Below are 55,998 nucleotides of genomic sequence, written 5' to 3'. Positions count from 1 at the left end.
CAGCGCCATCGACGCCACCGCCTCCTGGATGGGCTCGGGCACCGTGGGCGTGCTGATCACCACCCAGCAGTACGAACAGGGCTTCTACAACTGCCGCGAGGCCTCGGCAATCGCCACCAACTTCTCCATCGTGTCGATTGCCTTCGCCCTGCTGGTGACCAGTTTCATCGGCATCAACCACCTCTTCGTGCCCTTCTACCTGACGGTGGTGGTCGCCGGCCTGGTGGCCGCGGTGATCGTGCCGCGCCTGCCGCCGCTGTCGCGCAAGCCGAACAGCTATTACGAGCCGGTGGGCTGCCGAATCGCCGAGGAGAACACCGGCGACCAGAACCTGCTGCGCTACAGCCTGGGCATGGCCGTGGCCCGCGCCGAGACCGCTCCGGGGCCGCTCAAGCTGGCACGCTTCGCGCTGTTCAACGTCGCCGACATCTTCCTCGGCCTGCTGCCGCTGGTGATCGCCATCGGCACGGTGGCGCTGATGCTCGCCGAATTCACGCCGCTGTTCACCTGGCTCGCCACGCCCATGGTGCCGATCCTGGAATGGATGCGGATCCCCGAGGCCGAGGCCGCCGCTCCCGCGACCCTGGTGGGCTTCGCCGACATGTTCCTGCCGGCGGTACTGGCCAGCGACATCGAAAGCGAGCTGACCCGCTTCGTGATCGCCTGCCTGTCGCTGACCCAGTTGATCTACATGTCCGAGATCGGCGCCCTGCTGCTGAAATCGAAGATCCCGCTCAAGTTGTGGGAACTGGTGACCATCTTCCTGCTGCGCACCGCCATCACCCTGCCGATCATCGTGGTCATGGGCCACTGGCTGGTTGCTTGAGTCGATGTCCATGAATCGCGAGAGAGACGAGAGAGAAACGCCCATGACCTGTGCCGAGCTGCTGATTCACTTGCTGGTCGAGCGCCACGGTGTGGACACCGTCTTCGGCATTCCCGGGGTGCACACCGTCGAGCTCTATCGCGGGCTCGACGGCCAGCCACTGCGCCACGTCACCCCACGCCACGAGCAGGGCGCGGGCTTCATGGCGGACGGCTACGCCCGCGCCAGCGGCAAGCCCGGGGTATGCCTGATCATCACCGGCCCGGGCATGACCAACATCGCCACCGCCATGGGCCAGGCGCTCGCCGACTCGGTGCCGATGCTGGTGATCTCCAGCGTCAACCGCCGCGACACCCTGGGTCGCGGTCAGGGACGGCTGCACGAACTGCCCAGCCAGCAGCAGACACTCGCCGGGGTGGCGCGCTTCAGCCATACCCTGCTCGACCCTGCCGCCCTGCCCGAGGTACTGGACCGGGCGTTCGCGACATTCGCCTCGGCGCGCCCGGGACCGGTGCACATCGAGATCCCCATCGACCTGTTCGCCATGCCGGCCGCCACGCCGCGCGACTGGACGGGCCCGCGCCTGTATCCGCCTGCGGTCGACCCGCAGGGGCTGGCGCTGGCCGCCAGTTGGCTGCGCGAGGCCGAGCGCCCGCTGGTGCTGCTCGGTGGTGGCTGCGTCGACGCCCCCGAGGCCGCGCGGACGCTGGTCGAGCGTCTCGACGCGCCGACCGTCACCACCATCAACGCCAAGGGTCTGCTGGGCCGCGACCATCCGTTGGATCTCGGCGCCAATGCCGCCCTGCCGGCGGTGCGCGAACTCGCCCGCGAGGCGGACGTGATCCTCGCCGTGGGCACCGAGCTCGGCGAGACCGACTACGACGTGGTGTTCGATGACGGCTTCACGCTCGACGGCCGGCTGATCCGCATCGACATCGACGCCCAGCAACTGGTGCGCAACCAGGCCACGAGCCTGGGTCTGGTGGGCGATGCGGCCGGCGCGTTGCGCCAGTTGCTGGCGTTCGTGCCAGAGCCCATGAGCCGCGACGGCGTCGCCCGTACCACGCGCACGCTCGAGGCCCTGGCGCTGGCCGACGATCCGGCCCTGGCGCCCTTCGTGCCACTGTTCGACACCTTGCGCCAGGCACTGCCGGAGGCGGTGCTGGTCGGCGACTCCACCGCCCCGGTCTACGCCGCCAACCACCTGGTCAGCCAACCCGAGCCGCGGCGCTACTTCAACGCCTCGACCGGCTTCGGCACCCTCGGCTACGGCCTGCCCGCGGCACTCGGCGCCAGCCTGGCCCGGCCCGACCTGCCGGTGGTCGCGCTGGTCGGCGACGGCGGGGCGATGTTCACCCTGAGCGAGCTGGCCACCGCCGTCGAGGAACGCCTGCCGGTGGTCGTGCTGCTCTGGCACAACGCCGGCTACGAGGAAATCCGCCGCTACATGGATGCCCACGAGGTACCACGCTGCGGCGTCGATCTCCGGGCGCCGGACTTCCAGACCCTGGCTGCCGGCTTCGGCTGCCAGGCGAGCCGGGTCGACTCGCCGAGGGCGCTGGCCGCGGCAATCGCCACGCGTGCCGACGACGGACCTTGCCTGATCGAAATCGACGCTCACCGCTGGCCTAACGGCTGACCCCGACACGAGACCTTCGTCATGCAACGACTCGACCACCAGTTCATCGACAACCGCTGGGCGCCCTCGCCGGGCACGCGGCGGCTGCCGGTGATGGACCCTTATCGCCAGGAGCGGCTCGCCGATATCACCGCCGGCGATGCTGCCGACGTCGACGCGGCGGTGGCCGCGGCACGCCGCGCGCTGCCCGCCTGGCAGGCCCTCGGCGGTGAACGTCGCGCCGGCTATCTGGAGGCCTTCGCCGACGCCCTCGAGCGCCGCCGCGAGACGCTGATGCGCCTGTCCGCCACCAACAACGGCAAGGCGCTGGCCGAGACCGCCATCGACATGGACGACGCCATCGCCTGCTATCGCTACTACGCCGGCCAGGCGCGGGCCCTGGACGCCCGCCAGGGCCGGCTCGTCGAGCACGCCCTGGACGGCGTCGAGGCGCGGGTCTACGAGGACCCGGCCGGGGTCGTGGGGCTGATCACGCCCTGGAACTTCCCGCTGGTGACCAGCGCCTGGAAGATCGCCCCGGCACTGGCCGCCGGCTGCACACTGGTGTTCAAGCCCTCCGAAGTGGTGCCGCTGCCGGAGCTGGCACTGGCCGAGATCGCCGTCGAAATCGGCCTGCCCGCCGGGGTGTTCAATCTGCTGCTCGGCGACGGCGCGGGCATCGGCGCGCCGCTGAGCGCGCACCCCGGCATCGACAAGCTCTCCTTCACCGGCAGCAACGCGGTAGGAGAAGCGGTGATGCGCGCCGCCGCCACCGGCAGCCGCAGCGTGTCGCTGGAACTCGGCGGCAAGTCGCCGATCCTGGTGCTCGACGACGCCGACGTCGCCCAAGCCGCCGACTGGGTGATGGCGGGCCTCTTCTTCAACAGCGGCCAGGTCTGCTCGGCGACCTCGCGACTGCTGGTCCACGCCTCGCTGGCCGAGCCGCTCTACGCCGCCCTGGGCGAGCGCATCGACGCCATCCGCCTGGGCGACCCGCTGGCCGACGATACCGACATGGGGCCGATGACCAGCGCCCGCCAGCGCGACGCCGTCGAGGGCTATCTGGCCATTGCCCGGGAGGAGGGGCTCGTCGCGGTGCGTGACGCCCGCCATCGCCAGCTGCCGGCCCGCGGCGAGTTCGTCGCCCCGACCCTGTATCGCGATGTGCCGCTGACCAGCCGTCTGTGGCGCGAGGAGATCTTCGGCCCGGTGCTCTGCGCACGCAGCGTGGCCGACGACGCCGAGGCGATTGCCCTGGCCAACGCCAGCGAGTTCGGTCTCGCCGCCACGGTGATCAGTGGTGACCCCGAGCGCGCCCGGCGGGTCGGCCGTGCCCTGCGCGCCGGCAGCGTGTGGTTCAACAGCGAACAGCTGGTACTGCCCGAGGCCGGCTGGGGCGGTTTCGGGCGCAGCGGCATCGGCCGCGAACTCGGCCCCTGGGGGCTGGCCGGTTACCTGGAGGTCAAGCACCTGATCGGGCCGGCGTCGGGAACGCGGAGCTAGCCGTCCCATACGCCATCGGGCAGGCATGAAAAAACCCCGCTCGCGAGATCGCGAGCGGGGTTTTTAGAGTCGTGCGGGCAGGGCTTCAGACGTGAGGCTTGAGGGTCTGCACCAGCGTCTTGTAGAGCCGCGGACTGGCGGCCATCAGGCTGGCCTCCGGCGCCACGCTGGGTGCGCCGTCGGGGCCGCCCATCAGGGCACCGGCTTCCTTGAGCATCAGGGTACCGACCAGGCTGTCCTGCTCCTCGAGGCCCAACACGAAGACCGCATCGACGCGGCCGGCGGCCATCTCGGCAATGTCGAGCAGACCGCAACCGCTGGCGGTGAGCGTGTCGACGCGCGGCCCCAGCTGCTGGACCAGCGTCAGATAGGTCGGCAGGTGACGCGAGCGCAGCCAGGTTTCCGGCAGGCTCATGGCCAGGCGGATGCCGTCGATGCCGTTGGCCTTGCTGACGCGGATACGCTTGCCGTTGTGCTGGGCGCCGCGCCCGCGGCTGGCGAGGTACTCGTCGTCGCTGAACGGGCAGATCACCACGGCGTGTTCGGGGCGCCCCTTGACCAGGCAGACCAGCGACAGCGCAAAGCCGGCACTCGCGGTACCGAGATTGGAGTAGCCGTGGAAGGGTTCGATCCGCCAGACGATGTCGCGGCCTTCGCCCTCGCCGTCGCGATGCGGGGTGTAACGGCCGGATACGCCGTGCTGGGGATAACCGCGCGAGAGCTGACGGACGATCAGGGTCTCGGCGTTGCGGGCGGTGTCCTCCAGCAGGCGATCGAGGTTGCGGTCTTCGTGGGCAACTTCGATGCGTTCGCGGACACGGACGAATTGCTCGGCGGCGCTGCGCGCGGCGCGCAGCGCGAATTGGACCATCGGATGCATGATCGGGCCTTGACGGGTCGGTAACTGTTAAAGAACGCCGCGCATGCTAGCAGACCCGGCGCCGCGAGGGAATCGCGACGCCCTCAGGCATGCTAGAATGCCCGCCCCGAAATCCGCCACCCGTGATGCCCATGTCCGACCCGTCCTTCTCCCTCGATCAGCTGCGCATCGTGCTGATCGGTACCAGTCACCCCGGCAACATCGGCGCCACCTGTCGGGCGATGAAGAACATGGGCCTGTCGGACCTGGCCCTGGTCGCCCCGCGCTGCGAGGTCCAGACCAGCGACTCGATCTCGCGGGCCTCGGGCGCCGATGCGTTGCTTGTCGGGGCCGTGCAGCACACGACGCTGGAAGCGGCGGTCGCCGACGCCACCCTGGTGGTGGGTGCCAGCGCCCGCTCGCGGACCCTGCCCTGGCCGATGATCACCCCGCGCCAGCTCGGCGAATCGCTGCCCGCCGAGCTGGCCGGGCGGCAGGCACGGGTCGCGCTGGTCTTCGGTCGCGAGGATACCGGCCTGACCAACGCCGAGCTGCAGCATTGCCACCGCCACGTGCACATTCCCACCGACGCCGAGTTCAGCTCGCTGAACCTCGCCGCCGCGGTGCAGGTCGTGGCCTACGAATGCCGCCTGGCCTGGCTGGCCGGCGCCGAGCATTCCCGCAGCGACGCCGCGCCGTTCGGCATCGACTGGGACAACCCGCCGGCCGAGCACGCCGACCTGGAACGCTACTTCGCGCACCTCGAACGGGTGCTGATCGCCATCGGCTTCCACGATCCCGAAAAACCCCGTCAGTTGATGGCCCGCCTGCGCCGCCTCTACCTGCGCGCCCGGCCGGATACCCTGGAGGTCAACATCCTGCGCGGCATTCTCAGCGCCATCGAGAAGCGTACCGGCGGGCGCTGAGCGGTGCCTTGCAGGGCGCGCGCGGCGCCCCAATAATGGATGATCATCCCGTCAGCGGCCGTGGCCTGCGCCCGCCGATCCGTCAACAAGGAACGCTTCATGTTTCGCCGTCTGCGTGAAGACATCAACAGCGTGTTCGACCGCGACCCGGCGGCACGCAACTTCCTCGAGGTGCTGACCAACTATCCGGGTCTGCATGCCCTGCTCGCCCACCATGTGAGTCACTGGCTGTGGCATCGCGATTGCAAGTGGCTGGCCAAGAGCGTCTCGAGCCTGGCGCGCTGGCTGACCGGCATCGAGATCCACCCCGGGGCGCGCATCGGCCGGCGCTTCTTCATCGACCACGGCATGGGCGTGGTGATCGGTGAGACCGCCGAAGTGGGCGACGACGTCACGCTCTATCAGGGCGTCACCCTGGGCGGCACCAGCTGGAACAAGGGCAAGCGCCACCCGACGCTGGAAGACGGCGTGATCGTCGGCGCCGGCGCCAAGATCCTCGGCCCCTTCACCGTCGGCGCCGGCGCCAAGATCGGCTCCAACGCGGTGATCACCAAGGCCGTGCCGGCGGGCGCCACGGTGGTCGGCATTCCCGGCAAGATCGTCAAGCGCGCCGATCCCGACGCCGAGGAGGTGCCCAACTTCGACCCCGAGCGTCGCGAGGCGATCCGCCAGAAATTCGGTTTCGACGCCTATGGCGTCAGCCAGGACATGCCCGACCCGGTGGCTCGCTCGATGCAGGCGATGCTCGATCACATGCACGCCGTCGACCAGCGCATCGAACGCATGTGCTCGACGCTGCGCAAGCTCGACGCCGGCTACCGGGAAGGCCGGTTGCCGGAATTGCGCGACGAGGACTTCGCCGAGATTCTCGCCGACGTCGACAGCTGCTGCGGCAGCGAGACCACTGCCAATGACGAGGCCGTCGAGGCCAGCGCCGAAAGCGACGAGACCGAACGCCGGCGTTCCGGCGAGCGCCGCTAGGCCCGTTCACCGCCAGGCAAGTAGTTGACCGTCATACTGGGTTTTCTCATAATGAGCGCACTATTCCGTCGGTCCCGGCGGCTCGCCACGAGCCACGGCAGGACCCGCGGCCATTCGCTCGCCGTCTCGAACCCGACCGCCCTATGCGCCTGACCACCAAAGGACGTTACGCCGTTACCGCGATGCTCGACCTGGCCCTGCATGGCGACCAGGGGCCGATCAGCCTCGCCGACATCTCGCAGCGCCAGGGTATTTCGCTGTCCTATCTGGAGCAGCTCTTCGCCCGGCTGCGGCGCGCCAAGCTGGTCAAGAGCGTGCGCGGTCCGGGCGGCGGCTACCTGCTGGCCGTGGCCCCGCACGCCGTCTCGGTGGCACGGGTGATCGACGCCGTCGACGAATCGGTCGACGCCACCCGCTGTCAGGGCCTGTCGGACTGCCAGCAGGGCCGCACCTGCCTGACGCATCATCTGTGGTGCGAGCTGTCGCAGGAGATTCACGGGTTTCTCGAGGGCATCACGCTGGGCACGCTGGTCGAACGCGAGGAAGTGCGCTACATCGCCGAGCGTCAGCGCCTCCACGTCGCCGACAGCACCATCGCCGTCTCGTCACCCTGAGCGCCGCCCCGGCCGCGCCGCGACTCGTATACAGAGAGCCATGAACGCACCCATCTATCTCGATTACGCTGCCACCACGCCGGCCGACCCCCGCGTCGCCGAGACCATGGCACGCTACCTGACCCTGGATGGCGTCTTCGCCAATCCGGCCTCGCGCAGTCACATGCCCGGCTGGCAGGCCGAACAGGCGGTGGAGGGGGCGCGCCGTCAGGTCGCCGATCTGATCGGTGCCGACCCCCGCGAGATCGTCTGGACCTCGGGGGCCACCGAGGCCGACAACCTGGCGCTGATCGGCTTCATGCGCGCCAACCGCCATCGCGGCAATCATCTGGTGACCTCGACCATCGAACACAAGGCGGTGGTCGACACCGCCCAGGCACTGGAGCGCGAGGGCGTCGAGGTGACCTGGTTGGAACCCGGTCACGACGGCCGCATCGCCCCGACCCGCCTGGCCGCGGCGATGCGCGACGACACTGTGCTGGTATCGCTGATGGCGGTCAACAACGAGCTGGGCACGATCAACGACCTGGCCGCGCTGTCGGCGGTGGTCCACGCCCGCGATGCGGTGTTCCACGTCGACGCCGCCCAGGCGGTGGGCCGGATCCCGCTGGACGTCGTCGACCTGGGTATCGACCTGATGTCGCTGTCCGGGCACAAGGCCTACGGCCCCAAGGGGGTCGGCGCGCTCTACGTCAGGCGCAGCCCCGACATCCGCCTCGAGGCCCTGATCCACGGCGGCGGTCACGAGCGCGGCATGCGCTCCGGCACCCTGCCCACCCACCAGATCGTCGGCATGGGCGAGGCCTTTGCCCTGGCCGAGGCCGAAGGCGAGGCCGACCAGGCGCGCATCGCCACCCTGGCGCAGCGTTTCCTGACCGGACTCGACGACCTCCAGGGCGTGCACCGCAACACCGACGTCGGCGTGGCGGTGCCCAACATCGTCAATCTGTCGTTCGACGGCGTCGACGGCGAGTCGCTGCTCATGGCACTGCGCGGGATCGCGGTCTCCACCGGTTCGGCCTGCAATTCGGCGAGCGTCGAGCCATCCTATGTCCTGAAAGGCATCGGCGTGCCCCGCGCACGGGCGCTGACGGCGCTGCGCTTCAGCTTCGGCCGCTTCACCGACGAGGCCGACATCGACACCGCCGTCGCCGACATTCGGCATGCCATCACCACCTTACGCGGCTGATTCGCTCGCACGAATCGCCGCTTCGCAGTCAGGAGGATCCACCATGGCGCAACTCTCGATCACCCCCGCCGCCGCCGATCAGATCCATCGCGTGCTCGACGAACGCGGGCACGGCCTGGGCCTGCGCGTGAGCGTCAAGCCCAGCGGCTGCTCCGGCTACAGCTATGTGCTCGACTTCGCCGACGAGGCGATCGACAGGGACGTGGCCTTCGAAGCGCACGGCGCCAAGGTGTTCGTCGCTCCCGAGGCGCTCGAGATGCTCGACGGCAGCGAGGTCGACTACGTCAACGAGGGACTCAACCGCTTCTTTCGCTTCAACAACCCCAACGTCAAGGACCAGTGCGGTTGTGGCGAGAGCTTCAGCGTCTGACCCGGTTTTTGTAAGCCCCCGGTGAGCGCCGGCCGCGCGGGGTGTCAAGCCGCGTCAGAGCCGCTATAATTAGGCGCTTTTCAGCCCGGCCCCCGCGGTCCGGCACCTGAACCCGACTCCTGCGCGCTGCGATCCTCGCGGCGCGCAGCCGTATTCACGCCATCCCCTGTTCACGGAGATACCCTGCATGGCAACCCAGCGCACGCTGTCCATCATCAAGCCCGACGCCGTTTCTAAGAACGTCATCGGCGAGATCATCAGCCGCTTCGAGAAGGCCGGCCTCAAGGTCGTCGCGGCCAAGATGCTGCACCTGTCCAAGGAGCAGGCCGAAGGCTTCTATGCCGAGCACAAGGAGCGCGGCTTCTTCGGTGAGCTGGTCGGTTTCATGACCTCCGGCCCGGTGGTCGTCCAGGTCCTGGAAGGCGAGGACGCCATCGCCAAGAACCGTGACCTGATGGGCGCCACCAACCCGCAGGAAGCCGCGCCGGGCACCATCCGTGCCGACTACGCGCAGTCCATCGACGCCAACGCCGTGCACGGTTCCGACTCGCCGGAATCCGCCGAGCGCGAAGTGGCCTTCTTCTTCGGCGCCGACGAGATCTGCCCGCGCTGAGCCGGTTCGCGGGGGCCGCAGGCTCCCGCTCCGACCGCTCCGGGCCCCTCGCCGTCCGCCCCACCGACCATCGGTTGACCATCATGAGCGCCACCACCCATACCCCTCGCACCAATCTGCTCGGCCTGTCCCGCGAGCAGATGGAAGCCTTCTTCGTCTCGATCGGCGAGAAGAAATTTCGCGCCAGCCAGGTGATGAAGTGGATCCATCACGAAGGCTGCGACGACTTCGAGGCCATGACCAACCTCTCCAAGGCCCTGCGCGCACGCCTGGCCGAAGTGGCCGAGATTCGCGGCCCCGGGGTGGTCTACGAGGGCACGTCGAGCGACGGCACGCGCAAGTGGGTGCTCGAGGTCGAGGACGGCAGCTACGTCGAGACCGTGCTGATCCCCTCGGAGAACGGCAACCGGCGCACACTGTGCGTGTCGTCGCAGGTCGGCTGCTCGCTGGACTGCAGCTTCTGTTCCACCGGCAAGCAGGGCTTTCAGCGCAACCTCACCGCCGCCGAGGTCATCGGTCAGGTGTGGGTCGCCAGCCGCAGCGCGGGGCCGCGTCGCGATACCGCCAACCGCCCGGTCACCAACGTAGTGATGATGGGCATGGGCGAACCGCTGCTCAACTACGACAACGTCGTGTCGGCGATGAAGCTGATGCTCGACGACAACGGCTACGGGCTGTCCAAGCGCCGCGTGACGCTGTCGACCTCCGGCGTGGTGCCGATGATCGACAAGCTCGGCGACGAGATCGACGTGAGCCTGGCGATCTCGCTGCACGCCGCCAACGACGAGCTGCGCAACGAACTGGTGCCGCTCAATCGCAAGTACGATATTCGCAAGCTGCTCGATGCCTGCCAGCGCTACCTGGCCAAGTGCGACGACACGCGCCTGATCACCATCGAGTACACGCTGATCAAGGACGTCAACGACCAGCGCGAGCACGCCGAACAGCTCGCCGCGCTGCTCGACGAACTGCCGTGCAAGATCAACCTGATTCCGTTCAACCCGTTTCCGCATTCGGGCTACGAGAAGCCCTCGCGCAACCAGACCATGCGCTTTCAGCAGTGGCTCTACGAACTCGGCTACACGGCACCGATCCGTAGCACCCGCGGCGACGACATCGATGCCGCCTGCGGTCAGCTGGTCGGTCGGGTCAAGGACCGCACCCGCCGCCACGAACGCTATATCCAATCGATTCAGCTGGATGCCGACTGAGTCGCCGGGGTGTCCTTGACTTCAACTCGGCGCGGCGCTTTTATGAGTACGCTTCGCCGTCACGGGTCGACTCGACATCGTCACCCCGCAATGTATTGATTCGACGCGAGTCCTGACCGGGACCGTCACTGTCGAGAGGAGTGCATGATTCGTCGCCAACGTCCGTCATTCGCCCCGCTGTGGTGTGCCGCCCTGCTCGGCATGCTCTGGCTGTCCGGCTGCGCCACCACGCAGTCCGACGGCCTGGAGAGCGGCGCGAACCCCGCCCAGGCGGTGAAGCTCAACGTGACGATGGGTATCGAATACATGCGTCAGGGCAACTTGCCCCGGGCTCGCGACAAGCTCGACAAGGCGCTGTCGATCGATCCCGACGACCCGGATGCCCTTCAGGCCAGCGCCCTGCTCTATCAACGCCAGGGCGAGAGCGATCTGGCGCGGCAGTTCTTCCGCCGTGCGCTCGACGCCGCCCCCGACTTCACCCGGGCCCGCAACAACTATGCGGCCTTTCTCTATGCCCAGGGCGACGTGGCCGAGGCCTGCGACCAGCTCCAGCGGGCCACCCGGGACATCCATTACGACAATCGCGCCCAGCTGTTCACCAATCTGGGGCGCTGCCGGCGCGATCTCGGCGATCGCCAGGCGGCCATCGAGGATCTCGAGAAAGCCCAGGCGATCGACCCACGTTACGCGCCGAGTTATCTGGCGCTCGCCGAAACACTCCACGCACGGGGCGACGACGATCGCGCCTGGACCCAACTGCAACGCTTCATCCGGTTGGTCGGCACCACGCCCGACAGTCTGCGTCTGGCCGAGCAGATCGCCAGCGCGCGCGGCGACGGTGCCACGGCCGCTTTCTATTCCCGGCAGTTGAACGAGTCCCGGCAAGCCCCCTGACCACGATTTCAAGAGGACTGCTCAGTCATGAGCGACACACCACAACGACACGAAGCCAGTCTCGACCCCGACGTCAACGCCCGGAACGACTCGCCGGGCGAGCTGCTCAGGCGCGAGCGCGAGCGTCAGGGGCTGTCCCTCGAGGAAGTGGCGGTGCAGCTCAACCTGCGTCCGGCGGTGGTCACCGGGCTCGAAAGCGACCAGTACAGCGAGATTCCCATCGCCGCCTATCGGCGCGGCTACCTGCGCGCCTACGCCCGCCTGATGGGCCTCGAGGAAAGCGAGGTCGTGGGGGCCTACAACCGCCTCTACGGCGACACCAAGAGCGACATCGACCGACGCATCACGCCGGTTCAGGTGTCCCGGCCACCGTCGCGGGTCGGCGCCTGGGTCATCAAGCTGTTCACGCTGCTGGTGATCGCCGGTCTGATCGGCCTGACCCTGGTGTGGTGGCAGAGCCGCAACGGTAACGATCTGCTGGGCCTCGGCGACAGCGAGGAAACCGCCACCCAGAGCGTCAGCGACGCGCCGGCGAGCGAGTCGACGAACGGCGATATCACCACCTCGACCGGCACCGACGACGAGAACCTCCCGCCGCTGCCCGAGAAGGAAAGCCAGCTCGGCCTGGTCGACGACAACGACGCACCGGACCAGGGCGGCGAAGACGCCACCGCCACCCCGGCCGGCGGCGACCCGGCCAGCGAGCAGGCGAATGCCACCGATACGCCGACAACCGACACCGCCAGTACCAGTACCACGGGTGGCACCGCCAGTGCCGGCGACACACCCGCCGCCGGCAACAGCGGTGACGCGACCGGTGCCGACGACGATCAGGCCACGGCGGCGGCGGTCGAGTCGACCAGTGCGGCGGCGGACAATGCCCGTCGACTGTCATTCACCTTCAACGAACAGTCGTGGACCGAGATCTTCGACGCCAACGACCGACGCATCCTGGTCGGTCTGCAGTCCGCCGGTACCCAGGCAACCGCCGAGGGCGAACCCCCGTTTCGCCTGACCATCGGCAATGCCAGCGGCGTCGAGCTGAGCTATCGCGGCAAGCCCGTCGACCTCGGCGCTCACACCGGCGGCAACAATGTCGCCCGTTTCACGCTGGGCGAGTCCCTGGGAGAGTAATTCGCAATGCACGCTCAGTCTCCGATCCAGCGGCGCAAGTCGCGCCAGATTCACGTCGGCTCCGTGGCGGTGGGCGGCGATGCGCCCATCTCCGTACAGAGCATGACCAACACCGACACCCTCGACGTCGATGCCACCGTCGAGCAGATCAACCGCCTGGCCATGGCCGGCGCCGACATCGTGCGCGTCTCGGTACCGACCATGGATGCCGCCGAGGCGTTCGGACGGATCAAGGCCCGCTCGCCGGTGCCCCTGGTCGCCGACATCCATTTCGACTACAAGATCGCCCTGCGTGTCGCCGAACTGGGCGTCGACTGCCTGCGCATCAACCCCGGCAACATCGGCCGCGAGGATCGGGTGCAGGCAGTGGTCAGCGCCGCCCGCGACAACGGCATCCCGATCCGTATCGGCGTCAACGCCGGTTCGCTCGAGAAGAGCCTGCAGCGCAAGTACGGCGAGCCCACCCCCGCCGCGCTGGTGGAGTCGGCGATGCGCCACATCGACCACCTCGACCGGCTCGATTTCCCCGACTTCAAGGTCAGCGTCAAGGCCTCCGACGTGTTCATGGCGGTCGCCGCCTACCGCGACCTGGCCACGCGCATCGAACAGCCGCTGCACCTGGGGATCACCGAGGCCGGCGGCCTGCGCTCGGGCACCGTCAAGTCGTCCATCGGACTGGGCATGCTGCTGATGGACGGCATCGGCGACACCATCCGCGTGTCGCTGGCCGCCGACCCGGTCGAGGAGGTCAAGGTCGGCTACGACATGCTCAAGAGCCTGCGCCTGCGCTCCAAGGGCATCAACTTCGTCGCCTGTCCCAGCTGCTCGCGTCAGAACTTCGACGTGATCGGCACCATGAACGCCCTCGAGGAACGCCTCGACGACATCATGACGCCGCTCGACGTCTCGGTGATCGGCTGCGTGGTCAACGGCCCCGGCGAGGCCAAGGAGAGCGACATCGGCCTGACCGGCGGCAGTCCCGCCAACCTCGTCTACATCGATGGCAAGCCCGCCCAGAAGCTGCGCAACGACCATCTGGTCGACGACCTCGAGCGGCTGATCCGCGACAAGGTTCGCGAAAAGGAACAGGCCGAGCAGAACACCATCGCCCGCGAGGGCTGAGTTTCGCGTTTGCCGGCGACGGGCCTGCGGGTCCGTCGTCGGTCGTCAGGAGAGCAACCCCGTTGAGCAAGAAGATCCAGGCCATTCGTGGCATGAACGACCTGTTGCCCGATGAATCGCCGCTGTGGCAGTACTTCGAGGGTCAGGTCCGCACGCTGATGCAGCGCTACGGCTATCGCGAGATCCGCACCCCGATCGTCGAGCAGACCGCGCTGTTCGCCCGTTCGATCGGCGAGGTGACCGACATCGTCGAGAAGGAGATGTACACCTTCGACGACCGTAACGGCGACAGCCTCACGCTGCGCCCCGAAGGCACAGCCGCCTGCGTGCGCGCCGCCATGGAGCACGGCCTGCTGCACAACCAGACCCAGCGGCTGTGGTACCAGGGGCCGATGTTCCGCCACGAGCGCCCCCAGAAGGGCCGCTACCGGCAGTTCCACCAGGTGGGCATCGAGGCCTACGGCCTCGAGGGCCCGGACATCGATGTCGAGGTGATCCTGCTCTCGGCGCGGCTGTGGAAGCAGCTCGGTCTCTTCGAACACGTCACCCTGGAACTCAACTCGCTGGGTTCGCCCGAGGCGCGTGCCGCCTACCGCGACACCCTGGTCGCCTACTTCGAGCAGCACCGCGACGTGCTCGACGAGGATTCCCGGCGTCGCCTGACCAGCAACCCGCTGCGCATCCTCGATTCCAAGAATCCCGACATGGCCGAGATGCTGGCCGGCGCACCGCAGCTGCTCGACCACCTCGACGACGCCTCGCGCGAACACTTCGCCGCGCTCACCGCGCGGCTCGATGCGGCCGGCATCGGCTATCGCATCAACCCGCGGCTGGTACGCGGGCTGGACTACTACTCGCGGACCGTGTTCGAGTGGACCACCACGGCGCTGGGCAGCCAGGGGACCGTCTGCGCCGGCGGCCGCTACGACGGCCTGGTCGAGCAGCTCGGCGGCAAGCCGACGCCGGCGGTGGGCTTCGCCATGGGCATCGAACGCCTGATCCTGCTGCTCGAGACCCTCGAGCTGGTGCCCGCCGAGACGCAGCGTGGCCCCGACGCCTACCTGCTGGCGATGGGCGAAGGCGCCGAGGCCGAGGCACTGCTGCTCGGCGAGCGGCTGCGCGACGCCCTGCCCGGCCTGGCGCTGCAGGTGCACTGCGGCGGCGGCGGTTTCAAGAGCCAGATCAAGAAGGCCGACCGCAGCGGCGCCCGGCTGGCGCTGATCCTCGGCGAGGACGAACTCGCCCAGGGGCAGCTCACCGTCAAGTACCTGCGCGAGGAGCGCGAGCAGGAAACCCTGGACCAGGCGGCGGCGATCGCCCGGCTGGGCGAACGACTCGACTGAGACCCAGTTCCGTGCCGCCGGCACGGAACCTCACGGCATAGGAGGGGCCATCGGTGGCCGAGCTTAGGAGCGAAGAAGAACAGCTTGATGCGATCAAGCGCTGGTGGAACGAGAACGGCAAGGCGCTGCTCCTCGGCGTCGCCGTCGCGGTGGCCGCGGTGGTCGGCTGGAAGGCCTGGGAACGCTACCAGGACGGCCAGGCCGAGGCCGCGTCGGCGCGCTATCAGCAATTGCTCGCGCTGGCCAGTCGCGACGACCTCGACGACACGGCGATCAGCCAGGCCGACGACCTGATCGACACCCTGCGCAACGAGCACGGCGGCACGCTCTACGCCAGTCTCGCCACGCTGATCCAGGCGCGCCTGGAGATCGCCGACGACGATCACGCCGGTGCCCGCAAGGCCCTGCAGGCGGTGATCGACGACAGCGGCGACAGCTATCTTCAGGGGCTCGCCCGACTGCGCCTGGCACGCATCCAGATCGCCGACGACGAGGCCCAGGCCGCGCTCGACACCCTCGACGCCGGCGTGCCCGACACTCTCGGTGCCCAGCGCGCCGTGACCCGCGGCGACGCCCTGCTCGCGCTGGATCGCCGCGACGCGGCTCGCCAGGCCTACCAGCAGGCGCTCGACCTGTCCCGCGAAGCCGGTCAGCCGGTGTTCGGCGCCCAGCTCAAGCTCGACAACCTCGGTGCGGAGGACGCCACCCTATGAAGCTTACCCAACTGCTCGCCCCGGCCCTGCTGATCTCGCTGCTGGCGGGCTGCTCGGGCAACGTCGAGCCGGAATATCCGCCCAAGCCGCTCACCGACATCGACCGCCAGGTCGACATCCACGAACAGTGGAGCCAGCAGATCGGCGACGGCCTGGGTATCGCCCGCTATCCGATCACCCCGGCACTCGACGACGGCCGGCTGTTCGCCGCCGACCAGTCGGGCCTGCTGCGCGCCATCGATGCCGACAGCGGCGAGCGGCTCTGGCAGATCGAGCTCGACACACCGGTCTCCAGCGGCCTCAGTGCGGTGGCCGGCCAGGTCTACCTGGGCACCCGCAACGGCGAGGTCCTGGCGCTCGATCAGGACGACGGCAGCATCGTGTGGCGCTCGCGGGTCTCCAGCGAGGTGCTGGCACCGCCCCAGGCCAACAGCGAGCTGCTCGTCGTGCAGAGCGTCGACGGCGCGGTGACCGCCCTGGATCGTGCCACCGGCGAAGAGCGCTGGGTCTACACCAGCAACGAGCCGGCCCTGACCCTGCGCGGCACCGGCACGCCGCGGGTGATCAACCAGGTCAGCTTCGCCGGCTTCGCCAACGGCCGCCTGGTCACCCTCGACAACCGCAACGGCCAGCCGCTGTGGGACATGCGCGTCGCCGTGCCGCAAGGCCGCACCGAGGTCGACCGGCTGGTCGATCTCGACGGCCAGCCGCTACTGACCCGTGACGGCCGCCTCTACGTGACCAGCTACAATGGCCGGCTGCTGGCCCTGCAGGCGACCAGCGGCGAGATCCTCTGGGAGCGCGAGGCCTCGAGCTATCTGAGCCCGGCTCTGGTCGGCGACTTTCTGTTCACGGTCACCGCGAACAGCCACGTGATGGCCATCGACGCCAAGTCGGGCCGGGTGATGTGGGAATCCGACGCCCTGGAGGGACGCAGCCTGACCGCGCCGACCTTCATCGACGGGCGCATCGCCGTCGGCGATTACCAGGGCTACATCCACCTGCTCGACGCCGAGAGCGGCGAGCTGGTGGGCCGCACCGACCTGGGCGACGGCATCAGCCTGACGCCGCTCGCCGACGGCAAGCAGCTCTTCGTGATGAACAACGACGGCGACCTCGCCGCCTACCGGGTCAACGATCGCGGCAGCGAATGACCCCCGCGCCGACGGGCCGCCCGGCCCGTCGGCATCGCCGTCGCGCAAGCATTGGGCGCCCCGCCCGGGTAATGCTAGAATCGCGCCCTTGACCGCGCGCCCGTCCTGGGCGGCGCGAAATCCCGCTCCTGACTCCGGCTCCTTGACTCCATGAATCCCGTGATCGCCCTCGTCGGCCGACCCAATGTCGGCAAATCGACGCTCTTCAATCGCCTGACCCGGTCTCGCGATGCCCTGGTGGCCGACTTCCCGGGGCTGACCCGCGACCGCAAGTATGGCAACGGCCAGCTCGGCGGCAAGGAATACACCGTCATCGACACCGGCGGCATCAGCGGCGACGAGCAGGGCATCGACGCCGCCATGGCCGAGCAGTCGCTGCTGGCGATCGACGAGGCCGATATCGTGCTGTTCCTGGTCGACGCGCGCAGCGGGCTGATTCCCGCCGACGAGGCGATCGCCAATCACCTGCGGGTCAACCAGAAGAAGACCTGGCTGGTGGTCAACAAGACCGACGGTCTCGAGGAGCACTCGGCGATGGCCGAGTTCTGGGGGCTGGGGCTCGGCGATCCACGGCCCATCGCCGCCAGCCACGGGCGCAACGTGACCGTGCTGATCGACGAGGTGCTCGCGCCCTTCCCCGAACGCGAGGAGCACCCGGCGCCGCCCGACACCGACCAGGGCATCCGCATCGGCGTGATCGGCCGGCCCAATGTCGGCAAGTCGACGCTGGTCAACCGCCTGCTCGGCGAGGACCGGGTGGTGGTCTTCGACGAGGCCGGCACCACCCGCGATGCCATCGAGATTCCCTTCGAGCGCCGCGGCCGGCCCTACGTGCTGGTCGACACCGCCGGCGTGCGCCGGCGCAAGAACGTCAGCCTGGTGGCCGAGAAGTTCTCGATCATCAAGACGCTCGAGGCGATCAAGGAGTGCCATGTCTCGATCATGGTGCTCGACGCCCGCAGCGGGCTGGTCGAACAGGACCTGCACCTGCTCGACTATGTGCTCTCTTCGGGGCGGGCGCTGGTGCTGGCGGTCAACAAGTGGGACGGCCTGGAGAGCGAGCAGCGCGACAAGATGCGCAGCGAGATCAAGCGCCGCCTGGGCTTCGCCGACTACGCCGACCTGCACTTCATCTCGGCGCTGCACGGCACCGCCGTTGGCGATCTCTACCCGTCGATCGAGCGCGCCTTCAAGGCCGCCACCGCCCACTGGTCGACCAACCGCCTGACCACCATCCTCCAGGACGCGATCAGCGAGCATCAACCGCCGCTGGTCAACGGCCGGCGCATCAAGCTGCGCATGGCCCATCAGGGCGGCAGCAATCCGCCGATCATCGTCGTTCACGGCAACCAGACGCAGGCGCTCCCCGAAGCCTACAAGCGCTACCTGACCAACACCTTCCGCAAGGTGCTCAAGGTGCGCGGCACACCGATCCGCTTCGAGTTCCGCTCGGGCAGCAACCCCTACGACCCCAACGCCGGGGCCAACGACCGCGAAAAGGCCCGCGCCCGCCAGCTGGCACGCACCCGCGAGGCGCGTCGCAGCCGGCGCTAGCCGCCCGCGCGGGGGGTCGCCAGCAGCGTCTCCAGGGTCTTCAGGGACGCCTGCTGGGTGATCATGGACTTGGCGATGGCACCGTCGACCCGGGCCAGCTCCGCCTCGCTCAGGTCCCTGCCGGAGACCACCACCACCGCCGGTCGCGGGTGAAGGCCGGCGATCGTCGGCAGCAGTTCCCACCCCGAGCCATCGCTCAGCTGCAGATCGAGCATCACCAGGGCGTACTCATCGCGGGCCAGGCACTGCCGTGCCGCCGCCAGACTCCCGGCAATCTCCATGTCGAACCGCTCCCGGGTCAAGGCGGCGATCACGTCGCCCAGATCCGGATCGTCCTCGACATACAGCACCCGGGGCAGCGAGCGACCGCCGCCGAGCGCCTTGCGCAGCGCACGGGCCAGGCGGGCATCGTCGATCGGCTTGACGAGCCAGTCCTGCACGGCCAGGGAGCCGTCCAGCGGCAGCAGGCCGTCGTCGGATGTCGCCGAGACCACGATCACCGGCAATCCTTCGGTCGCCGGCGTATCGCGCAACCAGCGCAGCAGGGCCAGGCCATGCTCGTCGGGGAGCCGCAGATCCAGGGTCACCGCATCGAAGGCCTCTCGGGTCAGCAGACTGCGGGCACTCGCCGCGTCCCTCGCGACCTGGGCGCGATAGCCCCGGTAGTGCAGCATCGAGCGCATCAGCGACGCCACGTCGGCCTCGTCCTCGACGATCAGGATGTTGCCGCGCGATCCCCCCGGCGAGGGTGCCTCGTCGGCCGCGGACGGCCCGGCGGCGGCACCCTCGGGGATCGGCAGATCGACGTGAAAGGTCGTGCCTTCCCCCGGCTGGGTCTCGAAGCCGATCTCGCCTTTCATGCCCATCACCAGATCCCGGGTGATGGCCAGGCCCAGCCCCGTGCCCCCCTTCTGGCGTGTGGTCGTGGCGTCCGCCTGGGCGAACTTCTCGAAGATCTTCGGCTGGAAGTCGACGGGAATCCCCGGCCCCCGATCGCTCACCGCGATGCGCACCTTCGCGCCGACCAGGCCCACCTGTATCTCGACCCGCCCCTGCGGCGGCGAGAACTTGATGGCGTTGGAGAGCAGGTTGGCCATCACCTGCTGGAAGCGCATGACATCGACGCGCACGTGCACCTCCGGCACCCGTGCCGCCAGCACCACCTCGACCTCGTGCTGCGAGGCAAAGCCCTGATTGCTCTCGATGGCCTCGTCGAGCAGCGGCATCAACGCACGTATCTGCATGTCGAAGGCCATCTGGCCGGCCACCAGCTTGTCCATGTCCAGCAGATCGTTGATCAGGTGGGTCAGACGCTCGGCGTTGTGCTCCGCGATCTTCAGCATCGGCCGGGCACTCTCGGGCAACGCGCCCAGGGCCCCGCCGTTCAACAACTTCAACGAGCCACTGATCGACGTCAGCGGCGTGCGCAGCTCGTGACTGACCGTCGAGACGAAACCGTTCTTCATCTCCTCGATACGCTTGCGCTCGCTGATGTCATGGATGAACCCGTGCCAGAGCACCCCACCTTCGTCGTCGCGCTCGGGAATCGACTGCCCCGCCATCCAGGCCATGCGACCGTCCCGATAATGGACGCGATATTCCCCCTGCCAGGGCGTCAGATTCGCCGCCGAGGCCTCGATGGTGCGCTGGACCTCGGGCAGGTCACGCGGGTCGATCATGGCGAAGACCGAGTCGACGTTCTGCCGGGCCTGCTCGGGGCTGATCTCGTAGAGCGTACGGATCGCCTCGCTGGCATAGGGGAAGCTGTAGTGTCCCGACGGGCTGCGCCGGAACTGATAGATCATGCCCGGCGTCTGCGAGGCGATCTTCTGCAGCCGCCGCTGGCTCGCGACCATCTGCCGGCGAGTGGCGCGGCGGGTACCCAGCAGCAGCCCCAGCAGACACAGCTGCGCCAGCACCCAGGCGCCGCCCCAGCGCAGCAATGTTCCTAAGCGATCGGCATGATAGGCGGCCAGTTCGTCGGTGACGTCCTGCCAGACCGCAATCGCGGCATGCCCCGACGATCCCGGGCTCCCTGCGACAGAAGCCTGGAAGCGCAGCGGTATCACGGTGAGCAGAAAATGCCGGCCATGGGCGTCGACGACCGTGTGGCGCTCCTCGTCGCCGGAAGACGGCAATTCGGCGTCGTTCAGCCAGGCGGTGATCTCCGGGCGGGTACGTCGGAGCAGCTCCCAGGAGGTACTCGCCCCCGGCGGCCGCGCCAGCAGCGCCACACCGCCCCCGATCCGGGCATCGAGCGCCCTGAGTTCACGACTCAGAACGGTGTCGATCACCACGCGGCTGGCCTCGCCGAGCGGCGCCAGCGACCGCACGAAGACCCCGGCATCGCCGACCACCAAACGCGCACTGAGATCGTCGGGCCCGTCGCCGTCGGCGCCCGGCAAGCGCGTCGCCAGGGCAGTATTCACCACGCTGACCAGTGGTTGCGTCGCGTGATCGGGATAGATGGCGATGCGCGCCACGCCCTGATCGACCAGGCCGTCGAGGTAGTGTTCCAGGCGCCGCCGCAGAGCGCGCCGGGCGTCCTCGTGCAAGGCGCCGGCCGCATCGGCCTCGCGACCCAGCAGCGGATCGGCGGCCAGCGCCGTCGCCAGCGTCCGGGCCTCGCGTATCAGGCCGGTCTCGGTGGCGCGAACGGTGGTCGCCTGCTCGGCGGCGACATGGGCGAAATCGTGACTCAGCCCGTGAGTATCACTGCCCATGGCCAGCCAGGCCATGGCGCCGAAGCCCCCCGCCAGCAGCAGCGAGCCCAGCCAGACCAGCAGCGCGGGCAGACGATCGCCGAATCTCGGCATCGAGTCATCCTTCTACGGCGAGTTGTCTCGGCCTCATGATGGCACGGCTTTCAGGCCAGGGGCATTACTTGTCTCAGACCGAGGGCGTCCGGCTGCCCACCCAATGGCAGGCGAACTGCCAGGCGGCCCGGCCGCTGCGCACCCCGCGCAAGGTAGCGTAGCGGATGGCCTCGGCCCGCGCCTCGTCGTGCCAGGCGCCGTCGCCGCCGAGATGGGCCACCCAATGGTGGCAAGCCTCGAGGTACGAATCCTGGTTGAAGGGGTGAAAGGCCAGCCACAGACCGAAGCGATCCGACAGCGAGATCTTCTCCTCGACGGCATCGCCATGATGCAGCTCGTCGCCGACCAGTTGTGTCGCCTCGTTGTCGGCGAGCGACTCGGGGAGCAGATGGCGGCGGTTCGAGGTGGCGTAGAGCAGAACATTCTCCGGCGGTCCGGTCAGGGTGCCGTCGAGCACGCTCTTGAGCGCCTTGTAGGCGTCATCGTGACCCTCGAAGGAAAGATCGTCGCAGTAGACGATGAAGCGATGCTCGAGGTCACGCAGTTGCTGGACCAGCGCCGGCAGGCCGGCCAGGTCGTGGCGATCCACCTGGATCAGGCGCAGCCCCTCCGGCCCCAGGGTGTTGAGCAGCGCGCGGACCATCGACGACTTGCCGCTACCGCGCGCGCCCCACAGCAGCGCGTGGTTGGCCGGGCGCCCGGCGAGAAACGCGCGGGTATTGGCCAGCAGTGCCTCGCGCTGGCGGGCGACGCCGACCAGCTCGTCGAGCCGCACGCTGTCGCGTGCGCTGACCGGGATCAACTGGCCCCCCAGGGCGTGGCGCTGCCACAGCGCGGCGACGTCCCGCGACCAGTCGACCGCCGGGGGCTCCGGCGGCAGCCAGGCCTCGACGCGATCCAGCAGTCGGTGCAGGCGCTGCGCCAATTGCTCGTCCATGCCGACGTTCTCCTCTCGTCTGGTTGACCCCGTCCGGCGACGGGGTATCTTGGAGCCGAACACCATTACGGAACGCGCCCGGCTTGTCCAGTCGGGGCCCCTTCGCCAGCTTCAGGGAGAAAGATTCGATGACACGGAAATCGCTGGGCGCCATCGTCGCGCTGGCGCTCACCCTGGGCGCCTGCAGCCAGACGCCCACCGGGCGCTCGCAACTGACCCTGTTCTCCAACGAGGAGATCGATCGGATGGGCGACCAGAGCTTCACCCAGTACCAGCAGGAGCTGCCCACCGTGGGCGGTCAGACGGCCGACTATGTGCAGTGCGTGGCCAACGCGATCACCGCTCAGGTCGACAACGGCGAGAACTGGGAGGTGAAGGTCTTCAAGGACGACTCGGCCAACGCCTTTGCCTTGCCCGGCGGCCACATCGGCGTCAACACCGGCATCCTGAAGGTGGCCAAGAATCAGGACCAGTTGGCCACGGTGCTGGGCCACGAGGTCTCCCACGTGCTGGCCCACCATGCCAACGAGCGTGTCTCCACCCAGGCGGCGACCCAGACCGGCCTGTCGGTCCTGCAATCGGCCGCCGGCCTGGACAGCCAGGGCGGGCAGCAGGTGATGGGGCTGCTCGGCATGGGCGCCAAGTACGGCGTCCTGATGCCCTTCTCGCGCAAGCAGGAGAGCGAGGCCGACAACCTGGGGCTGGATCTGATGGCCCGCGCCGGCTTCGACCCGCGCGAGAGCATCGAGCTGTGGCAGAACATGTCGGCCGCCAGCCAAGGCCAGCCGCCGGCGTGGATGTCCACCCACCCCAGTCACGGCCAGCGCATCGACGGGCTCGATGCGCAGATGAACCAGGCGCTGGAACTCTACCAGCAAGCCCGCGCGGCGGGGCGCACGCCCAACTGCCAGCGGCCGGGCTGAGGCGCGACGCCACTGACGCTCACAGCGAGCGGCGCAGCCACTCCCGCACCGGCGCCGTCTCCGGGCGCCGGTGGCGCCACACGAAGAACGATTCCGCCGCCTGCTCGACCAGCATGCCCAGGCCATCGACGGTCCGGGCGCCGCGCGCGGCGGACCACTCGAGGAACACCGTGGGCTCGGCGCCGTACATCATGTCGTAGGCCAGGGCACCGGCGGCGAACAGGTCGTCGGGCAGCGGCGGCAGATCCCCCGCCAGGCTGGCGCTGGTGCCGTTGATCACCAGGTCGAAGGGCCCTGTCAGGGTCTCGAAACCGCCGCCGTGGGTCTCGCCGAGGTCGCCGAAGTCCGCCGCCAGCGCCACGGCCTTCCCGGCGGTGCGGTTGGCGAGGGTCAGCGACGCCGGCCCGGCCGCCAGCAGCGGCTCGAGAATGCCACGTACCGCGCCCCCCGCGCCCAGCACCAGCACCCGTGCGCTCTCGAGCGGCGCAGCATGGGCCTCGAGATCGCGCAGCAGCCCCACGCCGTCGCTGGTGTCGCCGTAGAGTCGGCCATCCTTGCCGAGCACCAGGGTGTTGACCGCCTCGGCACGCCGCGCCCGCTGGCTCAGCACGTCGGCCAGCCGGAAGGCATCCTCCTTGAAGGGCACCGTGACATTGGCACCGCGCCCGCCGGCCTCGGCGAACGCCCGCCAGGCCCCCGCGAAGTCGTCCCGGGGCGCCTCGATCGCTTCGTAGACGATGTCTTCGCCGGTCTGCGCCGCGAAGGCGGCATGGATCTGCGGCGACCGGGAATGGCCGACCGGATGGCCGAACACGCAGTAGCGATCACTCATCGGCGTCTCCTCGTGCTTCCTCGAGCCACTCTCGCGGACGCAGGTAATCCCGGTAGAGGGTCTCCTCGGCGCTGCCGGGCTCGGGCGTCCAGCCGTAGTGCCACTCCACCACCGGCGGCATCGACATCAGGATCGACTCGGTGCGCCCGCCGCTCTGCAGGCCGAACAGCGTGCCGCGATCCCAGACCAGGTTGAACTCCACGTAGCGTCCGCGCCGGTAGAGCTGGAAGGCACGCTCGCGCTCGCCGTAGTCGTCGTCGCGGCGACGGCGGGCGATCGGCAGATAAGCGTCGAGGAAACTGTCGCCCACCGCGCGTTGGAAGTCGAAGCAGGTGGCGAAGTCCCAGGCGTTGAGGTCGTCGAAGAACAGCCCGCCGACGCCACGGGTCTCGTCGCGATGCTTGAGATAGAAGTACTCGTCGCACCAGCGCTTGTAGTGCGCATAGACGTCGTCGCCGAACGGCGCGCAGGCGTCCCGGGCGACCCGGTGCCAGTGGATCACGTCCTCGTGGACCGGGTAGAAGGGCGTCAGATCGTAGCCACCGCCGAACCACCATACCGGGGCCTCGCCCGCCTTTTCGGCGATGAAGAAGCGCACGTTGCCGTGGCTGGTGGGCACGTGCGGGTTGCGCGGGTGCAGCACCCAGGACACCCCCACGGCGTGAAAGCTGCGCCCCGTCAGCTCGGGCCGCGCGGCGGTCGCCGACGGCGGCAGGGTGGCGCCATGCACGTGGGAGAAGTTCACGCCGCCCTTCTCGAACAGCGCACCGTTCTCGATCACCCGCGACCGGCCGCCGCCGCCCTCGGGTCGGTCCCAGGCATCCTCGCGGAACGTCGCCCCGCCGTCCTCCTCGGCGAGCGCCTCGCAGAGCCGGTCCTGCAGGTCGAGCAGGTAACGTTTCACGTCATCGAGATAGGCATGGGGCACGGCTGACTCCTGTTGGTGAAAGGGATGAGCGTCGCGCGGATGCCGTCATTCGCGCAACGTGGCGCCACTGAGCAGGTCGCGGATCCGGCTGGGGCGCGTCTCGCCGCCCAGCGGGCCCTCGACGAGAGTCACCGCATCGCCGAAGCACCGCCGCAGCGTCTCGGCATCGCGGGCCGGCGGCTCGCCGGCGCGGTTGGCCGAGGTCGAGACCAGCGGGCCGCCGAAGGCCGCGCACAGCTCGATCACCGGCGGATGGGCGCTGAGGCGCAGCGCGACACGGTCATGATCGCCGCGCAGCAAGGGGTGAGAACGGCCGTTGTCGGGCACCAGCCAGGTATTGGGGCCCGGCCAGGACGCCTCGAGCGGCCCGCGCCGGTCGGCATCGAGGCCGGCGAGCCAAGGTTCGAGCTGCGCGAGATCCCCGGCGATCAGGATCAGTCCCTTGGCGGGATCGCGCGCCTTGAGCGCGAGCAGCGTACGCAGCGCCTCGGGGTCGTCCGGGTCGCAACCCAGCCCCCAGACCGCCTCGGTGGGATAGGCGACCACCCCGCCCGAACGCAGGCTGGCCACGGCATGGTCGAGGACGTATTGCGCGATCATCCGGGATCTCCGAGACACTGAAAAAACGGGCACCGATTCTAGCATGGCCGGCGGGTGGCCACAGAGGGCCGGCGGTTGGGCGACAAGGCGACGTCGCCATTCCTGGGGGAAGCCTAGCGGCCCGCCAGACGCACCCAACCGCCGGGCGCCTGGGCCACCAGCCCCTCGAGTTCCAGTTCGAGCAGCCGCTGCTGGCAATGCGCGAAGTCGCGTCCCGACAGTTCGATGACCAGATCCAGGGGCGTCGGCGCGTCGCTGAGCAGATCGAGGATCGGGTCGGCGGGAACCCGAGCGGATGCCGCCGCCAGGGCCGAGGCCCCGGGGGGCGCGTCGGCCGACGCGACCGGCCTTGCCCAGGGGCCCAGCTCGTCGAGGATGTCGTCGCGCTCGAGGACCATGGTCGCGCCCTGACGGATCAGTTTCAGGCAACCCCTGGCCTGGGGGTTGTTGAGCGATCCAGGCAGCACGAACACCTCGCGATTCTGTTCGGTGGCCAACCGCGCGCTGATCAGCGAGCCGCTCTTCTCGGCGGCTTCGACCACCAACACGCCGCGCGACAGCCCGGTGATCAGACGATTGCGACGCGGGAAGAACACCGGATTGGCGCGGGTGCCCGGGGCGTGCTCGCTGAGCAGCAAGCCGCCGCCTTCGCGCATCGCCCGATAGAGCTCGCCATGGCGTGACGGATAGACGACGTCGATGCCGCAGCCCAGCACGCCGATGCTGGGGCCGCCGGCGCCGAGAGCGGCCCGGTGGGCACGGCCGTCGATGCCCATCGCCATGCCGCTGATCACGCAGAAGCCGCTGGCGGCCAGCTCGCCGGCGAAGCGTGCGGCATTGTCCAGGCCGTCGCGGGTCGGCCGCCGGGTGCCGACGATCGCCAGCCCCGGCGGGTCCAGCGCGGCAAGGTCGCCATGCGCCCACAGCAGCGGCGGCGGATCGGGCAGCTCGTCGAGCAACGCCGGCCAGGCCGGATGCTCGGGATACAGCAGATGATGCGCGGCATCACGCGCCTCCCAGGCCAGGGCCTGCTCGAGGCGCGCCTGGATCGGGCTGGCCGCCGGCCGTTCCAGCCACAGGCGCAGGGCATCGCGGGCCGCCGCCGGCAGCACCGCCAGCCAGCCATGTGGCCAGGCCGGCCGTTGGGCACGCACCTCGGCGAGCCGCCGCGGGCCCAGTTGCGGCAGATGGGCCACGACCAGCCATTCGCGAAGCCCGAGACTCACGACGCTGGCGACCCTGCCAGCAGGTCGTCGGGCGACGGCGCATGCACGCGATCGCCCACCGCCAGGCTGCGGGTGGCGTGCATCACCAGCGCATAGCTGACCCGGTCGTAGACACGAAAGACCATCAGCCAGCCGGCATCTTCGCCGGGGAGCTGCACGCTCTCGCCGGTCTGCGGATCGGTGACTGTCTCGCCCTGCTGGGTGACCGCCAGCACTGCCCCCTGCGACAGCCCCTCGCGACGTCCCAGATCGAGTGCCACCACATCCAGGCGGCCGATGAACTGCACGCCGCCCGGTACCGAGAGGATTTGGCCCTCGACGGGGTGCCCCGGCGCGTGCGGCTGGAATGCCGTCGTCACCGGCAGCGATTCCATGGGCAGCAGCGTGTCGCCGGCACGAATCTCCTGACGCGAGCTCGTGACCCGGAAGCGGGCGACATCGCCTTGGCGGTTCAGCAGGCGCGCCTCGCCCAGGGTCTCCAGCTCGAGTCCCAGGAACTCGCCGGTGTCGGGATCGACATATCGCTCGCCGGGACGATAGATGCCGAAACGCTCGCCGGAGGGCAGGTCGCCACGGACGTAGAGGCGATCGCCGGCACCGCTGATGATGCGCCGATCGTCGCCGGCGATCACGTAGGGCGCCCCTTCCAGCACCCGGGGGTCGACGACCCGATTGGCCTCGAGGAAGCGCTGCACCTTGCCCAACGGCAGCGGCGGCACCGCCTGGCGGCGCGGCACCTCGCGAACCTTCGGCGAGAGGTGGACGACACCGCCCTGGCCGCGCTCGACGCCCAGCCGTGGCTCGCCATTCTCGCGGTAGAGATAGACGACGTCGCCGGGATAGATCCAGTGCGGGTCGTCGATCTGCGGGTTGCCGCGCCACACGCTCGGCCACTGCCAGGGGTGGTCCAGGAAACGCCCGGCGATGTCCCACAGGGTATCGCCCCGGGTCACGGTATAACGGGCCGGCGCGTCCTCGCGCACGCTGGGTGTGGCGGCCTGCACCCAGCCCGCCAGCAGCAAGCCACCGGCAAGCAGGGCCAGCCCGACCCGCCGCCGCCAGCGCGCTGCGCTTGTCGTCGTTTGTGTCATTTTCCCTGCGACCTCGATGTCTCGTATGGGACGCCGTGCGGTGCGGCGGACCTGGAACCTCGCCGCTCTCATGATGTCTCAAAAATTGCTGTATCGCACCCGGCCCCCGTCGCTGGCAACCGGAGCCGCCTGACCCGGCTATCGCCCCGATAGGGGTATCCTATTGTCGCGATATCCGCCGGCGGTTCCGTATTGCGAGCCCGCCAACTACAATGGTCGGCAGATTGTTGCACAAACCGAACACGGTATATTCAACGCCATGGCCAAGTTAGAGATCCTCGAATTCCCCGACGAGCGACTGCGTAACCGGGCAGCGCCGGTCGAGACCGTCGACGACGAGGTACGCGCGCTGGTCGACGACATGCTCGAGACCATGTACGACGCGCACGGCATCGGCCTGGCGGCGACGCAGGTCGACGTGCATCGCCGCGTGATCGTCATGGACGTCAGTGACGATCGTTCCCGGCCGCTGGTACTGATCAACCCCGAGTACGAACCGCTCGGCGACGAGCGCGAACCGATGCAGGAAGGCTGCCTGTCGATCCCCGAATACTACGCCGAGGTGCCGCGCGCCCTGCGCGTGCATCTCAAGGCGCTGGGCCGGGACGGCCAGCCCTACGAACTCGAGGCCGACGGCCTGCTCGCCCACTGTATTCAGCACGAATGCGACCATCTCGAGGGTCGGCTGTTCGTCGACTACCTGTCGCCGCTCAAGCGCGATCGTGTGCTCAAGAAGATGAACAAGCGCCACCGTCAGACGCAGTCCGCCTGACGGCACCGCGCCCCCGTACGACCCCGCCGGAGCCGCCCCTGCGACTCCGGCGTTTTTCGTCCGGCGCCCCATCCGCTACCCTATCGCCCAACTCCCCCTCAGCAAGGCCCTGTCGATGACCCGATCCCTGCGCGTCGTTTTCGCCGGCACTCCGGATTTCGCCGCGGAGAGTCTCCGCGCCCTGCTCGCCAGCCGCCACGACGTGATCGCCGTATACACCCAGCCGGACCGGCCCGCCGGGCGCGGCCGCAAGCTCACCCCCAGCCCGGTCAAGGCGCTGGCCCTCGAACACGACCTGCCCGTGCATCAGCCCGCCACCCTCAAGGCCGAGGACGCACAGCGCGAACTCGCCGCCTACCGGCCCGACGTCATGGTGGTGGTCGCCTACGGCCTGCTGCTGCCCCAGGCGGTCCTCGACATCCCGCGTCTCGGCTGTCTCAACGTGCATGCCTCGCTGCTGCCGCGCTGGCGCGGTGCGGCGCCGATCCAGCGCGCCATCGAGGCCGGCGATACCGAAAGCGGCGTGGCCATCATGCAGATGGACGCCGGGCTGGATACCGGCGACGTGTTGCTGGAACGCCGCACGCCGATCACGGCGACCACCACCGGCGGCGAGCTTCACGACCGACTGGCCGCGCTGGGCGGCGAGGCGCTCGTCGCCACTCTGGAGGGCCTCGCCGGGCCCGGGATCGAAGCCGTCCCGCAGCCCGCCGAGGGTGTGACCTATGCCGCCAAGCTCTCCAAGGCCGAGGCGGCACTGGACTTCACCCGACCGGCCGCGGAACTCGCTGCCCGGGTACGCGCCTTCAACCCCTGGCCGGTGGCCTGGACGCGCCTGGGCGACGACACGCTGCGCCTGTGGCTGGCCGAGGCCGATGACACAGTAGCCACCGCGTCGGCGCCCGGCACGCTGCTGGAAAGCGCGCCGGATGCCCTGCGCATCGCCTGCGGTCCCGAGGGCCGCGAGGTGCTGCGGGTGACCCGTGCCCAGTTGCCCGGCGGCAAGCCGCTGGCGGTACGCGAGCTGCTCAATGCCCGCGGCGAGCGCTTCGCCCCGGGGCAGGTCCTGGGCAAGGAGGCAAGCGCATGAGTCGCGTCGATGTTCGTGCCGTCGCGGCGAGAGTGCTCGCTCCGGTGCTGGCCGGTCAGGGCTCGCTTGCCGGGCTCGACGCGGCGCTGGCCGAGGCCGGTGTGGTCGAGCGCGATCGCGGCTTCGCCAAGGCGCTGTGCTTCGGCGTGTGCCGGACCCTGCCGCGTCTCGAAGCGCTCGCCGGCGAACTGCTCCGCCAGCCCTTCAAGCCCCGGGATGCCGACGTTCAGGCCCTGCTGCTGCTGGGGCTCTACCAGTTGCTCCACATGCGCGTGCCACCCCATGCCGCGGTGGGTGAAACCGCCGGCGCCGCCCGCGCGCTGCGCAAGGAGTGGGCCACCCGGGTACTCAACGGCTGCCTGCGCCGCTTCCAGCGCGAGGCGACGACACTCCAGGCCCGGGTCGACCGCGACCCCGGCGTAGCCCTGATGCATCCGCCGTGGTTACTCAAGCGGCTGCGTCACGCCTGGCCCGATGACTGGCGAGCGATCGCCGAGGCCAACAACCACCCCGGGCCGCTGACCCTGCGCGTCAACGCCCGGCGCACGACCCGCGACGCCTACCTGGCGCGTCTCGTGGAGGCAGGCCTCCCGGCGTCGCCCTGTCCTCATGCCGGCTCGGGGATCACCCTGGCCGAGCCCTGCGACGTCGCCGCCCTGCCCGGCTTCGCCGAGGGCGAGGTCAGCGTTCAGGACGAGGCGGCCCAACTCGCCGAAGGCCTGCTCGCGCCGGCGCTGGAAGGCGGCAACGGCCGGCGCGTGCTCGATGCCTGCGCCGCCCCCGGCGGCAAGACGGCGCACCTGCTGGAAGCCTTCGATGCCGAGCTGACGGCGCTGGACGTCGACGCCGAGCGTCTCGCCCGGATCCGCGCGACCCTGGAGCGACTGGGCCTCTCGGCGCGTCTCGAGCGCGCCGACGCCAGTGCCCTCGCCTGGTGGGACGGCACGCCTTACGACGCCATCCTGCTCGACGCCCCCTGCTCCGGCACCGGCGTGATCCGCCGCCACCCCGACATCAAGCACCTGCGCCGCCCGGCCGACTTGCGCGAACTCGCCACCCTGCAGGCGCGTCTGCTGGATACCCTGTGGCAGACACTCGCCCCCGGCGGCACCCTGCTCTACGCCACCTGCTCGGTGCTGCCCGAGGAAAACGCCGACCAGATCGACGCCTTCCTGACACGCACCCCGGATGCCAAGGCGACCACGCCGGAGGCCGCCTGGGGGCGTGTCGCCGGCGCCGGACGCCAGCTGTTGCCGCAGGACGACGGCCACGACGGCTTCTTCTACGCGCGGCTGGAGAAGGCCACCATCTGAGGCGATCGCCGGCAGCCGCCGGTCACTTTCCGCCCTCATGACGTCGGGCCGGTGTCCTCGGACACCGGCCCGCTTTCGCGACGGGTGTATGGCGAACCGTTCACGTCCCGGACCGCCTCATCCGCACGCCGTCGCTTCACCGCCACGCTCCCGGGCGGCGAGCCATACGCCAGCCAGTGCCAGCACGGCCATCACCGCACCCGCCATTGGCACCGCCGAATAACCCAGCCCGGCCGCGATGACCGCGCCGCCCAGCGCCGCGCCCACCGCATTGCCCAGATTGAAGGCGCCGATATTGACCGCCGAGGCCAGATTGGGTGCCTCGCCGGCCGCGGCGATCACCCGCACCTGCAGCGGCGGCACGATGGCGAAGCTGGCCACGCCCCACAGGAACACCAGCACGCTCGTCGGCACGCGGAACGGCAACAGCAGTGCCAAAGCGATCAGTATCAGACTCAGGCCCGCCAGCGTCACGATTAGCGTGCGATCCACGGAGCGATCCGCCGCGCGCCCACCTAGCCAGTTGCCGACCGTCAGCCCCAGGCCATAGACCACCAGCAGGGTCGTCACCAGACCGATCGAGGCGCCGGACTCAACCTGCAGGATAGGCACGATGTAGGTGTAGACCGTAAACATAGCGCTGGCCCCCAGCACGGTAAGCGTCAACGCCACCAGCACCGGGGCCCGCCCCAGCACCCGGAGTTCCGCCAGCGCCCCGCCCCCGGCCGGCGCCGGACGGTCGGGCAGCGTCATGCGGAGCGCCAGCATGGTGACCAGACCCAGCGCGGTGATCGCCCAGAAGGGTGCGCGCCAGCCCAGTTGCTCGCCCGCCCAGGTGGCCAGCGGCACGCCCAGTACGGTGGCCAGGGTCAAGCCGGTGAACATCGCCGCCACCGCGCTCGCCCCGCGACCGGGCGGCACCAGACTGGCGGCCACCACCGCGCCGACACCGAAGAAGGCACCATGATTAAGCGAGGTGACGAGACGCGCCACGAGTAGCATGGCGTAATTCTGCGATAGCGCCGCCAGCAGATTACCCAACGTAAAGATGGCGGCGAGGCCGATCAGCAGCGTACGCCGCCGCAGCCGGCCGGTAGTCAGCGTCATCAATGGCGCCCCCAGCATCACGCCGATGGCATAGGCGCTGATCAATAACCCTGCGGTGGGAATCGAGACCCCAAGATCGGTGGCGATCAGCGGCAGCAGGCCCATCGGCGAGAACTCGGAGACGCCGATCGCAAAGGCACCAGTGGCCAGCGCCAGTAGAGGAGGATGGCGTGTCATGGATCCTCCTCCTTCAGACCAGCGCCGGATTCAGGCGGGCAAAGCCCTCCTGATAGCGGTAGGGCGCGTACGGATACGGCGGCAGCACGTCGCTTGCCGCGTCCAGGTGCGCTACCTGAGCGGGCGTCAGTGACCAGCCCACCGCACCGAGATTGTCGCGTAACTGAGCCTCGTGGCGTGCCCCGACAATGACCGAGGAGACGGTCGGCCGCCCGATCAGCCAGGCGAGCGCGATCTGCGGAATACTCTTGCCGGTTTCCGCCGCCACTTCATCCAGCGCGTCGACGACACGGTAGAGTCGTTCGTTCTCGACCGGTGGGGCAAACTGTGCGCTTCGATGTAATCGACTGCCTTCAGGGATAGGACTGCCGCGCCGGATTCTGCCGGTCAGTCGCCCCCAACCCAGCGGGCTCCAAACCAGCGCACCCACCCCTTGATCGGCACCGAGCGGCATCAGACCGGCTTCGTAGTCCCGCCCGATCAGCGAGTAGTAGACTTGGTGGGCGACGAAGCGTGGCCAGCCATTGCGGTCGGCCATTGACAGCGCCTTCATCAGCTGCCAGCCGGGATAGTTGGAGACGCCCACATGGCGGACCTTGCCATCGCGAACCAGCTGGTCGAGCGTCGACAATAACTCCTCTACCGGCGTCGAGGCATCTAAAGCGTGAAGCTGGAGGATGTCGATGTAGTCGGTACCGAGTCGGCGCAATGACGCCTCCACCGCGCGCAGTAGCCGACCACGCGCGACGCCCCAATCGTCCGGTCCGTCGCCCAAGGGGAGGCCCGTTTTGGTCGAGATCATCAGTTGATCGCGCCGCCCCTTTATCGCCACTCCCAGAATCTCTTCCGATGCGCCGTCGGAATAGACGTCGGCCGTGTCGAACAAGGTGACGCCGGCGTCGAGACAGATATCCACCATCCGCCTTGCCTGCTCGGTGCCGCTATCACCCCAGGCACTAAATAGCGGTCCCTTGCCGCCGAATGTGCCGGCGCCGAAACTCAGGACAGGAACGCGCAGCCCCGCTGCCCCCAACTGGCGATATTGCATGATGAACTCCCACTGATGGACATTTGATGCAAAGATAAATGCCCAACCGGGGCTTGATTAGCCCACCGCAACGCCAGGGAATTGTGACATGCACGCAAAGATACCCATCGTCACTGACCGCACGCGTGAGCTGGAGGTGTTCGTCGCCATCGCCGCCGAAGGCAGCTTCTCGGCGGCGGGTCGTCGGCTCGGGCTATCCCCGTCGGCAGTGAGCCGTACCGTCGACCGGATCGAGTCAAGGCTAGGCGTGCGTCTGGTGCTACGCAGCACCCGAGCACTGACCGTCACCGCCGAGGGCCACGCCTATTGTCAGGCGGCCCGCCGCATCCTCGCCGACCTCGACGAGGCCGAGCAGACGATTGCCGACCTGGGGGCGCCACGGGGGCGATTGCGGGTCAGCGCGTCATTGTCTCACGGACGACTTTGCGTGGTGCCACGATTGGGCGAATTCAGCGCGTGCTACCCTGAAATCCTGGTGGACATCAACCTGACCGATACCGTGGTCGACATCGCCGCCGGCGAGGCCGACGTCGGCATTCGCTTCGGGCGTCTCCCGGATAGCTCGCTCAACGCTCGCCGACTGGGCGAGAGCCGCCGGGTGATCGTCGCCTCGCCCGACTATCTGGCGCGGCACGGCACGCCGCGCGTACCGCAGGACCTTCATGCGCACAACTGTCTCAATTTCAACTTCCGCCGCGCCGAACCGACCTGGCCCTTCCACGATGCCGGGCACGACTACACGCTGGGCGTGAAAGGCACGTTCGAGGCCAACAATGGCGAAACCCTGGGCCAGCTCGCCAGCGCCGGGGTGGGTATTGCCCGGGTAGGCGCCTTCAGCGTGGCCCCCGACATCGCCGCCGGACGCCTGGTAGCGCTGCTGGAGGCCTACAATCCGGGCGATGTGGAGGAAATTCACGCGGTTTTCATCGGTGGTGCCAACATGCCCGCCCGAGTGCGCACCTTCGTCGACTTCCTCGTGGACAACCTGCACTGAGCGCGTCTCCCCGGATGCACGGGCGACCACGCCGGAACCCGCCTGGTGGGGCGTGTCACCGGCGGCAGGCGCCCACTGGTGTTTGACAGAAAGATAAGCCCGCACTTATCTTTAAGCAGTGCTTGGTACCGGGCTCTTGGTTAGCTAGCCGGTAAACCGGCACCCGGAAAGCCAAGCTCAGTCTTCTCTGCGAGCTGGAGAGGTGTGGGCAAAAAGATAAGTCTCCACTTATATCAAGAGAATGAACGAAGCCACGCTATTTCATGCGCTCGCCGACCCCAACCGCCGGGCCCTGCTCGACCGCCTGAGGCTCGCCGAGCTCAACGCGACCGAACTGCGCCAAGGTCTGGATATTTCCCAGCCTGCGGTTTCACAGCATGTCGCCGTGCTCAGGCAAGCCGGGCTGATCGTGGCCAGCCGCCAGGGTCGACAGGTGCGCTACCGTATCGCCCCCGACGGCCTGCGGCCGCTGCTCGACTGGCTCCAGCGTTACCAGGACTTCTGGCCACAGCGTCTCGACAATCTGCAAACGCTTCTCGAGGAGATGGACCCATGAGTGAAGAGTCTCGACACGCCGAGATCGTGCACGAATGCGATCTCAACCATCCGCTCGAGCAGGTCTGGAAGGCCGTGACGACACCGGCGCTGCTGCCCCGGTGGATCGGTTTCAAACCGAGCGGCCCCGAGGCCAGGCGCGACGGGATCGACTACCGCATCGTCGAGACACAGGCGCCGCACCGCGTCTGGCTGGCCTGGCACGACCCCGCGACCGATCACCCCGACTCGACGGTGCTGATCGAGCTGACCCCGCTGCCGGCAGGTAGAACACGCTTACGTCTCACTCACCGTCCGGGCATCGCCATGCGGCGAGCCGCCAACGACGGTTGCCACTCACCGCAAGCCCTCGCCGCCTGACTGCCTTCGACCGGAGAAGCCGACATGAATACCCGCCTGCAGCTCGTCCCCACGGTGGTAGAGCAGTCCTCTCGCGGCGAACGCGCGTTCGATATCTATTCCCGCTTGCTGCGGGAGCGCATCGTGTTCCTCAATGGCGAGGTCAACGATGACTCCGCGGCACTGATCTGCGCGCAGCTACTGTTCCTGGAATCGGAGAACCCTGAAAAGGAGATCTCCTTCTATATCAACTCCCCTGGCGGGGTCGTCTCCAGTGCCTTCGCCATCTACGACACCATGCAGTTCATCACTGCCCCCGTTGCGACGCTGTGCATGGGGACGGCCTGTTCGGCGGCCTCGTTCCTGCTGATGGGTGGCGAGCCAGGCCGGCGAATGGCGCTGGCCAACGCCTCGGTGGTGATTCACCAGCCGCTGGGTGGCTTTCGCGGCCAGGCGTCGGATATCGCCATCCACGCGGCCAACATTCAGAAAACCAAGCGCCGGCTGATTGCGCTGTATGCCCAGCATTGCGGTCAGGACGAGACAACCGTCGAAAAAGCGCTCGACCGTGACAACTTCATGGACGCCGAGCAGGCTCGCGAGTGGGGGCTGATCGACACGGTCATGACACGGCGCAGCGACCTGGCTGCATGAATCGGCAAAAAACGCCCGGGCTGGCGTTCCCGCGGATGTTTAACGGCGTGTTGCCGAGCGCAGGCGACTCTCGTACAACGCCTTGATTCGACAATGCCCGGTGCCCGATGCCTATACTGTCGGCACGCCACCCCGCTGCACGACAATCGCCAGCGGGGTTCGCGTTTCTTTCCCGGCAAAAGGAGTGGCCCATGTCCCAACACGTCTACAAGCACATCGAACTGACCGGCTCCTCGCCCAAGGGCATCGAGGACGCCGTCGAGCAGGCGCTGGCCAAGGCCAACGAGACCCTGCACGACATGCGCTGGTTCGAGGTGATCGACACTCGCGGCCACATCGAGCACGGCCGCATCGAGCACTGGCAGGTGACCATCAAGGTCGGCTTCACGCTGAGCTGATCCCGGCCCGCCGGGCTGCGCCATGCCATCGCGCGGCCCGGCGAGCACGCCGGACGACGCCCCCATCCATCCCGCACCTGTCCCCCCACCGCCCGACTGGTTTATGCTAGCGCGCATTTGCGGCGAATCCGCCCCACCCAGCGAACCCTGCGGACGCGACATCGATGAAGATCATCATTCTCGGCGCCGGCCAGGTCGGCGGCACCCTGGCCGAACATCTGGCCCATGAAGAGAACGACATCACGGTGGTCGACACCGACACCGAACGGCTTCGCGAGCTGCACAACCGGCTCGACATCCGCACCGTGACCGGTCCCGCTTCCTACCCGATGGTGTTGCGCCAGGCCGGCGGCGAGGATGCCGACATGCTGATCGCGGTGACCAACTCCGACGAAGTCAACATGGTCGCCTGCCAGGTCGCGCACACCCTGTTCCGCACGCCGACCAAGATCGCCCGGGTGCGCGCTGCCGCCTACCTGACCCGCAAGGGGCTGTTTTCCCACGATGCGGTGCCGGTGGACGTGCTGATCAGTCCCGAACAGGTGGTCACCGACCACATCCGCCGGCTGATCGTCTACCCCGGCGCGCTGCAGGTGCTCGAATTCGCCGGCGGTCAGGTCCAGCTGGTGGCGGTCAAGGCCTACTACGGCGGCCCGCTGGTGGGGCAGGAGCTGGGGTTCCTGCGGCGCCACATGCCCAACGTCGATACCCGTGTGGCGGCCATCTACCGCCGCAACCGGGCGATCATTCCGCGCGGCGACACGGTGATCGAGGCCGATGACGAAGTGTTCTTCATCGCCGCCCGCAAGGACATCCGTGCGGTGATGAGCGAACTGCGCAAGGTCGAGCGCGACTTCCGCCGGGTGCTGATCGCCGGCGGCGGCAACATCGGCCAGCGTCTCGCCGAGCAGCTCGAGCACAGCCATCAGGTCAAGATCATCGAGCACGACCTGAACCGCTGCACGGTGCTCTCGGAGCGGCTCGACCGCACCGTGGTGCTGCACGGCAGCGCGACCAGCAAGCGCCTGCTGATCGAGGAGAACATCGAGGACTGCGACATCTTCTGCGCACTGACCAACGACGACGAGGTCAACATCATGTCGTCGATGCTGGCCAAGCGGTTGGGGGCCAAGAAGGTGCTGACGCTGATCAACAACGCCGCCTACGTCGATCTGGTCCAGGGCGGCGAGATCGACATCGCCATCTCGCCCCAGCAGGCGACCATCGGCGGGCTGCTCACCCACGTGCGTCGCGGCGACATCGTCAATGTCCACTCGCTGCGTCGCGGCGCGGCCGAGGCGATCGAGGCGATCGCCCACGGCGACTCGCGCTCCTCCAAGGTGGTGGGTCGGGCGATCGACGAGATCGATCTGCCGGCGGGCACCACCATCGGCGCCGTGGTGCGCGGCAAGGAAGTGCTGATCGCCCACGACGACGTGGTGGTCGAATCCGGCGACCACGTCATCCTGTTCGTCATCGACAAGCGCCGCATCCGCGACGTCGAGCGCCTGTTCCAGGTCGGCCTGACGTTCTTCTGAGACCACCGGCGCACACCAACCACCGACAGACAACGACAATGCCGTACCACGCAAGGAACCCCGCGCCGTGAGCCCGCGCGTCACACTGCGCATCCTCGGCCTGCTGCTGATGCTGTTCAGCCTGACCCTGGTGCCGCCGATCCTGATCTCCTGGCTGTTCGCTGACGGCGTGTGGGAGGCCTTCGCCATCGCCATGGCGATCACCGCGAGCACCGGAGCGCTGCTCTACTGGCCCAACCGCCGTGCCCACAAGGAATTGCGTACCCGCGACGGCTTCCTGATCACGGTCCTGTTCTGGAGCGTACTGGGGCTGTTCGGCTCGCTGCCGCTGATGCTCGCCAGCGATCCGGCGCTGTCGTGGACCGACGCGGTATTCGAGTCCTTCTCGGGGCTGACCACCACCGGCGCCACCGTGCTCACCGGCATCGACCTGCTGCCCGAGGGCATTCGCTACTACCGTCAGCAGCTGCAGTGGCTGGGCGGCATGGGGATCGTGGTGCTGGCGGTGGCGATCCTGCCCACGCTGGGCATCGGCGGCATGCAGCTCTACCGTACCGAGATCCCCGGCCCGCTCAAGGATTCCAAGCTCACCCCGCGCATCACCGAGACCGCCAAGGCGCTGTGGTACATCTACGCGGCGCTGACGCTGGCCTGCTTCGGCGCCTACTGGCTGGCCGGCATGAACTGGTTCGACGCCCTGGGCCACAGCTTCTCGACGGTGGCGATCGGCGGCTTCTCGACCTACGACGCCAGCATCGGCTATTTCGACAGCCCCGCCATCGAGATGATCTGCGTGGTGTTCATGGTGATCTCGTCGGCCAGCTTCGGCCTGCACTTCGCCGTGTGGCGCGAGAAGCGCCTGCTTCACTACGTGCAGGACTCGGAATTCCGCTTCTTCATCACCTTCCTCGCCCTGCTCTGCCTGATCAGCATGGTCACGCTCCTCCTCGATCCCAACTACACCCAGTGGAAGGCGCTGCGTCACGGATTGTTCGAAACGGTGTCGGTAGCCACCACCACCGGCTTCGGCGTCGCCGACTTCTCGCTGTGGCCGGGCGCCCTGCCGTTCATGCTGTTCGTCGCCGCCTTCGTCGGCGCCTGCTCGGGCTCCGCTGGCGGCGGCATGAAGGTGATCCGCATCCTGCTGATCATCAAGCAGGGCATGCGCGAGGTGATGCGCCTGATCCACCCCAACGCGGTGATCGCCATCAAGGTCGGCAAGGTCCGCGTCACCGACGGCGTCTCCCAGGCGGTGTGGGGCTTCTTCGCCGTCTACGTGATGCTGTTCTTCCTGATGCTGATCGGCATGCTGGCCACCGGGCTCGATCAGGTCACCGCCTGGTCGGCGGTGGGCGCGGCGCTCAACAACCTGGGCCCCGGGCTCGGCGAGGTGGCCAACGACTACGGCGACATTCCGGGGCTGGCCAAGTGGATCCTGGTGGTGGCGATGGTGCTGGGACGCCTGGAGATCTTCACGGTGCTGGTGTTGTTCATGCCGGCCTTCTGGCGACGCTAGGCGTTCTACGAAAATGGTCTGCGCTCGCCGAGGTTTCGCGCCAGCCCTGGTTGCCCGGGACAGCAAGATGGCAGCAATCGCCACTGGCGTTTGCCCGCCCGGCCATGACGTGGATAATCGAGCTTCTGCCCGAGATAGCGAGCCTTCATGACCGACACTCAGGACACCGCCGCGCCGGACACCACCCAAGGCCCCCGCCAGGTGGTCGAGGTCGGCGATACCCGCTACACCCTGCTGGGCACCGCCCACGTCTCGCGCGCCAGCGCCGACGAGGTTCGCGAGTTGATCGTCTCCGGTGACTTCGACGCCGTGGCGATCGAACTCTGCCCCTCGCGCCACCAGAGTCTCACCCAGCCCAATGCCATGGGCGATCAGGACCTGTTCCAGGTGTTCCGCCAGGGCAAGGCGGGCATGGTCATGGCGAGCCTGGCGCTGGGCGCCTTCCAGCAGCGCGTCGCCGAGCAGTCCGGCATCGAGCCCGGCGCCGAGATGCGCGAGGCCGTCAAGGCCTGCCGCCGCGCCGACCTGCCGCTGCAGCTGATCGATCGCGACATCGGCGTGACCCTCAAGCGCGTCTACGCCAGGGTGCCCTGGTGGCAGCGCGCCGGGCTGATCGGCGGGCTGTTGGGCAGCCTGCTGTCGCGCCAGAAGGTGTCCAGCGAGGAGATCGAACGACTCAAGCAGGGCGATGTGCTGGAATCCACCTTCGCCGAGTTCGCCGAGCAGTCCGAGGCGCTCTACACCCCGCTGATCCGCGAGCGCGACCGCTACATGGCGTTGCGCCTGGCCGAGGAGAACACGCCGCCCCGCTACCGCAACGTGCTGGTGGTGATCGGCGCCGGCCATCTCAAGGGGCTCGCCGAGCATCTCTCGCAGCCGCTGCCCGAGGCGCCGGGCGAGGAGCGCGCCACGCTGGAAGCCACCCGGCCCCGGGCGCGCTGGTGGAAGGTCATCCCGTGGCTGATCACGGCGCTGGTGCTGGCGGGCTTCGCGCTGGGTTTCTCGCGGGACACCCAGCTCGGCTGGCAGTTGATCGGCGAGTGGTTCCTGATCAACGGCGTGCTCTCGGCGCTGGGCTCGGCGATCGCCCTGGCCCACCCGCTGACCGTGGCGGCGACCTTCGTCGCCGCCCCCTTGACCTCGCTCAACCCGACCATCGGCGCCGGGTTCGTCGCCGCCGGCGTCGAGCTGGCGCTGCGCAAGCCCAAGGTCCGCGACTTCTCGCGGCTGCGCCACGACGTCAGCTCGGTGAAGGGCTGGTGGCGCAACCGCGTCTCGCGCACCCTGCTGGTCTTCCTGCTCGCCACCATCGGCTCGGCGGCGGGTACCTGGATCGCCGGGCTGCGCATCGCCGAGCAACTGCTGGGCCACTGACCCGGCCCTGCCGCACTGGCGTCATCGCGCCGCCTGCCATCTGACACGGCGGCCACCACTCTCAGCGACGCCACTGGCCCCCCCGCCATGGGGCGGGCCGATGTGCTCTCCTCCCCCGCCACTGCTCGCAAGCCGTGCCACCGGCGCCGGCAACGCTTCAGGGCAAACCTATGCCGGCCGATAAGACGGCTAGGGCCTTAAAAAACCATCAACAACACCCCTGACACGGCGGTCACGACTATCCGAGGATACGGTAGACGGGGCTACCGCCATACGACGTCGTCCTGCACGCAAAAAGGCCAGCCGCCCATGCTGACAAACTTCTTCGCGCGTCCTCGTGCCTACTCGCTGCCGCGCTGGCGCTGCATGTACTGGCTGCTCTGCGACCCTCGTCTGCCCAAGCCGATCCAGCAAAGCCTGCTGATCGGCCCCACCATACAGACGTCTTTCATGTGGTCGGGGACGATCACGATTCTCCTGCTGACGCTGATCGCGGTATACCGCAATCCGACACCGGCGTTCTGGGCGTGGTGTCTGGCCACGCTGTCAGTCTCGGCTTACCGCATCTGGCTGCAGTACCTGATCAAGCGACGCTGGGACAGGCAGCATATCGCGACGCCGGCCGACCAGGCCTACCTGGCCAACCTGCTATGGAGCGCCGTCACCGGTCTCGGCACCGCGCTCTGCCTGCTCAGTGGCGACACCGTCCTGCAGGTATTGACCATCTCCAGCATGGTCGCCCTGGCCTCGATCGCAGCGGGGTTCTCGCATGGCACACCCCGTTACGCCATGCTGCAGGTCCTGCTGCTGGATCTGCCGCTCAAACTCGCGGTCCCCTTTCAGCCCGAACCCTGGTTCTGGGTGCTCCTGCTGCAGGGCCCCTTCTTCTGGGTGGCGCTGCACATGATGACCCGCACGCTTCACAAAATGTCGGCCCAGTTGCTGCTCGACGAGTATCAGAGCCGGCAAAAGGCGCACCGGGATCCGTTGACCGAACTCTTGAACCGGGAAGGCTGGTTTCGCGAGGCACTGGCGGTGCGCGGCCCGGGCCGGGCGCCGATGCCGGCCGGCCTGCTGTTCATCGATCTCGACGGCTTCAAGCGCATCAATGACACCCATGGACACCTGAAGGGTGACCAGCTGCTGCACCAGATCGCCACCCTCATGAGCGACGCCCTGCGCGCCGATGACATCCTGGCACGCTGGGGCGGCGATGAATTCGTGATCCTGCTGCCGGGCGCCGACGCCGACGCGAGCCGGACGGTCGCGCAACGCCTGATAGAGATCACCGCCGATCTCGGTCGGGTCCACACGGAATTCGGGCTGAGCATCGGACTCGTCCACTGCGACGATTGGCGGGGCGCGAACCGCGAGCGCATCGAGCAGTTGATCGCCCGGGCGGATCAGGCGCTCTACCGGGCCAAGCAGGACGGCAAGGGACAGTTCCAGGAAGCCCGCGACGTGTGAGCCTCCGGGTCGAGCCGCGTGCGGCCCGTCAGTCGCGACGCCTCGAGCGCAGACGCCGCATTGCCGGTGTCGGCCCCTCCAGCTTGCTGTGCCGCCGGCTGGCGGCATAGCTGTCGTTGAAGGCGTCGAAATAGTCGTCGAGCACGTCCGCCGCCGCCGTGTCGCCGACCTGACGCAGCAGTTCGGCGGCGACCTCGGCGGTGCACAGATGCGACGCCGAGGCCGGCTTGCGCAGGTGATAACGGGTGTGTCGTTGCGTGTGCAGCGGCAATACCGGCAACGCGGCGAGATAAGGACTCTTGCGAAAGATCCGCCGGGCCTGGCGCCAGGTGCCATCGAGCAGGATCAGCACCGGAATGCGTCCCTGCTCGCCGACGGCGACGACCGCTTCGGGCCCCACCACCCGCTCGGCATAGTCCGGCTGATCGTCGGGGAACACCACGAAGGGCGCGAAGCGCGGATCGTCGAGCAGCGCCAGCAGGCGTTCGTCCGGCTCGGTGCGATACCAGGTGAACACCTCGGTGGTGGGCAGCACGTGACCGATCAGCCGCCCGGTGTTGGTGGGCTTGTAGTGCTCCAGCGGGTGGGTCAGCAGCCAGACCCGGGTCCGGCTCCCGGCAGAGACCCGGTAGGGGCACAGGCAGTTGAGCGCTGGCAGACGGCAGGTATCACAGCGCTCGACGAAGCTCCCGCGCGCCTTGAAGGGCTTGCGCGGCGGGTCGGCCTCACCGCTGGAAGCGGTGGTGTCGTGCAGGGCATCTCTCATCGGGAATCGGGTCACCAACGAAACGGGCCGGGCATTCTAGCATGCCCGGCCCGTCGTCCTCAGCGGAGAGGTCAGTCCGTGCCGAGAGCCGGCTTACGGGGCCCGTCGTCCACCGGGCGACGCTTCCAGTAGCCCGCCAGCAGCGAGCCGGAGACGTTGTGCCAGACCGAGAACAGCGCCCCGGGCAGCGCCGACGTGGCGGTGAAGAACTGGTTGGCCAGCGTCACCGCCAGGCCGGAGTTCTGCAGGCCCACCTCGAAGGCGATGGTCCGCGCGGTGCGGGTGTCGAAGCGCAGCGCCCGCGCCAGGCCGTAGCCGGCGGCCAGACCGATGCCGTTGTGGGCAATCACCGCCAGCGCGACGATCGGCCCCAGCGTCGCCAGGCGTCCGGCGTTGAGCGCCACGACGATGGCGATGATCAGCACGATGGCCGCCATGGCCAACGTCGCCAGCGCCGGTTCGACGGCCTGGATGCGCTCGCCGAGCAGATGGTGGATCACCACGCCCAGGGCGATCGGCGCCACCACCAGTTGCGCGATGCTCATCAGCATGCCGGCCACCGGCACATCGACGCTCTGGCCGACCAGCAGCAGGGTGAGCAGCGGCGTGGCGAACACCGAGATCAGCGTCGAGACCATGGTCATCGATACCGACAGCGCCACATGGCCGCCGGCCAGCCAGGTCATGACGTTGGACGAGGTACCGCCGGCGGTGGCGCCGACCAGCACCATGCCGATGGTCAGCTCGGGCGAGAGCCCCAGGAGCTTGGACACCAGCAACGCCGCCAGCGGCATGATCAGAAACTGCAGTACCACACCCACGGCGATCGGCTTGGGCGCTTTCACCACCCGCGCGAAATCGCCCTTGGTGAGGGTCAGCCCCATGGCGAACATGATCACCACCAGCAGGGTCTTGATGTAACCGGCCAGCCCGGTGAACAGGTCGGGCACGAAGGCGGCGATGACCGCGAGCAGCACGGCCCACAGGGGAAACAGACGATTGATGCGTTCGAAGATCGACATGCGTTATGTGTCCTGGCGTTGGAGGGTCGAAGACGGCCGCTGAGCACGGCTCTTGGCGTAATGGCCCACGGGCCTTACTTAGCCGGCTATCATGCCGCAACGCCGTCGACCGCGAAAGCCGACCTTCGCGCCCCGCGCCGGGGCGACCCAATCCGCGGGACCGTAAACTCAGGAACGCTCGTCGACCTCGTCATCACCGCCATCGTCGGCAGCCACCGGCACGCTCATCGCCGGCGTGGAAGCCGACGCGGCGTGGTCATCGTCGAAAGCCTCGGCGAGAATGGCGTTGTCGGGGTCCATGTCGACACTGCCGTGGAAGACGCCGCCATCCTCGAGCACCAGGCACGGACAGATGATCGTGCCGGTCACCCGCGCGCTGTCCCGCAGCGTCACCTTGTGGGCGACGATCAACCGGCCTTCCACGCGGCCGGCCACGCTCATCGCATGGGCGAAGACATCGCCGTTTACCTCACCCTCGCCACCGATCGTGACCGCGCTCTGCTTGCACTCGACGCGGCCCGTCACCCGGCCTTCGATGTGCAGGTCCTCGTCACCGACGATGTCACCCTCGACCCGCGTTGCCGCGCCGATCGTGGCGATGCGTCGCGTCTTGCCGCTGGGCGGCGCCGGGCGTTCCGGCGGGGCGACGTCCGGCGTCTCCGCCGCACCGCCACGGTGGGACTTGTTGAACATGTTTCGGGACTCCGTGCAGGGGGACGAGCTGCGCCATGGCAGCACCCGCCATTGAAACGCCTTCCGCCGTCGTCATCACATGGCACTGGCAAACGTTGGGCAAACGCTGGCCGGTGTTCAGCGCGCCAGCTTTGCGGCACAGTACGCCCTGAAACGTCTTGGAATGCAGACATGCCAATGGAAGTCAGTGGCTGGTTGATCCTGCTCGGGCTGATCGGCGTGCTGCTCATCCTGCTGGATGGGCGGCGTCGGCAGGCCCGTCACGACGCGACGCGGCCAAGCGCGTCGACCGGCGGATCACACGGCGGTGCCCAACCGGCCACGCTGCCCGCGATCTCCGCCGCGTCGTCGCCGGAGACCAGCGTGATGCTCCCCGAGCCGCCGGGAACCCTGGTGGGCGCGTCGCTGCGGGTCCGCGGCCGCATCCTCGCCGATGAGCCGGTGACCGTCTGCGGCCACGTCGCGGGCGACATCGAGGCGACCGGACAGCGTGTCACGGTCGCCGCCGGTGGCGAGGTCCAGGAGGGCATCGCGGCCCGGCACGTGGTGGTCGACGGTCGGGTATCCGGCCGTCTGCAGGCGATCCGACAGGTGGAATTGCTGTCGTGCGCCGTGGTCGAGGGGACCATCGTCAGCGACCGGCTGAGCTGCCAGGCCGGCGCCAGGCTGCGCGCCGAGGTGAAGTCGCCGAACTGACGCCTGCCTTGCCTACGGTGCGCTCAGGGCGCCGGCCTGCAACCAGTGATCGACCAGCCGCGGCACCCCGGTGCTCGCCGGCTCGTCGACGGCGGTGACCCAACGCGGCGAGACCTCGCTGGCCTTGGGGTCGACCAGCAGACAGGGACATTCGACGGGGGCGGCATCGATCAGCATCGCCGCCGGCATCACCGCCAGCGAGGTGCCGACCACCAGCAGCAGATCGGCCTCGGCGACGATGTCGCAGGCTTGCGGATAGGCGGGCACCGCCTCGCCGAACCACACCACGTGGGGGCGCAACTGGCTGCCCTTGTCGCACAGATCGCCCAGCCGGATGCCGCCGCGGGCCAGCGGGTAGACCAGCCGCGGATCGACGCTGGAGCGCGCCTTCAGTACCTCGCCGTGCAGATGGAGCACGTCCGAGGAGCCGGCACGCTCGTGGAGGTCGTCGATGTTCTGGGTGACGATATGCACCGCGAAGCCGGCCTGCTCGAGCCGCGCCAGCGCCTGATGCGCCGGGTTGGGTCGGGCCCGGCGTACCTGGTCGCGGCGCGCGTCGTAGAAGCGCAGCACCAGCCCGGGGTCGCGCGCCCAGGCTTCGGGGGTGGCGACGTCCTCGACGGCGTGGTCCTCCCACAGGCCGTTACCGTCGCGAAAGGTCTTCAGGCCACTCTCGGCACTGATGCCGGCCCCGGTCAGCACCACCAGGCGCCGTGGGCGGGTCTCGCTCATGTCGCTGGCTCCGTCGCAAGAGAAGGGCATCGACTATAGCACCGCTCCGGCGGCACACGGCAAGCCGCCGGGATGACAGCCCACCCCAGGAACGGCGACAATGCCCGCCCCTTTCGAGACAGGACCCCATCGACCGTGAGCGAGCCACTGCCGATCGTCTACCAGGATGAGAGCCTCGTCGCGGTGCGCAAGCCTTCGGGCCTGCTCGTCCACCGCACGGCACTGGCGCGCGGCGAGACCCGCTTCGCGCTGCAGACGCTGCGCGACCAGCTGGGCCGACACGTCCATCCCGTGCACCGCCTCGACCGGCCGACCTCGGGCCTTCTGCTGTTCGCCCTCGACGCCGACACGGCCCGGGAACTCGGCGAGGCCTTCACCGCCCAGCGCGTGGCGAAGCGCTATCTGGCGGTGGTGCGCGGTCTCGGCCCCGAGCACGACGTGCTCGATGCCGCCCTGCGCGAGGAGGACGCCCGCCGCCCCAAGGCCGAGATGCCCGCCCAGCCGGCGCGCACCGTGGTACGCCGGCTCGACAGCGTCGAGCTGCCGGTGACGGTCGACCGTTACCCCACGGCGCGCTACTCGTTGATAGAAGCCCGCCCGCAGACCGGCCGCCGTCACCAGATCCGCCGCCACCTGTCGCGGCGCGGTTACCCGATCATCGGCGACGCCAAGCATGGCAAGGGCGTGCACAATCGATTCTTTCGCGAGCGGCTGGATTGCGACCGACTGCTGCTCGCCGCCGTGGGGCTGCGCCTGTGGCATCCCCGTCGCCAGGCGATGCTCGAGCTGAACGGCGCGCTGGAACCGGACATGCAGACACTCTTCACGCGCTTCGGCTGGGCCGGTCACGCCCCCCGCGACGGCTATCGCTGGCTCGCCGATGCGACAGCCCCCCACACGACCCAGGACGCCTGCGAGGAATCGCCATGACCGACGACTACGCCTTTCGCTTCGGCGGCATCCGCCGCCTCTACGGCGCCCGGGCCGCCGAACGGTTCCGTCGCGCCCACGTGGTGGTGGTCGGCGTCGGCGGCGTGGGCAGCTGGGCCGTGGAGGCGCTGGCCCGGGCCGGCATCGGCAGGCTGACGCTGATCGATCTCGACGACGTCTGCGTGTCCAACGTCAACCGCCAGCTGCACGCCCTGGACGGCACCATCGGCCGGCCCAAGGTCGAGGTGCTGGCCGAGCGCTGTCGGGCCATCCATCCGGGCATCGAGGTCATCGCCGACAGCGCCTTCGTCACCCCGACCAACCTCGCCGAGCGCATCCCGGACGACGCCGATCACGTGATCGACGCCATCGACAGCGTCGTCGCCAAGGCCGCGCTGATCCACTGGTGCAAGCGGCGCAAGCTGGGGCTGACCGTGACCGGTGCCGCGGGCGGCCAGACCGACCCCACGCGGATCCGCGTCGCCGACCTGACGCGCACCGAGCACGACCCGCTGCTGGCCAAGGTCCGCGCCCGGCTGCGGCGCGATTTCGGCTTCTCGCGCAATCCCAAGCGCCGGTTCGGCGTTGAATGCGTCTATTCTGACGAGCAACTGGTCTATCCGGGCAGCGACGGCGAGGTCTGCCTGCAGAAGCCGGGCAGCGGCGAGGCCACCCGGCTCGACTGCGCCAGCGGCTTCGGCGCGGCCACCTTCGTCACCGGCAGCTTCGGCTTCGTCGCCGCCTCGCGCACCCTGGCCAGGCTGGCGGCGCGTCCGGCGCGCGTCTCTCTCAGCGAGGAGTCCTCCGATGCATCATGAAGCCTCCCGGCCGGTACCGGGCATCTATCGCCACTACAAGGGGCAGAGCTACGAGGTCCTGGGCCTGGCCCATCACAGCGAGACCGAGGAGCCGCTGGTGGTCTATCGCGCCCTGTACGGCGACTACGGGCTGTGGGTCCGGCCGCTGACGATGTTCAGCGAGACCGTCGAGGTCGCCGGTGAGCCGGTGCCGCGCTTCGAGCTCGAAGCGGCCTTCAAGTAACCGCCGGCGGGCGGCTGCCGGCGAGGGGGCGTCGATGGTATACTCCGGCGCTTTCTCGCCGGGGGCATCGCGGCCCGCCCGGCAATCCATCGACGAGCAAGCGCGTCCTGGCCGCCAGACCCCGAGCGGGCCGTCTCGGGCCACGGTCCGGCGACGCAAGGGGAAAACGCATGAGCGCACTGGTAGGCGTCATCATGGGGTCGAAGTCCGACTGGTCGACCCTGTGCCACACCACCGAGACCCTCGACAAGCTGGGCATCGAGCATGAAGTGCAGGTGGTTTCCGCCCACCGCACCCCGGATCTGCTGTTCGACTACGCCGGCAGCGCCGCCGAGCGCGGCCTCGAGGTGATCATCGCCGGTGCCGGGGGCGCCGCCCACCTGCCCGGCATGGCCGCCGCCAAGACCGTGTTGCCGGTACTCGGCGTGCCGGTACAGTCGAGCATGCTCAGCGGCGTCGACTCGTTGCTGTCGATCGTCCAGATGCCCGCCGGCATCCCCACCGGCACCCTGGCGATCGGTCGCGCGGGTGCCGTGAACGCCGCCCTGCTGGCGGCGGCGATGCTCGGCAACAAGTACCCCGAGATCCGCGAGCGCCTCGAGGCGTTCCGCGCCGAGCAGACCCGGGCCGTGCTCGACGCCCCGGACCCGCGAGCGCAGGACCAGGGAGGCCAGTGACCATGCGTATCGGTATCGTCGGAGGCGGCCAGCTCGGTCGCATGCTCGCCGAGGCCGGCGCCGGCTTCGACGCCCGCTTCACCTTCCTCGACCCGGGCGAGGCGCCCTGCGCCGCGCTGCACGGCGCGCACATCCGCGCCGCCTGGGACGACCCCGCGGCCCGCGAGCGGCTGATCGCCGAAAGCGACGTGGTGACCTTCGAGTTCGAGAACATCGACGCCGACGTGGTCGCCCGTCTCGCCGACCAGCGCCCGGCCTTCCCCCCCGCCCGGGCGCTGGCCACGGCCCGCGACCGCTGGGCCGAGAAGACCCTGTTCCGCGATCTCGACATTCCGCTGCCGCCGGTGGCGGCGATCGACGGCCAGGCCGACCTCGACGCCGCGGTCGCCGAGATCGGCCTGCCCGCGGTGCTCAAGACCCGCACCCTGGGCTACGACGGCAAGGGCCAGAAGGTACTCCGCGAGGCCGGCGACGTCGCGGGTGCCTTCGCCGAGCTGGGCGAGGTACCGATGGTGCTGGAAGGCTTCGTCGACTTCGATCACGAGGTCTCGGTGATCGCGGTGCGCGATCGGGTCGGCGAGACCCGCGTCTGGCCACTGGTGCAGAACGAACACCGCCAGGGCATGCTGCACTGCTCGGTGCCACTGGCCGATCACCCGTTGCAGGCGCTCGCCGGCGACTACGCCCGCCGGGTTCTCGACCGGCTCGACTACGTCGGCGTGATGGCCTTCGAGTTCTTCGTCGCCGACGACGCCCTGCTGGCCAACGAGATCGCGCCCCGGGTCCACAACTCCGGCCACTGGAGCATCGAGGGCGCGGTGACCAGCCAGTTCGAGAACCACCTGCGGGCGATCGCCGGTCTGCCGCTGGGCGACACCGAGCGCCTGGTTCCCTGTGCGATGCTCAACGTGATCGGCGCACTGCCCGACCGCGATGCGGTACTCGCCATCCCCGGCACTCGCTGGCACGACTACGGCAAGGCCCCCCGGCCGGGCCGCAAGATCGGCCACATCACCGTGCTGGCGCCCAACGAGACCCAGCTTCGCGAGCGCATCGCCGCGGTCGAGGAACTGCTGGTCAACGACCTGGGCTGACGCCCTTCCCAGCAGGCACGCAAAACGCCGAGGGCGCCCCATGGGGCGCCCTCGGCGTCGATATGCCTCGGCAACGGGAGTCGGACTCAGTCGCCGGCTTCCGCGTGCATCTTCTTCTGCAGGTAGTTCTCGATACCCACCTTGTCGATCAGACCCAGCTCGGTCTCGATGGTATCGATGTGCTCTTCCTCGTCGTCGAGGATGCGACGGAACAGGTCACGGCTGACGTAGTCGCGAACCTGCTCACAGTAGGCGATCGCCTCGAGCAGATCCTCGCGCCCCTGGTGCTCGATCTTGAGATCGCTCTCGAGCATTTCGCGGGTATTCTCGCCGATGTGCAGCTTGCCCAGGTCCTGAAGGTTGGGCACGCCCTCGAGAAACAGGATGCGCTCGATGTAGGAATCGGCGTGACGCATCTCCTCGATCGACTCCTCGTACTCCCAGTCGGCCAGGACCTTCAAGCCCCAATCCTTGTACATCCTGGCATGCAGGAAGTACTGGTTGATCGCCACCAGCTCGTTGCCCAGCCCGCGGTTGAGGTACTCGATGACCTTCGGATCGCCTTTCATGAAAATCTCCTCGTCAGCCTTGTTCTGCGTGATTGCGCACGACGCGGCCAGACGTCGGCGCTGCCGATATCCAGAGATTATTGCTTAAGGAGTAAAAAAAGTCCAATCAGAGCAACAAGTTACAACGAAGGGATCGCATCCGCCAGCGAGTGACGGATAGCAACGAGGTGCAGCTCGGAGGCGTTTCAGACCGCGTAGGCGAGGTCGTAATCGGGGGTGGTCTGACGGGCGATGGCATCGCGGGCGATGGTCTTGCCCACGCAGGCGCACTTGCCGCACTGGGTGGCGCAGCCGGTCTGCTCGCGGACATCGCGCCAGCTACGCGCGCCCTCCTCGACGGCCCGACGGATGGCATGATCCGAAACACCCTTGCAGAGACATACGTACATTGGAGCACCTCGCTTGGTAACGCGAGTTCGAATGTAAATGATTCGCATATGTTGCCGCAACCCGATACACCAAAAACTATCGTATCAATAGTGTTACAGCCGCCCCAATGTGACAGCCTCCCTCACGACAGGTTTCCCGACACGCCGGGCTCAGTCTTGCCGGCGCCGTGGCTGCACCACCACGCGGGTGCCTGAGGCGATGTCCGCCCAGCTGCGCCGCTCGCGGTCGATGAGCACCCACCCATGGCCGAGCCCCAGAGCCAGCAGCGACACGCCGGCGACCCCCAGGCGAATCAGACACTGGCCGATGGACGGCCTGCGCCCGTCACGGGTCTCGAGCCGCAACCCCCAGGCCTGCATGCCCAGCGTCATGCCACCGCGCCGCCAGCAGACGACGAAGAACAGCAAGGTAATCAGCAGCAGTATCAGACGGAACAGCGGTCCCGTGACCGCCTCGCCACCGTTGGCGGCGACGCCGATGAACGCCACCAGCATCCACAGCGCGATCAGCACCAGGGTGTCGTAGCCCATCGCCGCCAGCCGACGCGCCAGTCCGGCCGGTTGGCGCCCATCGGACGGCACGCAGCGACGACGCGGCATGGCAGCGGTCTTCAGCCACTGCGTCGCAGCAGATACAACCCCAGCAACACGCAGGCCAGCGTGGGCACCAGCACCGCCCACACCGGCGAGAAGCCGAACAGCGTCGACGCCGGCGCCAGCAGGTCCTGGAGGTACTTGAACGACAGCCCGACGATCACCCCGTAGAACACCCGGGTGCCGGCGGCCACGGTGCGCAGCGGGCCGAACACGAAGGAGGCGGCGACCAGCACCAGCGAGGCCATGGTCAGCGGCATCAGCATCTTCTGCCAGAAGTAGAGCAGCGGCTGGGTCGCCGAGAGGCCCTGGGAGTGCAGATACCGGGCGTAGGCCCAGAGTTCGCTGGGCGCCTGACTGTCGATGTCGCGCAGCAGGCGGTTGAGCTGAGTCGGAGAGAGCTGGGTGTCCCAAGTGGCGCTGGCCCTGTGCTCGGCGTGGGTGGCCTCGTCGTCGAAGCGGGTCACGTCGACGTCCTCGAGCACCCAGTGGTCGTCCTGCCATACCGCGCGGCGGGCATGGGTGGCACTGACCAGCCGGTGGCCCTCGAAACGGTAACGCGTCACGTCGACCACGGTGTCGTCGGCGCGGATCGCGCCGAACCGGTAGTAGCTGTCGCCCTCGCGCTGCCAGCCGCCACGCTCGCTGAGCACGGCGCCGGCCCCCTCCATCTGCTCGAGCCGCCAGGCCAGGGCGAACTGCTCGGTCCGCGGGCTGACGAATTCGGCGATCAACAACACCGCAACGACCACCAGCGCGACCGGCTTGAGTACCCCCCAGATGATCCGCGTGAGCGAACGCCCCGCGGCGCGCATGACCGTCAATTCATTGCTCGAGGCCATGCTGCCCAGGCCGATCAGCGAGCCGATCAGCACCGCTACCGGAGCGTACTGATAGAAGCGCCAGGGCATGTGCAGCCCCTGGTAGAGCAGCACGTCGAAGGCCGTGTAGCCCCCCTCGACGTCGCTCAGGTCGTTGATGAAGCTGATCACCATGTCCAGGCCCAGCAGCACCAGCTGGACCACCAGGATGGCGGCCAGCACGTTGCGGGCCAGGTAACGGTCGAAACGATCGCCGAACATCAGCGGCCCCCCACCAGTTGCGAACGTCGGGTCAGCCACAGCCCCAGCAGCAGGTAGCCGAGGTGAATCGGCCACATGCCGATCGCCGGCGCCAGGGCACCGCGACCGATGGCGTCGAGCGCGGCGAGCAGCAGGCTCAAGTAGCTGATGTGCAGGAAGATCGCCGGCAACAGCTTGGCGAAGCGCCCCTGGCGCGGGTTGACCCGCGACAGCGGAAACGCCAGCAGGGTCAGGATGGGGATCATCAGCGGCATGCTGAAGCGCCACTGCAGTTGCGCCATCGCCTCGGGGGTGTCGCGTCCGAACAGCTCGGCGGTGGGCCGGTATTCGGCATCGTCGAGCTGGGCCATGTCGGCGGCGCGCGACAGGCGCACCGCATAGGTCCCGAACACGAGCCGCTCGGCGACGTTGCGCCCCGGGTCGACGCCGTAGCGTTGCCCGTCGTTGAGTACCAGAAAGCGGCTGCCCGTCTCGGGATCGACGGTCTGGTAGCCGCCCTCGGCGCGGGTCACCACGGTCTCCGGCCCGCCGTCATCGCGCTGCTGGCGCTCGCTGATGAACACCTCCTGCATGCGCGTCTTGTCATCGTTGAGCGATTCGGTGTAGGCGGTGCGCCCGTCGCCGAAATCCTGAAAGCGCCCGGGCTGCAGGGCCGAGAAATCCAGCCGGCTCTCCTGCTCGGCGATCAGGGTGTCGTTCTGACGCTTGCCGGACGGGGTCAGCCACAGGCTGCAAGTCGCGACCAGCACGGTGACCACCAGCGCCGGCAGCATGGTCACCTTGAGCAGCCGATTGGGGCCGACCCCGCAGGCAACGAGCACGGTGATCTCGCTGTTGAGATAGAGCTGGCCGTAGGCGAGCAGAATGCCCAGGAAGAACGCCAGCGGCAGGATCAGTTCGAGAAAGCCCGGCATGTGCAGCAGCATCAGGGTACCCAGCATGCTGACCGGGATCTCGCCGGCGGCGGCGTCCGAGAAATAGCGGATGAAGCGACTGCCCATGATCACCAGCAGCAGTACGCCGGCGACGGCGGCCATGGTGATCAGGATCTCGCGGGTCAGGTAACGAAAGATAATCAAAAGCGGTCTCCCTGGGGCCGGTCGGCGCCCCACTTCCGTGGCGCAGCGGGCGGGCCTGGCGCGTTCACGATAGCACGCCGCGTCGGAGTGGCCGCAGCCCGGGGCCGTCGACGACGCCTGCGTGCCATGCAATGCCGCCATGCTTTGCGTACACTGGAAAGCCAGCCGGCCACGCTCGATGCCGGCATTATCCAGATTCCCCGGACCGCTGTCTCGCCAAGCGACGCACGGTCGCGAGGACCACTCTCATGTCCTGTGGAGACGCCATGGAATTTCCCGTTCTCACCGTCAATCCGGCCAAGGTCGAAACGGCCTGCTTCGTGATCCCGGTGTTCAAGGATGGTGACCTGCTCCCGGTGGCCGCCAAGCTCGACGATGCCAGCGAACGCCTGATCGGCCAGCTGATCGAGCGCGGCGACTTCGATGCCGGGCTCGGCAACGTGCAACTGGTCCCGTTCGCCCCGGGGCTGGCCGGCGAGCGCCTGCTGCTGGTCGGGCTGGGCGAGCGCGCCAAGTGCAACGAAGGCAATTTCCGCAAGGCCCTCGACGCCACCTTCAACGCCCTGGCCAAGCTGCCCATCGACGAGGCGGTGACCGCCTTCAACGACGTGCCGGTTCCCGACCGTGGCGCCGACTGGAAGGCCCGCATGACCGCCGAGGCGGCACTGCGTGCGGTCTATCGCTTCACCGAGTTCAAGTCCGAGCCCGCCCCGGCGCCGCGCCTGGCCAAGGTCAGCCAGCTGATCAGCGACGCCGGCGACGCCGAAGCCAGCGAGCGCGGCGCCCGCGTCGGCCGAGCGGTCGGCGATGGCGTCAACTACGCGCGCACCCTGGGCAACCTGCCGGGCAATGTCTGCACGCCCAGCTATCTGGCCGCCCAGGCCGAGGAACTCGGTCGCGATTCCGGCGGTGCGCTGAGCGTGGAGATCCTCGACGAGGAAGCGCTCGAGGCCCTGGGCGCCAACACCCTGCTCTCGGTGGGTCGCGGCAGCGCCGAGCCCTCGCGGCTGATCGTGATGCGCTATCAAGGCGCCGAGGACCCCGACGAGGCCCCGCACGTGCTGGTGGGCAAGGGCATCACCTTCGACACCGGCGGCATCTCGCTCAAGCCCGGCGCCGAGATGGACGAGATGAAGTTCGACATGTGCGGCGCCGCCAGCGTGTTCGGTACCGTCAAGTCGGTGCTCGGTCTCAAGCCCCGCATCAACATGGTGGCGATCGTCGCCAGCGCCGAGAACATGCCCGACGGCCACGCCACCAAGCCCGGCGACATCATCAAGACCCTCAAGGGGCTCACCGTCGAGATACTCAACACCGACGCCGAGGGTCGCCTGGCACTGTGCGACGCCCTGACCTACGCCGAGCGCTACCAGCCGGCCAGTGTGGTCGACATCGCCACGCTCACCGGGGCCTGCATCATCGCCCTCGGCCATCACGCCAGCGCGCTGTTCGCCAACGACGACGACCTCGCCCTCGACCTGCTCGACGCCGGCGAGACCGCCTGGGACCGAGCCTGGCACATGCCGTTGTGGGACGACTACCAGAGCCAGCTCGACTCCAACTTCGCCGATCTGGCCAACATCGGCGGCCGCCCGGCGGGGTCGATCACTGCTGCCTGCTACCTGTCGCGTTTCGCCGATACCTTCCCCTGGGCGCACCTGGACATCGCCGGTACCGCCTGGACCAGCGGCAAGGAGAAGGGGGCCAGCGGCCGTCCGGTGGGCCTGCTGACCCAGTACCTGCTGGATCGCGAGGCCGAGGTGGTGGCGACCGACGACGCCTGAGGCTTCGCAAGCAGCCATTTGCATGCTAACGTCTTAGGAGTTGTGCGAAAAGTCGACGATTCACGGGCCGGGCTTTCCCGGCCCGTGGCGTTTGTGTCATTCTCGACACAACCCCCGGCACCGCCCGTCCGGCCCTCCCCGGCCAGTCTAGAGCGGTGTCCGCGCGAAACGAACGACGTCTAACGACGAGTCGGACCCACTGTGCGCCGACCGCCTATCAGCTACGGAGACTCCCGGTGACCACTTCAGGCTTCGATGTCCGGCCGACCGCCCACCCCACGGATCCCGCCATCCGCGAACAGATTCTCGGCAACGCCGGTTTCGGCCGCCATTTCACGGATCACATGGCCCACATCCGCTGGACGCCGGATGTCGGCTGGCACGGTCGCGAAGTCCGCCCCTACGGGCCGCTGACCCTCGACCCGGCCGCCGCGGTACTGCACTACGGCCAGGAGATCTTCGAAGGCATCAAGGCCTACCGTCACGCCGACGGGTCGGTGTGGACCTTCCGCCCCGAAAAGAACGCCGCGC

At 68.5% G+C, this 55,998-nt stretch carries 57 protein-coding genes (2 of these 57 running past the window's edge); 38 read left to right on the top strand and 19 right to left on the bottom strand.

From position 1 onward, the window contains the following. The 3 genes in view from KGR00_RS20300 to KGR00_RS20290 are tightly spaced (at most 43 nt apart) and all read left to right on the top strand, a layout consistent with a single transcriptional unit that may run on beyond the window. Positions 1-826 carry the 3' portion of a YjiH family protein gene (locus tag KGR00_RS20300; protein ID WP_224419093.1) on the top strand. It extends 554 nt beyond the left edge of the window, so 826 of the gene's 1,380 nt are visible here — the last part of the coding sequence; the start codon falls outside the window, past its left edge; it ends in the stop codon at positions 824-826. A gap of 43 nt (positions 827-869) precedes the next feature. Then, a complete protein-coding gene (locus tag KGR00_RS20295; RefSeq protein WP_224419092.1) occupies positions 870-2,465 on the top strand; it encodes a 5-guanidino-2-oxopentanoate decarboxylase in 1,596 nt (531 codons plus the stop codon). A 21-nt stretch (positions 2,466-2,486) separates the two neighbouring features. After that, positions 2,487-3,947: an aldehyde dehydrogenase family protein gene (locus KGR00_RS20290; protein WP_224419091.1), complete on the top strand. Its 1,461-nt coding sequence runs from the start codon at positions 2,487-2,489 to the stop codon at positions 3,945-3,947. A gap of 85 nt (positions 3,948-4,032) precedes the next feature. Here the strand turns inward: KGR00_RS20290 and KGR00_RS20285 are convergent, their stop codons facing one another. Continuing rightward, positions 4,033-4,827 (bottom strand): inositol monophosphatase family protein, encoded by a 795-nt coding sequence (locus KGR00_RS20285; RefSeq protein WP_224419090.1) that lies wholly within the window; start codon positions 4,825-4,827, stop codon positions 4,033-4,035. Positions 4,828-4,952: 125 nt separating this feature from the next. Between KGR00_RS20285 and KGR00_RS20280 the strand changes: the two genes are divergently transcribed. From KGR00_RS20280 to der, 14 genes are all read left to right on the top strand, one after another. Further along, a complete protein-coding gene (locus tag KGR00_RS20280) occupies positions 4,953-5,732 on the top strand; it encodes an RNA methyltransferase (protein WP_224419872.1) in 780 nt (259 codons plus the stop codon). A 39-nt stretch (positions 5,733-5,771) separates the two neighbouring features. Continuing rightward, a complete protein-coding gene (cysE, locus tag KGR00_RS20275; protein ID WP_224419089.1) occupies positions 5,772-6,713 on the top strand; it encodes a serine O-acetyltransferase in 942 nt (313 codons plus the stop codon). A gap of 143 nt (positions 6,714-6,856) precedes the next feature. Continuing rightward, positions 6,857-7,327 carry a Fe-S cluster assembly transcriptional regulator IscR gene (iscR, locus tag KGR00_RS20270; RefSeq protein ID WP_224419088.1) on the top strand — a complete coding sequence of 157 codons (471 nt, stop codon included), beginning with the start codon at positions 6,857-6,859 and terminating at the stop codon, positions 7,325-7,327. Positions 7,328-7,367: 40 nt separating this feature from the next. Beyond that, on the top strand, positions 7,368-8,516 hold the full coding sequence (locus KGR00_RS20265) for an aminotransferase class V-fold PLP-dependent enzyme (RefSeq protein WP_224419087.1): 1,149 nt from the start codon (positions 7,368-7,370) through the stop codon (positions 8,514-8,516). A gap of 43 nt (positions 8,517-8,559) precedes the next feature. Beyond that, positions 8,560-8,886, top strand: coding sequence for an iron-sulfur cluster assembly accessory protein (locus KGR00_RS20260; protein WP_224419086.1), 327 nt, complete (start codon positions 8,560-8,562; stop codon positions 8,884-8,886). A gap of 187 nt (positions 8,887-9,073) precedes the next feature. Further along, on the top strand, positions 9,074-9,499 hold the full coding sequence (ndk, locus tag KGR00_RS20255) for a nucleoside-diphosphate kinase (protein WP_129139265.1): 426 nt from the start codon (positions 9,074-9,076) through the stop codon (positions 9,497-9,499). A gap of 83 nt (positions 9,500-9,582) precedes the next feature. Then, positions 9,583-10,710 carry a 23S rRNA (adenine(2503)-C(2))-methyltransferase RlmN gene (gene rlmN, locus KGR00_RS20250; protein ID WP_224419085.1) on the top strand — a complete coding sequence of 376 codons (1,128 nt, stop codon included), beginning with the start codon at positions 9,583-9,585 and terminating at the stop codon, positions 10,708-10,710. A 144-nt stretch (positions 10,711-10,854) separates the two neighbouring features. Then, positions 10,855-11,604: a type IV pilus biogenesis/stability protein PilW gene (gene pilW / locus KGR00_RS20245; protein WP_224419084.1), complete on the top strand. Its 750-nt coding sequence runs from the start codon at positions 10,855-10,857 to the stop codon at positions 11,602-11,604. 27 nt (positions 11,605-11,631) lie between these two features. Then, a complete protein-coding gene (locus KGR00_RS20240) occupies positions 11,632-12,738 on the top strand; it encodes a RodZ domain-containing protein (protein ID WP_224419083.1) in 1,107 nt (368 codons plus the stop codon). Positions 12,739-12,744: 6 nt separating this feature from the next. Continuing rightward, positions 12,745-13,860: a flavodoxin-dependent (E)-4-hydroxy-3-methylbut-2-enyl-diphosphate synthase gene (ispG, locus tag KGR00_RS20235; RefSeq protein WP_224419082.1), complete on the top strand. Its 1,116-nt coding sequence runs from the start codon at positions 12,745-12,747 to the stop codon at positions 13,858-13,860. A gap of 62 nt (positions 13,861-13,922) precedes the next feature. Further along, the gene (gene hisS, locus KGR00_RS20230) at positions 13,923-15,203 is read left to right on the top strand and encodes a histidine--tRNA ligase (RefSeq protein WP_224419081.1); all 1,281 of its coding nucleotides are present in this window, start codon (positions 13,923-13,925) and stop codon (positions 15,201-15,203) included. Between the two features lie 53 nt (positions 15,204-15,256). Beyond that, a complete protein-coding gene (locus KGR00_RS20225) occupies positions 15,257-15,916 on the top strand; it encodes a tetratricopeptide repeat protein (protein ID WP_224419080.1) in 660 nt (219 codons plus the stop codon). Next, positions 15,913-17,070 carry an outer membrane protein assembly factor BamB gene (gene bamB / locus KGR00_RS20220; RefSeq protein WP_224419079.1) on the top strand — a complete coding sequence of 386 codons (1,158 nt, stop codon included), beginning with the start codon at positions 15,913-15,915 and terminating at the stop codon, positions 17,068-17,070. The genes KGR00_RS20225 and bamB overlap by 4 nt, the downstream gene beginning before the upstream one ends. Positions 17,071-17,220: 150 nt before the next feature. Continuing rightward, a complete protein-coding gene (gene der / locus KGR00_RS20215) occupies positions 17,221-18,624 on the top strand; it encodes a ribosome biogenesis GTPase Der (RefSeq protein ID WP_224419078.1) in 1,404 nt (467 codons plus the stop codon). On the opposite strand, the gene KGR00_RS20210 is transcribed toward der, so the two are convergent. Further along, positions 18,621-21,440, bottom strand: coding sequence for a response regulator (locus tag KGR00_RS20210; protein ID WP_224419077.1), 2,820 nt, complete (start codon positions 21,438-21,440; stop codon positions 18,621-18,623). The two genes, der and KGR00_RS20210, sit on opposite strands and share 4 nt — an antisense overlap. Positions 21,441-21,513: 73 nt before the next feature. Continuing rightward, complete coding sequence (locus tag KGR00_RS20205; protein WP_224419076.1) at positions 21,514-22,377, bottom strand: ATP-binding protein; 864 nt, start codon at positions 22,375-22,377, stop codon at positions 21,514-21,516. A gap of 128 nt (positions 22,378-22,505) precedes the next feature. Here KGR00_RS20205 and KGR00_RS20200 point away from each other — a divergent pair, with 128 nt between their 5' ends. Next, positions 22,506-23,300: a M48 family metallopeptidase gene (locus KGR00_RS20200; RefSeq protein WP_224419075.1), complete on the top strand. Its 795-nt coding sequence runs from the start codon at positions 22,506-22,508 to the stop codon at positions 23,298-23,300. Positions 23,301-23,319: 19 nt separating this feature from the next. Here the strand turns inward: KGR00_RS20200 and aroE are convergent, their stop codons facing one another. From aroE to KGR00_RS20175, 5 genes are all read right to left on the bottom strand, one after another. Further along, positions 23,320-24,132, bottom strand: a complete 813-nt coding sequence (gene aroE, locus KGR00_RS20195) for a shikimate dehydrogenase (RefSeq protein ID WP_224419074.1) — start codon at positions 24,130-24,132, stop codon at positions 23,320-23,322. After that, positions 24,125-25,060, bottom strand: a complete 936-nt coding sequence (hemF, locus tag KGR00_RS20190) for an oxygen-dependent coproporphyrinogen oxidase (RefSeq protein WP_224419073.1) — start codon at positions 25,058-25,060, stop codon at positions 24,125-24,127. The genes aroE and hemF overlap by 8 nt, the downstream gene beginning before the upstream one ends. A gap of 45 nt (positions 25,061-25,105) precedes the next feature. After that, complete coding sequence (locus KGR00_RS20185; protein ID WP_224419072.1) at positions 25,106-25,660, bottom strand: Sua5/YciO/YrdC/YwlC family protein; 555 nt, start codon at positions 25,658-25,660, stop codon at positions 25,106-25,108. Between the two features lie 113 nt (positions 25,661-25,773). Continuing rightward, a complete protein-coding gene (gene dprA, locus KGR00_RS20180) occupies positions 25,774-26,886 on the bottom strand; it encodes a DNA-processing protein DprA (RefSeq protein ID WP_224419071.1) in 1,113 nt (370 codons plus the stop codon). After that, positions 26,883-27,977 carry a LysM peptidoglycan-binding domain-containing protein gene (locus KGR00_RS20175; RefSeq protein WP_224419070.1) on the bottom strand — a complete coding sequence of 365 codons (1,095 nt, stop codon included), beginning with the start codon at positions 27,975-27,977 and terminating at the stop codon, positions 26,883-26,885. Before KGR00_RS20175 ends, dprA begins: the two co-directional genes overlap by 4 nt. Before the next feature lie 259 nt (positions 27,978-28,236). Here KGR00_RS20175 and def point away from each other — a divergent pair, with 259 nt between their 5' ends. The 3 genes from def to rsmB all read left to right on the top strand — a co-directional run bounded on the left by def (position 28,237) and on the right by rsmB (position 31,152). Beyond that, positions 28,237-28,749: a peptide deformylase gene (gene def / locus KGR00_RS20170; RefSeq protein ID WP_224419069.1), complete on the top strand. Its 513-nt coding sequence runs from the start codon at positions 28,237-28,239 to the stop codon at positions 28,747-28,749. Between the two features lie 115 nt (positions 28,750-28,864). Further along, entirely contained in the window at positions 28,865-29,839 is a 975-nt protein-coding gene (gene fmt / locus KGR00_RS20165) for a methionyl-tRNA formyltransferase (protein WP_224419068.1), read from the top strand. Next, complete coding sequence (gene rsmB / locus KGR00_RS20160; protein ID WP_224419067.1) at positions 29,836-31,152, top strand: 16S rRNA (cytosine(967)-C(5))-methyltransferase RsmB; 1,317 nt, start codon at positions 29,836-29,838, stop codon at positions 31,150-31,152. The genes fmt and rsmB overlap by 4 nt, the downstream gene beginning before the upstream one ends. Positions 31,153-31,269: 117 nt before the next feature. Here rsmB and KGR00_RS20155 read toward each other — a convergent pair whose 3' ends face one another. Both KGR00_RS20155 and KGR00_RS20150 read right to left on the bottom strand, forming a co-directional pair. Then, a complete protein-coding gene (locus tag KGR00_RS20155; RefSeq protein ID WP_224419066.1) occupies positions 31,270-32,436 on the bottom strand; it encodes an MFS transporter in 1,167 nt (388 codons plus the stop codon). A 13-nt stretch (positions 32,437-32,449) separates the two neighbouring features. Beyond that, a complete protein-coding gene (locus KGR00_RS20150) occupies positions 32,450-33,484 on the bottom strand; it encodes an aldo/keto reductase (RefSeq protein WP_224419065.1) in 1,035 nt (344 codons plus the stop codon). Between the two features lie 88 nt (positions 33,485-33,572). Here KGR00_RS20150 and KGR00_RS20145 point away from each other — a divergent pair, with 88 nt between their 5' ends. The 9 genes from KGR00_RS20145 to KGR00_RS20105 all read left to right on the top strand — a co-directional run bounded on the left by KGR00_RS20145 (position 33,573) and on the right by KGR00_RS20105 (position 42,319). Then, complete coding sequence (locus KGR00_RS20145) at positions 33,573-34,478, top strand: LysR family transcriptional regulator (protein WP_224419064.1); 906 nt, start codon at positions 33,573-33,575, stop codon at positions 34,476-34,478. 241 nt (positions 34,479-34,719) lie between these two features. Then, the gene (locus KGR00_RS20140) at positions 34,720-35,034 is read left to right on the top strand and encodes a metalloregulator ArsR/SmtB family transcription factor (RefSeq protein WP_224419063.1); all 315 of its coding nucleotides are present in this window, start codon (positions 34,720-34,722) and stop codon (positions 35,032-35,034) included. After that, a complete protein-coding gene (locus KGR00_RS20135; RefSeq protein ID WP_224419062.1) occupies positions 35,031-35,393 on the top strand; it encodes an SRPBCC domain-containing protein in 363 nt (120 codons plus the stop codon). The genes KGR00_RS20140 and KGR00_RS20135 overlap by 4 nt, the downstream gene beginning before the upstream one ends. A gap of 24 nt (positions 35,394-35,417) precedes the next feature. Beyond that, positions 35,418-36,026 carry an ATP-dependent Clp protease proteolytic subunit gene (locus KGR00_RS20130; protein ID WP_129139243.1) on the top strand — a complete coding sequence of 203 codons (609 nt, stop codon included), beginning with the start codon at positions 35,418-35,420 and terminating at the stop codon, positions 36,024-36,026. 191 nt (positions 36,027-36,217) lie between these two features. After that, on the top strand, positions 36,218-36,424 hold the full coding sequence (locus KGR00_RS20125; protein ID WP_129139242.1) for a dodecin: 207 nt from the start codon (positions 36,218-36,220) through the stop codon (positions 36,422-36,424). Positions 36,425-36,588: 164 nt separating this feature from the next. After that, positions 36,589-37,962 (top strand): Trk system potassium transporter TrkA, encoded by a 1,374-nt coding sequence (gene trkA, locus KGR00_RS20120; protein ID WP_129139241.1) that lies wholly within the window; start codon positions 36,589-36,591, stop codon positions 37,960-37,962. Positions 37,963-38,029: 67 nt separating this feature from the next. After that, on the top strand, positions 38,030-39,478 hold the full coding sequence (locus KGR00_RS20115; RefSeq protein WP_224419061.1) for a TrkH family potassium uptake protein: 1,449 nt from the start codon (positions 38,030-38,032) through the stop codon (positions 39,476-39,478). Between the two features lie 147 nt (positions 39,479-39,625). Next, positions 39,626-40,852 carry a TraB/GumN family protein gene (locus KGR00_RS20110; protein ID WP_224419060.1) on the top strand — a complete coding sequence of 409 codons (1,227 nt, stop codon included), beginning with the start codon at positions 39,626-39,628 and terminating at the stop codon, positions 40,850-40,852. Between the two features lie 309 nt (positions 40,853-41,161). Beyond that, positions 41,162-42,319 (top strand): GGDEF domain-containing protein, encoded by a 1,158-nt coding sequence (locus tag KGR00_RS20105; RefSeq protein WP_224419059.1) that lies wholly within the window; start codon positions 41,162-41,164, stop codon positions 42,317-42,319. Between the two features lie 28 nt (positions 42,320-42,347). On the opposite strand, the gene KGR00_RS20100 is transcribed toward KGR00_RS20105, so the two are convergent. The 3 genes from KGR00_RS20100 to KGR00_RS20090 form a co-directional block, all read right to left on the bottom strand. Further along, the gene (locus KGR00_RS20100) at positions 42,348-43,085 is read right to left on the bottom strand and encodes a DTW domain-containing protein (RefSeq protein WP_129139237.1); all 738 of its coding nucleotides are present in this window, start codon (positions 43,083-43,085) and stop codon (positions 42,348-42,350) included. A gap of 71 nt (positions 43,086-43,156) precedes the next feature. Then, complete coding sequence (locus KGR00_RS20095; RefSeq protein WP_239031376.1) at positions 43,157-44,107, bottom strand: bile acid:sodium symporter family protein; 951 nt, start codon at positions 44,105-44,107, stop codon at positions 43,157-43,159. 168 nt (positions 44,108-44,275) lie between these two features. Continuing rightward, positions 44,276-44,800 (bottom strand): polymer-forming cytoskeletal protein, encoded by a 525-nt coding sequence (locus KGR00_RS20090; protein ID WP_224419058.1) that lies wholly within the window; start codon positions 44,798-44,800, stop codon positions 44,276-44,278. Positions 44,801-44,971: 171 nt separating this feature from the next. Here KGR00_RS20090 and KGR00_RS20085 point away from each other — a divergent pair, with 171 nt between their 5' ends. Then, the gene (locus KGR00_RS20085; RefSeq protein ID WP_224419057.1) at positions 44,972-45,496 is read left to right on the top strand and encodes a polymer-forming cytoskeletal protein; all 525 of its coding nucleotides are present in this window, start codon (positions 44,972-44,974) and stop codon (positions 45,494-45,496) included. 12 nt (positions 45,497-45,508) lie between these two features. Here the strand turns inward: KGR00_RS20085 and KGR00_RS20080 are convergent, their stop codons facing one another. Beyond that, positions 45,509-46,228: a Sir2 family NAD-dependent protein deacetylase gene (locus KGR00_RS20080; RefSeq protein ID WP_129139233.1), complete on the bottom strand. Its 720-nt coding sequence runs from the start codon at positions 46,226-46,228 to the stop codon at positions 45,509-45,511. Between the two features lie 135 nt (positions 46,229-46,363). Between KGR00_RS20080 and KGR00_RS20075 the strand changes: the two genes are divergently transcribed. From KGR00_RS20075 to KGR00_RS20055, 5 genes are all read left to right on the top strand, one after another. Continuing rightward, positions 46,364-47,158 (top strand): pseudouridine synthase, encoded by a 795-nt coding sequence (locus KGR00_RS20075; protein ID WP_224419056.1) that lies wholly within the window; start codon positions 46,364-46,366, stop codon positions 47,156-47,158. Continuing rightward, the gene (tcdA, locus tag KGR00_RS20070) at positions 47,155-47,976 is read left to right on the top strand and encodes a tRNA cyclic N6-threonylcarbamoyladenosine(37) synthase TcdA (protein ID WP_224419055.1); all 822 of its coding nucleotides are present in this window, start codon (positions 47,155-47,157) and stop codon (positions 47,974-47,976) included. The genes KGR00_RS20075 and tcdA overlap by 4 nt, the downstream gene beginning before the upstream one ends. After that, positions 47,966-48,199, top strand: a complete 234-nt coding sequence (locus KGR00_RS20065) for a DUF1653 domain-containing protein (RefSeq protein WP_129139230.1) — start codon at positions 47,966-47,968, stop codon at positions 48,197-48,199. The genes tcdA and KGR00_RS20065 overlap by 11 nt, the downstream gene beginning before the upstream one ends. A 170-nt stretch (positions 48,200-48,369) precedes the next feature. Further along, positions 48,370-48,876 carry a 5-(carboxyamino)imidazole ribonucleotide mutase gene (purE, locus tag KGR00_RS20060; RefSeq protein ID WP_129139229.1) on the top strand — a complete coding sequence of 169 codons (507 nt, stop codon included), beginning with the start codon at positions 48,370-48,372 and terminating at the stop codon, positions 48,874-48,876. A 2-nt stretch (positions 48,877-48,878) separates the two neighbouring features. Next, a complete protein-coding gene (locus tag KGR00_RS20055) occupies positions 48,879-49,970 on the top strand; it encodes a 5-(carboxyamino)imidazole ribonucleotide synthase (protein ID WP_224419054.1) in 1,092 nt (363 codons plus the stop codon). Positions 49,971-50,056: 86 nt separating this feature from the next. On the opposite strand, the gene bfr is transcribed toward KGR00_RS20055, so the two are convergent. The 5 genes from bfr to lptF form a co-directional block, all read right to left on the bottom strand. Further along, entirely contained in the window at positions 50,057-50,539 is a 483-nt protein-coding gene (bfr, locus tag KGR00_RS20050) for a bacterioferritin (RefSeq protein WP_224419053.1), read from the bottom strand. 185 nt (positions 50,540-50,724) lie between these two features. Next, the gene (locus tag KGR00_RS20045) at positions 50,725-50,928 is read right to left on the bottom strand and encodes a bacterioferritin-associated ferredoxin (protein ID WP_129139226.1); all 204 of its coding nucleotides are present in this window, start codon (positions 50,926-50,928) and stop codon (positions 50,725-50,727) included. A gap of 150 nt (positions 50,929-51,078) precedes the next feature. Next, on the bottom strand, positions 51,079-51,528 hold the full coding sequence (locus tag KGR00_RS20040) for an RDD family protein (protein WP_224419052.1): 450 nt from the start codon (positions 51,526-51,528) through the stop codon (positions 51,079-51,081). Positions 51,529-51,539: 11 nt separating this feature from the next. Further along, positions 51,540-52,604: an LPS export ABC transporter permease LptG gene (gene lptG, locus KGR00_RS20035; RefSeq protein WP_129139224.1), complete on the bottom strand. Its 1,065-nt coding sequence runs from the start codon at positions 52,602-52,604 to the stop codon at positions 51,540-51,542. After that, complete coding sequence (gene lptF, locus KGR00_RS20030) at positions 52,604-53,683, bottom strand: LPS export ABC transporter permease LptF (protein ID WP_224419051.1); 1,080 nt, start codon at positions 53,681-53,683, stop codon at positions 52,604-52,606. The genes lptG and lptF overlap by 1 nt, the downstream gene beginning before the upstream one ends. Positions 53,684-53,949: 266 nt before the next feature. On the opposite strand from lptF, the gene KGR00_RS20025 reads away from it, so the two are divergent. Both KGR00_RS20025 and KGR00_RS20020 read left to right on the top strand, forming a co-directional pair. Then, complete coding sequence (locus tag KGR00_RS20025; RefSeq protein ID WP_224419050.1) at positions 53,950-55,467, top strand: leucyl aminopeptidase; 1,518 nt, start codon at positions 53,950-53,952, stop codon at positions 55,465-55,467. A 236-nt stretch (positions 55,468-55,703) separates the two neighbouring features. Next, positions 55,704-55,998 carry the 5' portion of a branched-chain amino acid aminotransferase gene (locus KGR00_RS20020; RefSeq protein ID WP_224419049.1) on the top strand. 803 nt of this gene lie beyond the right edge of the window, so only the first 295 of its 1,098 coding nucleotides appear in the window; its start codon is at positions 55,704-55,706; its stop codon lies off the right edge, out of view.

It is taken from the genome of Modicisalibacter sp. MOD 31.J (assembly GCF_020147985.1).
GTDB classification, from domain to species: domain Bacteria; phylum Pseudomonadota; class Gammaproteobacteria; order Pseudomonadales; family Halomonadaceae; genus Modicisalibacter; species Modicisalibacter coralii.
The sequence above is the reverse complement of the archived record's forward strand: the minus strand, read 5'-3'. Positions and strand labels throughout refer to the sequence as shown.

Bases quoted from the DNA above. Each gene is read 5' to 3' on its own strand.
- KGR00_RS20295 (WP_224419092.1), top strand. From the start codon at position 870: ATGACCTGTGCCGAGCTGCTGATTCACTTGCTGGTCGAGCGCCACGGT.
- KGR00_RS20290 (WP_224419091.1), top strand. From the start codon at position 2,487: ATGCAACGACTCGACCACCAGTTCATCGACAACCGCTGGGCGCCCTCG.
- KGR00_RS20285 (WP_224419090.1), bottom strand. From the start codon at position 4,827: ATGCATCCGATGGTCCAATTCGCGCTGCGCGCCGCGCGCAGCGCCGCC.
- KGR00_RS20280 (WP_224419872.1), top strand. From the start codon at position 4,953: ATGCCCATGTCCGACCCGTCCTTCTCCCTCGATCAGCTGCGCATCGTG.
- cysE (WP_224419089.1), top strand. From the start codon at position 5,772: ATGATCATCCCGTCAGCGGCCGTGGCCTGCGCCCGCCGATCCGTCAAC.
- iscR (WP_224419088.1), top strand. From the start codon at position 6,857: ATGCGCCTGACCACCAAAGGACGTTACGCCGTTACCGCGATGCTCGAC.
- KGR00_RS20265 (WP_224419087.1), top strand. From the start codon at position 7,368: ATGAACGCACCCATCTATCTCGATTACGCTGCCACCACGCCGGCCGAC.
- KGR00_RS20260 (WP_224419086.1), top strand. From the start codon at position 8,560: ATGGCGCAACTCTCGATCACCCCCGCCGCCGCCGATCAGATCCATCGC.
- ndk (WP_129139265.1), top strand. From the start codon at position 9,074: ATGGCAACCCAGCGCACGCTGTCCATCATCAAGCCCGACGCCGTTTCT.
- rlmN (WP_224419085.1), top strand. From the start codon at position 9,583: ATGAGCGCCACCACCCATACCCCTCGCACCAATCTGCTCGGCCTGTCC.
- pilW (WP_224419084.1), top strand. From the start codon at position 10,855: ATGATTCGTCGCCAACGTCCGTCATTCGCCCCGCTGTGGTGTGCCGCC.
- KGR00_RS20240 (WP_224419083.1), top strand. From the start codon at position 11,632: ATGAGCGACACACCACAACGACACGAAGCCAGTCTCGACCCCGACGTC.
- ispG (WP_224419082.1), top strand. From the start codon at position 12,745: ATGCACGCTCAGTCTCCGATCCAGCGGCGCAAGTCGCGCCAGATTCAC.
- bamB (WP_224419079.1), top strand. From the start codon at position 15,913: ATGAAGCTTACCCAACTGCTCGCCCCGGCCCTGCTGATCTCGCTGCTG.
- der (WP_224419078.1), top strand. From the start codon at position 17,221: ATGAATCCCGTGATCGCCCTCGTCGGCCGACCCAATGTCGGCAAATCG.
- KGR00_RS20210 (WP_224419077.1), bottom strand. From the start codon at position 21,440: ATGCCGAGATTCGGCGATCGTCTGCCCGCGCTGCTGGTCTGGCTGGGC.
- KGR00_RS20205 (WP_224419076.1), bottom strand. From the start codon at position 22,377: ATGGACGAGCAATTGGCGCAGCGCCTGCACCGACTGCTGGATCGCGTC.
- KGR00_RS20200 (WP_224419075.1), top strand. From the start codon at position 22,506: ATGACACGGAAATCGCTGGGCGCCATCGTCGCGCTGGCGCTCACCCTG.
- aroE (WP_224419074.1), bottom strand. From the start codon at position 24,132: ATGAGTGATCGCTACTGCGTGTTCGGCCATCCGGTCGGCCATTCCCGG.
- KGR00_RS20185 (WP_224419072.1), bottom strand. From the start codon at position 25,660: ATGATCGCGCAATACGTCCTCGACCATGCCGTGGCCAGCCTGCGTTCG.
- KGR00_RS20175 (WP_224419070.1), bottom strand. From the start codon at position 27,977: ATGACACAAACGACGACAAGCGCAGCGCGCTGGCGGCGGCGGGTCGGG.
- def (WP_224419069.1), top strand. From the start codon at position 28,237: ATGGCCAAGTTAGAGATCCTCGAATTCCCCGACGAGCGACTGCGTAAC.
- fmt (WP_224419068.1), top strand. From the start codon at position 28,865: ATGACCCGATCCCTGCGCGTCGTTTTCGCCGGCACTCCGGATTTCGCC.
- rsmB (WP_224419067.1), top strand. From the start codon at position 29,836: ATGAGTCGCGTCGATGTTCGTGCCGTCGCGGCGAGAGTGCTCGCTCCG.
- KGR00_RS20155 (WP_224419066.1), bottom strand. From the start codon at position 32,436: ATGACACGCCATCCTCCTCTACTGGCGCTGGCCACTGGTGCCTTTGCG.
- KGR00_RS20150 (WP_224419065.1), bottom strand. From the start codon at position 33,484: ATGCAATATCGCCAGTTGGGGGCAGCGGGGCTGCGCGTTCCTGTCCTG.
- KGR00_RS20145 (WP_224419064.1), top strand. From the start codon at position 33,573: ATGCACGCAAAGATACCCATCGTCACTGACCGCACGCGTGAGCTGGAG.
- KGR00_RS20140 (WP_224419063.1), top strand. From the start codon at position 34,720: ATGAACGAAGCCACGCTATTTCATGCGCTCGCCGACCCCAACCGCCGG.
- KGR00_RS20135 (WP_224419062.1), top strand. From the start codon at position 35,031: ATGAGTGAAGAGTCTCGACACGCCGAGATCGTGCACGAATGCGATCTC.
- KGR00_RS20130 (WP_129139243.1), top strand. From the start codon at position 35,418: ATGAATACCCGCCTGCAGCTCGTCCCCACGGTGGTAGAGCAGTCCTCT.
- KGR00_RS20125 (WP_129139242.1), top strand. From the start codon at position 36,218: ATGTCCCAACACGTCTACAAGCACATCGAACTGACCGGCTCCTCGCCC.
- trkA (WP_129139241.1), top strand. From the start codon at position 36,589: ATGAAGATCATCATTCTCGGCGCCGGCCAGGTCGGCGGCACCCTGGCC.
- KGR00_RS20110 (WP_224419060.1), top strand. From the start codon at position 39,626: ATGACCGACACTCAGGACACCGCCGCGCCGGACACCACCCAAGGCCCC.
- KGR00_RS20105 (WP_224419059.1), top strand. From the start codon at position 41,162: ATGCTGACAAACTTCTTCGCGCGTCCTCGTGCCTACTCGCTGCCGCGC.
- KGR00_RS20100 (WP_129139237.1), bottom strand. From the start codon at position 43,085: ATGAGAGATGCCCTGCACGACACCACCGCTTCCAGCGGTGAGGCCGAC.
- KGR00_RS20095 (WP_239031376.1), bottom strand. From the start codon at position 44,107: ATGTCGATCTTCGAACGCATCAATCGTCTGTTTCCCCTGTGGGCCGTG.
- KGR00_RS20090 (WP_224419058.1), bottom strand. From the start codon at position 44,800: ATGTTCAACAAGTCCCACCGTGGCGGTGCGGCGGAGACGCCGGACGTC.
- KGR00_RS20085 (WP_224419057.1), top strand. From the start codon at position 44,972: ATGCCAATGGAAGTCAGTGGCTGGTTGATCCTGCTCGGGCTGATCGGC.
- KGR00_RS20080 (WP_129139233.1), bottom strand. From the start codon at position 46,228: ATGAGCGAGACCCGCCCACGGCGCCTGGTGGTGCTGACCGGGGCCGGC.
- tcdA (WP_224419055.1), top strand. From the start codon at position 47,155: ATGACCGACGACTACGCCTTTCGCTTCGGCGGCATCCGCCGCCTCTAC.
- KGR00_RS20065 (WP_129139230.1), top strand. From the start codon at position 47,966: ATGCATCATGAAGCCTCCCGGCCGGTACCGGGCATCTATCGCCACTAC.
- purE (WP_129139229.1), top strand. From the start codon at position 48,370: ATGAGCGCACTGGTAGGCGTCATCATGGGGTCGAAGTCCGACTGGTCG.
- KGR00_RS20055 (WP_224419054.1), top strand. From the start codon at position 48,879: ATGCGTATCGGTATCGTCGGAGGCGGCCAGCTCGGTCGCATGCTCGCC.
- bfr (WP_224419053.1), bottom strand. From the start codon at position 50,539: ATGAAAGGCGATCCGAAGGTCATCGAGTACCTCAACCGCGGGCTGGGC.
- KGR00_RS20045 (WP_129139226.1), bottom strand. From the start codon at position 50,928: ATGTACGTATGTCTCTGCAAGGGTGTTTCGGATCATGCCATCCGTCGG.
- KGR00_RS20040 (WP_224419052.1), bottom strand. From the start codon at position 51,528: ATGCCGCGTCGTCGCTGCGTGCCGTCCGATGGGCGCCAACCGGCCGGA.
- lptG (WP_129139224.1), bottom strand. From the start codon at position 52,604: ATGTTCGGCGATCGTTTCGACCGTTACCTGGCCCGCAACGTGCTGGCC.
- KGR00_RS20025 (WP_224419050.1), top strand. From the start codon at position 53,950: ATGGAATTTCCCGTTCTCACCGTCAATCCGGCCAAGGTCGAAACGGCC.